At 69.3% G+C, this 57,319-nt stretch carries 45 protein-coding genes, 2 tRNA genes and 1 pseudogene (2 of these 48 running past the window's edge); 17 read left to right on the forward strand and 31 right to left on the reverse strand.

Annotated elements, in window-relative coordinates; genetic code table 11:
- The 6 genes from GT347_RS19725 to GT347_RS19750 all read right to left on the reverse strand — a co-directional run.
- Positions 1-1,096 carry the 5' portion of an FHIPEP family type III secretion protein gene (locus tag GT347_RS19725; RefSeq protein ID WP_160553825.1) on the reverse strand. Its footprint begins 893 nt before the window's first position, so only the first 1,096 of its 1,989 coding nucleotides appear in the window; the start codon lies at positions 1,094-1,096; the stop codon falls past the left edge of the window.
- A complete protein-coding gene (locus GT347_RS19730; protein ID WP_160553826.1) occupies positions 1,093-2,154 on the reverse strand; it encodes an EscU/YscU/HrcU family type III secretion system export apparatus switch protein in 1,062 nt (353 codons plus the stop codon). Before GT347_RS19730 ends, GT347_RS19725 begins: the two co-directional genes overlap by 4 nt.
- Positions 2,155-2,178: 24 nt before the next feature.
- Positions 2,179-3,186, reverse strand: coding sequence for a hypothetical protein (locus GT347_RS19735; protein WP_160553827.1), 1,008 nt, complete (start codon positions 3,184-3,186; stop codon positions 2,179-2,181).
- Positions 3,187-3,356: 170 nt separating this feature from the next.
- Positions 3,357-5,084: a type III secretion system outer membrane ring subunit SctC gene (gene sctC / locus GT347_RS19740; RefSeq protein ID WP_160553828.1), complete on the reverse strand. Its 1,728-nt coding sequence runs from the start codon at positions 5,082-5,084 to the stop codon at positions 3,357-3,359.
- Between the two features lie 169 nt (positions 5,085-5,253).
- The gene (locus GT347_RS19745) at positions 5,254-5,760 is read right to left on the reverse strand and encodes a dihydrofolate reductase (RefSeq protein ID WP_160553829.1); all 507 of its coding nucleotides are present in this window, start codon (positions 5,758-5,760) and stop codon (positions 5,254-5,256) included.
- Position 5,761: 1 nt separating this feature from the next.
- Positions 5,762-6,610 carry a thymidylate synthase gene (locus GT347_RS19750; protein WP_160553830.1) on the reverse strand — a complete coding sequence of 283 codons (849 nt, stop codon included), beginning with the start codon at positions 6,608-6,610 and terminating at the stop codon, positions 5,762-5,764.
- A gap of 39 nt (positions 6,611-6,649) precedes the next feature.
- Between GT347_RS19750 and GT347_RS19755 the strand changes: the two genes are divergently transcribed.
- A complete protein-coding gene (locus GT347_RS19755) occupies positions 6,650-8,956 on the forward strand; it encodes a DEAD/DEAH box helicase (protein ID WP_160553831.1) in 2,307 nt (768 codons plus the stop codon).
- Between the two features lie 7 nt (positions 8,957-8,963).
- Here GT347_RS19755 and GT347_RS19760 read toward each other — a convergent pair whose 3' ends face one another.
- The 4 genes from GT347_RS19760 to GT347_RS19775 all read right to left on the reverse strand — a co-directional run bounded on the left by GT347_RS19760 (position 8,964) and on the right by GT347_RS19775 (position 13,587).
- Positions 8,964-9,455, reverse strand: coding sequence for a chemotaxis protein CheW (locus GT347_RS19760; protein WP_229722391.1), 492 nt, complete (start codon positions 9,453-9,455; stop codon positions 8,964-8,966).
- Between the two features lie 65 nt (positions 9,456-9,520).
- Entirely contained in the window at positions 9,521-10,150 is a 630-nt protein-coding gene (locus GT347_RS19765) for an FMN-binding negative transcriptional regulator (RefSeq protein ID WP_160553833.1), read from the reverse strand.
- Between the two features lie 68 nt (positions 10,151-10,218).
- The gene (locus tag GT347_RS19770) at positions 10,219-11,274 is read right to left on the reverse strand and encodes a LacI family DNA-binding transcriptional regulator (protein WP_160553834.1); all 1,056 of its coding nucleotides are present in this window, start codon (positions 11,272-11,274) and stop codon (positions 10,219-10,221) included.
- Positions 11,275-11,385: 111 nt separating this feature from the next.
- Positions 11,386-13,587, reverse strand: a complete 2,202-nt coding sequence (locus GT347_RS19775; RefSeq protein ID WP_160553835.1) for a TonB-dependent receptor — start codon at positions 13,585-13,587, stop codon at positions 11,386-11,388.
- Between the two features lie 277 nt (positions 13,588-13,864).
- Between GT347_RS19775 and GT347_RS19780 the strand changes: the two genes are divergently transcribed.
- On the forward strand, positions 13,865-14,449 hold the full coding sequence (locus GT347_RS19780; protein WP_160553836.1) for a fasciclin domain-containing protein: 585 nt from the start codon (positions 13,865-13,867) through the stop codon (positions 14,447-14,449).
- Positions 14,450-14,462: 13 nt separating this feature from the next.
- Here GT347_RS19780 and yccS read toward each other — a convergent pair whose 3' ends face one another.
- From yccS to GT347_RS19800, 4 genes are all read right to left on the reverse strand, one after another.
- Positions 14,463-16,682, reverse strand: a complete 2,220-nt coding sequence (gene yccS / locus GT347_RS19785) for a YccS family putative transporter (protein ID WP_160553837.1) — start codon at positions 16,680-16,682, stop codon at positions 14,463-14,465.
- A gap of 55 nt (positions 16,683-16,737) precedes the next feature.
- Positions 16,738-17,190 (reverse strand): transcriptional regulator NrdR, encoded by a 453-nt coding sequence (gene nrdR, locus GT347_RS19790; RefSeq protein WP_160553838.1) that lies wholly within the window; start codon positions 17,188-17,190, stop codon positions 16,738-16,740.
- 21 nt (positions 17,191-17,211) lie between these two features.
- Positions 17,212-18,456: a serine hydroxymethyltransferase gene (glyA, locus tag GT347_RS19795; protein WP_160553839.1), complete on the reverse strand. Its 1,245-nt coding sequence runs from the start codon at positions 18,454-18,456 to the stop codon at positions 17,212-17,214.
- 272 nt (positions 18,457-18,728) lie between these two features.
- Positions 18,729-19,601 carry a lytic transglycosylase domain-containing protein gene (locus tag GT347_RS19800; RefSeq protein ID WP_160553840.1) on the reverse strand — a complete coding sequence of 291 codons (873 nt, stop codon included), beginning with the start codon at positions 19,599-19,601 and terminating at the stop codon, positions 18,729-18,731.
- 462 nt (positions 19,602-20,063) lie between these two features.
- Here GT347_RS19800 and GT347_RS19805 point away from each other — a divergent pair, with 462 nt between their 5' ends.
- Both GT347_RS19805 and GT347_RS19810 read left to right on the forward strand, forming a co-directional pair.
- Positions 20,064-23,714 (forward strand): DUF748 domain-containing protein, encoded by a 3,651-nt coding sequence (locus GT347_RS19805; protein WP_160553841.1) that lies wholly within the window; start codon positions 20,064-20,066, stop codon positions 23,712-23,714.
- Between the two features lie 216 nt (positions 23,715-23,930).
- Positions 23,931-26,630 carry a DUF349 domain-containing protein gene (locus GT347_RS19810; RefSeq protein ID WP_160553842.1) on the forward strand — a complete coding sequence of 900 codons (2,700 nt, stop codon included), beginning with the start codon at positions 23,931-23,933 and terminating at the stop codon, positions 26,628-26,630.
- Between the two features lie 99 nt (positions 26,631-26,729).
- On the opposite strand, the gene efp is transcribed toward GT347_RS19810, so the two are convergent.
- Positions 26,730-27,284, reverse strand: a complete 555-nt coding sequence (gene efp, locus GT347_RS19815; RefSeq protein ID WP_160553843.1) for an elongation factor P — start codon at positions 27,282-27,284, stop codon at positions 26,730-26,732.
- A gap of 203 nt (positions 27,285-27,487) precedes the next feature.
- Between efp and GT347_RS19820 the strand changes: the two genes are divergently transcribed.
- Complete coding sequence (locus GT347_RS19820) at positions 27,488-28,273, forward strand: fumarylacetoacetate hydrolase family protein (protein WP_160553844.1); 786 nt, start codon at positions 27,488-27,490, stop codon at positions 28,271-28,273.
- A gap of 1 nt (position 28,274) precedes the next feature.
- Here GT347_RS19820 and GT347_RS19825 read toward each other — a convergent pair whose 3' ends face one another.
- Positions 28,275-29,519 (reverse strand): glycosyltransferase family 4 protein, encoded by a 1,245-nt coding sequence (locus GT347_RS19825; protein ID WP_160553845.1) that lies wholly within the window; start codon positions 29,517-29,519, stop codon positions 28,275-28,277.
- A gap of 151 nt (positions 29,520-29,670) precedes the next feature.
- Between GT347_RS19825 and GT347_RS19830 the strand changes: the two genes are divergently transcribed.
- Entirely contained in the window at positions 29,671-30,297 is a 627-nt protein-coding gene (locus GT347_RS19830) for a hypothetical protein (RefSeq protein ID WP_160553846.1), read from the forward strand.
- 10 nt (positions 30,298-30,307) lie between these two features.
- Here GT347_RS19830 and GT347_RS19835 read toward each other — a convergent pair whose 3' ends face one another.
- A complete protein-coding gene (locus GT347_RS19835; RefSeq protein WP_160553847.1) occupies positions 30,308-31,957 on the reverse strand; it encodes an aminotransferase class III-fold pyridoxal phosphate-dependent enzyme in 1,650 nt (549 codons plus the stop codon).
- Between the two features lie 60 nt (positions 31,958-32,017).
- On the opposite strand from GT347_RS19835, the gene asd reads away from it, so the two are divergent.
- Entirely contained in the window at positions 32,018-32,947 is a 930-nt protein-coding gene (asd, locus tag GT347_RS19840; protein ID WP_160553848.1) for an archaetidylserine decarboxylase, read from the forward strand.
- Positions 32,931-34,103 carry a glycosyltransferase family protein gene (locus GT347_RS19845; protein ID WP_160553849.1) on the forward strand — a complete coding sequence of 391 codons (1,173 nt, stop codon included), beginning with the start codon at positions 32,931-32,933 and terminating at the stop codon, positions 34,101-34,103. The genes asd and GT347_RS19845 overlap by 17 nt, the downstream gene beginning before the upstream one ends.
- Before the next feature lie 15 nt (positions 34,104-34,118).
- Here the strand turns inward: GT347_RS19845 and GT347_RS19850 are convergent, their stop codons facing one another.
- From GT347_RS19850 to earP, 10 genes are all read right to left on the reverse strand, one after another.
- Positions 34,119-34,952: a UDP-2,3-diacylglucosamine diphosphatase gene (locus GT347_RS19850; RefSeq protein ID WP_160553850.1), complete on the reverse strand. Its 834-nt coding sequence runs from the start codon at positions 34,950-34,952 to the stop codon at positions 34,119-34,121.
- A 71-nt stretch (positions 34,953-35,023) separates the two neighbouring features.
- On the reverse strand, positions 35,024-35,803 hold the full coding sequence (locus GT347_RS19855) for an SDR family oxidoreductase (protein WP_160553851.1): 780 nt from the start codon (positions 35,801-35,803) through the stop codon (positions 35,024-35,026).
- A 6-nt stretch (positions 35,804-35,809) separates the two neighbouring features.
- Positions 35,810-37,258, reverse strand: coding sequence for an NAD(P)-binding domain-containing protein (locus tag GT347_RS19860; protein WP_229722392.1), 1,449 nt, complete (start codon positions 37,256-37,258; stop codon positions 35,810-35,812).
- Between the two features lie 11 nt (positions 37,259-37,269).
- Entirely contained in the window at positions 37,270-38,031 is a 762-nt protein-coding gene (locus GT347_RS19865; protein ID WP_160553852.1) for an SDR family oxidoreductase, read from the reverse strand.
- On the reverse strand, positions 38,028-39,014 hold the full coding sequence (locus GT347_RS19870) for an NAD-dependent epimerase/dehydratase family protein (RefSeq protein ID WP_160553853.1): 987 nt from the start codon (positions 39,012-39,014) through the stop codon (positions 38,028-38,030). Before GT347_RS19870 ends, GT347_RS19865 begins: the two co-directional genes overlap by 4 nt.
- On the reverse strand, positions 39,011-40,684 hold the full coding sequence (locus GT347_RS19875; RefSeq protein WP_160553854.1) for a dipeptide ABC transporter ATP-binding protein: 1,674 nt from the start codon (positions 40,682-40,684) through the stop codon (positions 39,011-39,013). The genes GT347_RS19870 and GT347_RS19875 overlap by 4 nt, the downstream gene beginning before the upstream one ends.
- Complete coding sequence (locus GT347_RS19880) at positions 40,681-41,529, reverse strand: ABC transporter permease (RefSeq protein WP_160553855.1); 849 nt, start codon at positions 41,527-41,529, stop codon at positions 40,681-40,683. The genes GT347_RS19875 and GT347_RS19880 overlap by 4 nt, the downstream gene beginning before the upstream one ends.
- 121 nt (positions 41,530-41,650) lie before the next feature.
- Positions 41,651-42,682 carry an ABC transporter permease gene (locus tag GT347_RS19885; protein WP_229722393.1) on the reverse strand — a complete coding sequence of 344 codons (1,032 nt, stop codon included), beginning with the start codon at positions 42,680-42,682 and terminating at the stop codon, positions 41,651-41,653.
- A 4-nt stretch (positions 42,683-42,686) separates the two neighbouring features.
- Positions 42,687-44,300, reverse strand: a complete 1,614-nt coding sequence (locus GT347_RS19890) for an ABC transporter substrate-binding protein (protein WP_160553856.1) — start codon at positions 44,298-44,300, stop codon at positions 42,687-42,689.
- A gap of 257 nt (positions 44,301-44,557) precedes the next feature.
- Positions 44,558-45,628, reverse strand: a complete 1,071-nt coding sequence (earP, locus tag GT347_RS19895; RefSeq protein ID WP_160553857.1) for an elongation factor P maturation arginine rhamnosyltransferase EarP — start codon at positions 45,626-45,628, stop codon at positions 44,558-44,560.
- Between the two features lie 46 nt (positions 45,629-45,674).
- On the opposite strand from earP, the gene uvrC reads away from it, so the two are divergent.
- The 6 genes and pseudogenes from uvrC (at position 45,675) to GT347_RS19925 (ending at position 51,006) form a co-directional block, all read left to right on the forward strand.
- Positions 45,675-47,627 carry an excinuclease ABC subunit UvrC gene (gene uvrC, locus GT347_RS19900; RefSeq protein ID WP_160553858.1) on the forward strand — a complete coding sequence of 651 codons (1,953 nt, stop codon included), beginning with the start codon at positions 45,675-45,677 and terminating at the stop codon, positions 47,625-47,627.
- Between the two features lie 66 nt (positions 47,628-47,693).
- Positions 47,694-48,259, forward strand: a pseudogene (gene pgsA, locus GT347_RS19905) (CDP-diacylglycerol--glycerol-3-phosphate 3-phosphatidyltransferase).
- Positions 48,260-48,503: 244 nt separating this feature from the next.
- Positions 48,504-48,776: an HU family DNA-binding protein gene (locus GT347_RS19910; protein ID WP_160553859.1), complete on the forward strand. Its 273-nt coding sequence runs from the start codon at positions 48,504-48,506 to the stop codon at positions 48,774-48,776.
- A 16-nt stretch (positions 48,777-48,792) separates the two neighbouring features.
- Positions 48,793-48,868: transfer RNA gene (locus GT347_RS19915), tRNA-Val, on the forward strand.
- Between the two features lie 87 nt (positions 48,869-48,955).
- Complete coding sequence (locus GT347_RS19920; RefSeq protein ID WP_160553860.1) at positions 48,956-50,881, forward strand: SurA N-terminal domain-containing protein; 1,926 nt, start codon at positions 48,956-48,958, stop codon at positions 50,879-50,881.
- 49 nt (positions 50,882-50,930) lie between these two features.
- Positions 50,931-51,006, forward strand: a tRNA-His gene (locus tag GT347_RS19925).
- 63 nt (positions 51,007-51,069) lie between these two features.
- On the opposite strand, the gene GT347_RS19930 is transcribed toward GT347_RS19925, so the two are convergent.
- The 4 genes from GT347_RS19930 to GT347_RS19945 form a co-directional block, all read right to left on the reverse strand.
- The gene (locus tag GT347_RS19930) at positions 51,070-51,654 is read right to left on the reverse strand and encodes an HD-GYP domain-containing protein (protein WP_229722394.1); all 585 of its coding nucleotides are present in this window, start codon (positions 51,652-51,654) and stop codon (positions 51,070-51,072) included.
- Positions 51,655-51,781: 127 nt separating this feature from the next.
- On the reverse strand, positions 51,782-52,288 hold the full coding sequence (locus GT347_RS19935; RefSeq protein ID WP_160553862.1) for a Rap1a/Tai family immunity protein: 507 nt from the start codon (positions 52,286-52,288) through the stop codon (positions 51,782-51,784).
- 58 nt (positions 52,289-52,346) lie between these two features.
- Positions 52,347-52,685 (reverse strand): hypothetical protein, encoded by a 339-nt coding sequence (locus GT347_RS19940; protein WP_160553863.1) that lies wholly within the window; start codon positions 52,683-52,685, stop codon positions 52,347-52,349.
- A 92-nt stretch (positions 52,686-52,777) separates the two neighbouring features.
- A complete protein-coding gene (locus GT347_RS19945) occupies positions 52,778-53,086 on the reverse strand; it encodes a hypothetical protein (protein ID WP_160553864.1) in 309 nt (102 codons plus the stop codon).
- Between the two features lie 641 nt (positions 53,087-53,727).
- Between GT347_RS19945 and GT347_RS19950 the strand changes: the two genes are divergently transcribed.
- The 3 genes in view from GT347_RS19950 to GT347_RS19960 are tightly spaced (at most 58 nt apart) and all read left to right on the forward strand, a layout consistent with a single transcriptional unit that may run on beyond the window.
- Positions 53,728-56,196 carry a putative bifunctional diguanylate cyclase/phosphodiesterase gene (locus GT347_RS19950; protein ID WP_160553865.1) on the forward strand — a complete coding sequence of 823 codons (2,469 nt, stop codon included), beginning with the start codon at positions 53,728-53,730 and terminating at the stop codon, positions 56,194-56,196.
- Between the two features lie 58 nt (positions 56,197-56,254).
- Positions 56,255-57,070 carry a 5'/3'-nucleotidase SurE gene (surE, locus tag GT347_RS19955; RefSeq protein ID WP_160555446.1) on the forward strand — a complete coding sequence of 272 codons (816 nt, stop codon included), beginning with the start codon at positions 56,255-56,257 and terminating at the stop codon, positions 57,068-57,070.
- A gap of 20 nt (positions 57,071-57,090) precedes the next feature.
- Positions 57,091-57,319, forward strand: the start of a protein-coding gene (locus GT347_RS19960) for a protein-L-isoaspartate(D-aspartate) O-methyltransferase (RefSeq protein WP_407704112.1). Its footprint extends 536 nt past the window's final position; 229 of the gene's 765 nt are visible here — the first part of the coding sequence; the start codon lies at positions 57,091-57,093; the stop codon falls past the right edge of the window.

Here is a 57,319-nt window from a genome sequence, read left to right on the forward strand (position 1 = left end):
GCAGTCCCAGCGGGCTGGCGAAGACCGGGGCGGCATCGGTGATGCTGGGCGCCTCGCCCTTGGCGCCGTAGCCGCGCAGCGAGGGCATGCGGCGGCCGTCGCTGGTCTCGGCATCCGCACCTTCGCCTCCCGGGGCGGCGCCCCGCTGCAGGCGCCAGGCGCACAGCGCCAGGCCGGCCGAGGCCGTCAGGAACAGCGGGTACGGAAAACCCGGCACCGCCGCGAAGCCCACCAGCAGCAGGCTCGACATGTACAGCGCCGGCGTGCTGCTGCCGAGCTGGCGCACGACTTCCTGGCCGAGCGAATCGCGCTTGGCGGTGCGGGTGTCCAGCACCCGGGTGGTCAGCACGCCGGCGGCCACCGAGATCAGCAGCGAGGGGATCTGCGACACCATCGCATCGCCGATCGACAGCACCGAGTACTTCTGCGCGGCCACCGCCATCGACATCTCGTGGTAACTCACGCCGATGGTGATGCCGGCGCAGATGTTGATGATGGTGATGACCAGGGCCGCGATGGCGTCGCCCTTCACGAACTTCATCGCGCCGTCCATGCTGCCGTGCAGCTTGCTTTCCATGGCCAGCATGGCGCGTTTGCGGCGGGCTTCGTCGGCGGTCATGGAGCCGGCGCGCAGCTCGGCGTCGATGCTCATCTGCTGGCCGGGCAGGCCGTCGAGCGCGAACCGGGCGCTGACTTCCGAGGCCCGCTCCGAGCCCTTGGCGATCACGATGAACTGCACCGCCGCGATGATGACGAACACCGTCATGCCCACCAGCAGGTTGCCGCCGACGACCAGGTTGCCGAAGCTCTCGATGATGTGGCCGGCGTCGCCGCGCAGCAGGATGGCCTTGGTCGCCGCGATGTTGAGCGACAGGCGCAGCAGCGTGGTGAACAGCAGCAGCGAGGGAAAGGACGACATCGACACGGCCGTCGGCGCGTACAGCGCCGACATCAGCAGCAGCACGCTCAGCGTGATGTTGACGGCCAGCAAGGCATCGATGACCGGCGGCGGCAGCGGCAGGATCATCAGGCCGACGATGGCGATGACCAGGCCGGCGGTGGCCAGCTCGCCGCCGAAGGGACGGCGGGCCTTCATGCGCCGTGCCCGGGCTGCGGCAGGCCGGGCTGGGCCTTCATCTGATCCACCCAGTGCAGCATCAGCCCGACGATCTGGAAGCATTCGCGCGGTATGCCGCCGCCCACCGGCACCTTGTAGAGGGTGCGGGCCAGCGGCGGGTTGACGATGACCGGCACCTCCAGCTGCTCGGCCAGCGCGCGTATCTGCAGGGCGGCCGCATCCTGGCCCTTGCACACGACCTGGGGCACGCCGCCGGGCCGGTAGGAGATGGCCACGGCGAAGTGGGTCGGGTTGGCCACCACCATGTTGGAGGACGCGACGGCCGCCGGCGCATCGCCCATCAGCAGTTCATGGGCCAGCTCCTTGCGTGCCTGCTTGACCTCGGGATTGCCCATCTGCTCCTTGTTCTCGCGCTTGATCTCGTCGTCGTCCATGCGGTGTTCGCGGATGAACATGGCGTGCTGGATGCCGTAGTCGATGATGCCGAAGACGATGAAGAGGCCGACCGCGATGAACAGCAGCCGCATCAGCACCTGCCACATCAGCACGCCCAGCAGTTCCGGTGAGCGGGCGGTGGCGCCCACCAGCAGCGGCAGCAGGCCGCGCAGGTTGAGGTAGAGCAGGGCCAGCAGCACGGCCGCCTTGAGCAGGGTGGTGGCGGCGCCGATGGCCGCCTTCATGCCGAAGATGCGTTTGAGGCCGGCCATGGGGCTCACGGCCTCCAGCCGCAGCATCACCGGCTTCATCGAGGTGGTCACCGCGCCCTGCAGGAAGAGCGCCAGCACCGCGCCAAGCATGGTGGCGGCGGCGAAGGGCAGGCACAGCAGCATCAGCTCGCCGGCCATGGCAATCAGCAGGGGTGCCAGGGGTGCGTCGGGTCGCGGCAGCCAGTCCCACACCATGGCGAACAGGCGTGCAAGCCGGTCCATCAGGAAGCCGCCGGAGATCCACAGCATCACCGCCGCGGCGGTCAGCACGCCGGCCGAGGTGGCGTCCTCGCTCTTGGCGGTTTCGCCGTCCTCGCGGGCATCGCGCAGCTTCTTGGGCGTGGGCGGCTTGTTCTTTTCCTCGGACATGGCGGGGCAGCGGCGCGCTCGCTCCTAGCCGGAGATGCTGGGCCAGCCCCAGCCGAGGGATTGCGGCAGGTGGTGCTGCGCCAGCAGCATCTGCACCTGGGCGAATCCTTCGCCGGTGCGGGCCTGCAGGCGCTGCAGCCTGTGCATCAGCTGCGCCATCTGCGCCTGGGACGCGGCGGCCATCTGTGGCGTGTACTGGCCGAAGGGGCTGTCGTACTGGCTGGCCAGGTTCATCGGCACATAGCCCTGCTGGTAGAGGTTGTTGGCGGCCTGGTTGTTGCGGGTCTGTTCGTCGAGGCGGTTCAGGCCGTACTGGTCGTGCACGATCTGGCCGTTGCTGGTGTCGATCAGCTGGCCGTTGCGGATGCCGACCCAGGCGGGTGCGTAGTTGCCGAACTTGCTCAGGGCCTGGTCGGCCATGAATTCGCTGGCGTAGCTGGAGTCCAGCGGCGTGACGCCGAGCTTGCCCGGCCCGCTGATGCCGCTGACCACCGCACCGGTGCCGTCGGGCGACTGAATGGCCACGGTGTCGAGGTAGTCGGCCTTGCCGGCGACCGCCGCGCCACCCGCGCCATTGCCCATCAGCATGCGGATGCGGGTGCCGTCCTGCAGCTGGATGCCCAGGTTCTCGTGCGAGGTGCCGATGTCCTGGCCGTTGACGACGTTGTGCGGGTCGCCCCATTCCTTGAAGCTGTAGCTCTGCTGGGTACCGTCGGCGTTCTGCACCAGCATCGACTGGTCGGCCTTGTTGAAGGTCAGCTTGTTGTTGCCGGCCAGGATGACGGCGCTGGTGTCGGTCTGTTCGGCGATCTGGGTCTGCGCCGGAACATGGTTCTCGTAGCGCGTGTTGCCGTCCATGCGCCAGCCGTAGGGGTCGCGGCTGCTGCAGCGGCGCTGGATTTCCGCCTGGTTCTGGTTGAAGAAATTGCGGTGCCGCTCGCTGTGGCAACCCTGGGCGCGCCGGCGCACGGATTCGTAATTGCCCGCGTAGTCAGGCCTCGCCGCGAAGGACGAGTAGTTGGGCGCAAACATGTTGATAACGTTAAGCATAGAACCTCATGGATGGATGGAACTGCGCGACCCCGTGGGGCTGGGACCGGCCGGGGCGGGACCGGTTTGAATTTCGCTGTCCTCGGGGTCTGGCCGATCGGGCAAAGCGAAACGAAGTTCGTGAACCGGAAGGATTTCGCTTCGTGCGATGCTCAGTCCAGCACCCGCGGCGTGACCAGGAACAAGCGTTCGGTGCGGTTGCGGCTGACGCTCTTCTGCCGGAAGGCGGCGCCCACCACCGGCAGGTCCTGCAGCAGCGGCACGCCGCTGTTGCGCTCCTCGGTGCGCTCCACCGTGTGGCCGGCCAGCAGCAGGCTTTCGTCCTGCCGCACGAAGGCCTGGGTGCCGATCTGGCTGCGGCTCACCGTGGGCAGACTGTCGACCGTTTCGGTGGTGGAGACCTGGCCGTCGTCGATGCGCACTTCGAGCCGGATGCGGTAGCCGTCGGCCTCGCGCGTGGCGGTGGGCGTGACCTTCATGTCGAGCCCGGCCGAGACGTTGTAGAGCGATGAGCTCTGGTAGCCCGGCACCTTCACGTAGAAGGTCTTCTCGCTGCTCATCACCGCGGCGATGTTGTTGAGCGTGGCCACCCGCGGCTGCGAGCTGATGCGGGCCTGGCCCTGCTGCTCCAGCGCGGCGATGCGTGTCAGCAGCGCCTGGCCGGAGTTGCCGATGATGGCCGTCAGCAGGCCGCCCTCGGTGGCCTTGGTCGCGATGCTGGAGGCGCTGCCGCCCAGCAGGTGTCTGCTGCTCAGGTTCCAGTCCACGCCGACCTCGCGCAGCGCGCTGTCGTCGATGTCGATGATCTGCACCGCGATCTCGATCATGCGGGGCTGGGTGTCAAGGCTGGCGATCAGGGCCTCGTAGGCCGGCATGCGTTCGGGCAGGTCGCGCACCACGATGTTGTTGCCGTCGGCGTCCGGCAGGATCACCGGCAGGGATTCGTCCTCGCGCTCCTCCTGCTCCGATGCGCCGGCCAGCGGCGCGGGTGCGGTGGGGGCGAAACCGGAGGTGCCGGCGCCGCTGCCGGCCGGCGCGCCGCCTGTTGTCGCCGCCGTGGCCGGTTTGGGCTGGATGTTGAAGGTCCGCCGCAGGGCCAGCGAGCCGGTGTCCACAGGGCTTTCCTGCTGGGCCGATCCCAGCGCCGGCGCCACCCGGTCGGACAGCGAACGCTCCGAGCGCAGCAGGCTGGCGCCGGCCCCGCTGTTGCCCTGGCCGCCCTTGTTGTAGAGCTCCTGCAGCAGCGAGGCGATGCCGGGCTGCACCTCGCCGTCGGTGCCGGGCCGGTCGGCGGCGCGGGTGTAGCGCAGCGGGAAGATACGGGTAACCGAACGGCCGCCGGTGCGGGTGCGTTTTTCCAGCTGGATGGAGATCTCGCGGATCACGTCCACATACTCCTGCGGCCCGACCACCAGCGCGGTGTTGGCGATCTCGTCGTAGACGATGGGAAAACGCGGCTCGCTCACGTTCATGCGCTCCAGCGTCTCGCGCAGCTGCCGGACCCGGGCATAACTCAGCTGTACCAGCGTGCTGTGCATGCCCTGCGAGGCCGACACATGCAGCACCGCGCCGTTGTAGTAATAGACGAAGCCGTAGGACAGGGCCAGCAGGTCGATGAACTGGCGCGGCGTGAGGTCGAACTTGCCGACCACCGAGCCCTCCACCTCCGGCGCCACCGCCACCACCATGCCCTGGCTGGCGCCGAAGTCGCGCAGCACTTCGCGGATCGGCTTGCCGTCCACCACGTATTTGAAATTGGCACTGCGGAATTTCAGCGGCGCGGCCTGTGCCAGGCAGGCGGCCATTCCCATCCACAACACCAGCGCCAGCCGGGCGCCCCTGTCCATGCGGCGCGACCCCGGCGCCTTGCGGTTCTGCATCACGTCTCCCGTTGCGGCTATCGCGGAGTGCGAAGCGCCGACGGGGAGTAGGCCCGCGGAGGGCGAAGCGGATGTTCGTTAAAACGAAGTGCGCCGGCCCAAAGCCGAAGGCGGTGCATCTGAAAAGCGAAGCCGCCGATGCGAAGGGCAGCCGGCGGGCCTGCGGCGGTCAGGCGGCCGTTTCGTTTCTCTCGTAGCGGACGAAACTGAAGTCCAGGCCGTCGGCGGACCGGCCGTCTTCGCGCGACACCGCCCGCCAGGCTGTGGGCTCCAGCACCGGCGCCAGGGCGTCGCCCGCGAAGTCGCGGTGGATCTCGGTGACTTCCACCGCATGCGCGAAGGGCAGGGCCTCCGCGTAGATCTGCGCGCCGCCGATCACCCAGACGACCGGGGCGTCGGCGCACAGGGCCAGCGCCTCGGCCAGGCCCGCGGCGGCCTCGGCGCCATCGGCGGCCCAGCCGGGTTGGCGGGTCAGCACGATGTTGCGGCGGCCGGGCAGGGGGCGAAAACGCGGCGGCAGCGAATCCCAGGTCCGGCGGCCCATGAGGACCGGGCAGCCGCGGGTGAGCGTGCGGAAATGCGCCATGTCCTCGGGCAGGTGCCAGGGCAGGGCGTTGTCGAGGCCGATCACGCCGTTGGCGGCGCGGGCGAAGATCAGGTGGACACGCGCGGCCACGTCAGACGGCGACGGGTGCCTTGATGGCGGCGTGGCTCTGGTAGCCCTCGATGGCGAAGTCCTCGAACTCGTAGTCGAAGATCGAATCGGGCCGGCGGTGGATCTTCAGCGTCGGGTAGGCGTAAGGCGTGCGCGAGAGCTGCTCGGCCACCTGCTCCCGGTGGTTGGCGTAGATGTGGCAGTCGCCGCCGGTCCAGATGAACTCGCCCACGTCCAGGTCGCATTGCTGGGCCACCATATGGGTCAGCAGGGCATAGCTGGCGATGTTGAAGGGCACGCCCAGGAAGATGTCCGCGCTGCGCTGGTAGAGCTGGCAGCTGAGCTGGCCCCGGCCGCCGGCTTCCTGCGCGGGCGCCACGTAGAACTGGAAGAAGGCGTGGCAGGGCATGAGCGCCATCTTGTCGAGGTCGGCCACGTTCCAGGCGCTGACGATGATGCGGCGCGAGTCGGGGTTTTTCTTGAGGGTGTCGATGACCTGGGCGATCTGGTCGATGTGGCCGCCGTCGGGCTTGGGCCAGCTGCGCCACTGCACGCCGTAGATGGGGCCGAGTTCGCCGTCCTCGCCGGCCCATTCGTCCCAGATGCTGACGTTGCGCTCCTTGAGCCAGTTGTTGCTGGACGATCCGGTGAGGAACCACAGCAGCTCCTGGATGATGGAGCGCACATGCACCTTCTTGGTGGTGACCAGCGGAAAGCCTTCGTTCAGGTCGAAACGCATCTGGTAGCCGAACACGCTGGTGGTGCCGGTGCCGGTGCGGTCGGCCTTCTGCACGCCGTGGGCGAGCACGTGGCGGACGAAGTCCTCGTATTGGGTGCGGACGGGCCGGGGGCTGGTTTCGGTGCTGGGCATGGTCTGCGGATTTTAGAACCGCATGGACAATGCCTGCCGATGCCAAAGGACTTGCCCGACCGCCACCATTTGTTCCTGCGCACGCTCTCCCGCGGCGAGGGCCTGCTGGGCATGGAGCCATCGCAGGATTTCGCCCCACGCGGCGGGCAGGTCACGGTCGTCTGGATGGACGGGGACGACGGCCCGCTGCAGGCCCTGGGCTTTTCGCCCATCCCGCTGGAGCGCCTGCAGTGGCGCGGCCCGCAGGCGGCGGAGGATGCGCTGGGTTCGAACCCGCCCCGGCTCTGGTCCCTCAAGCGCGAGGAAGACTTCGGCGACTTCTACGTGGACCGCGTGCCCCATCTGCGCGACCGCGGCTGGCAGGTCACGACCTGGCCCGGCTTCGCCCACGAGCCGATGCCGATCGCCGCCTGGCGTCTGCTGCTGGCCGGCGAGGAGGCCGAGGGCTCGGCCGCCATCGCGCCCGGCGGCCTGTCGCTGAACCGGCGCGAGGGTTCCTGGCTGCTGTCGCTCGGCGTGGAAGTGGAAGGCCAGACGCTGGACCTGGCGCCGCTGCTGGGCGCCCTGCTCAAGCGCGACGCCCGCTGGCGCGACAAGGCCGCGCTGGAGGAGATCGACGACGAGGAGGGCATCCGCCTGCGTATGCCCGGCGGCCGCCATGTGGAGGCGCCGGCTGCGCCGCTCAAGGCCATCGTCGGCGCCATGCTGGAACTGCTGACCGACCCGCGCCGGGCGGCCGGGCCGCTCAAACTCTCGACCTGGGATGCCGGCCGTGTGCAGGCCCTGCGGCTGGCCCTGGCGGCCAGCCAGCCGCGCCGCGCCGGTCCGGCCGGTGCCTGGGCCCTGCAGGGCGAGGAGGGCCTGAAGCTGCTGGGCGAACGCCTGCGCGCCGCAGGCAAGCCCGAACCCGTCGAGCCGCCGCACGGCCTGGGCCTGAGCCTGCGCGGCTACCAGGTCGAGGGCCTGGCCTGGCTGCAGCACCTGCGTGCGCAGGGGCTGGCCGGCATCCTGGCCGACGACATGGGCCTGGGCAAGACGGCCCAGGTGCTGGCCCATCTGCTGCTGGAGAAACAGCAGGGCCGCGCCGACCGGCCCTCGCTGGTGGTAGTGCCCACCTCGCTGGTCTTCAACTGGCTGGCCGAGGCGCGCCGCGTGGCGCCGGAGCTGCGGGTGCTGGCCCTGCAAGGCCCGCAGCGCCATGCGGACTTCGCCGCCATGACCGCCCACGACCTGGTCATCACCACCTACCCCCTGGCCTGGCGCGACCTGGACCGGCTGCGGCCCCAGCCCTGGCACCTGCTGATGCTGGACGAGGCCCAGGTCACCAAGGACGCCACCGGTCGCGCCGCCCGCGCCATGCGACGGCTCGACGCCCGCCACCGGCTGTGCATCACCGGCACGCCGCTGGAGAACCACCTGGGCGAGCTGTGGTCGCAGTTCGACTTCCTGATGCCGGGTTTCCTCGGCGACAGCAGCACGTTCCAGCGCCTGTGGAAGAAACCGATCGAGGTCGGCGGCGAGACGGCGCGCGCCGACCTGCTGGCCCGCCGCATCCGGCCCTTCATCCTGCGCCGGCGCAAGCAGGACGTGGCGCCGGAACTGCCGCCGCGCGTGGAGAGCATCGAACGGGTGCCGCTCCTCGGCCAGCAGCGCATGCTGTACGAGAGCGTGCGTGCGGCTGCCGACCAGCAGGTGCGCCGGGTGCTGCAGCGGGTGGGTTTCGGCGGCGCGCAGATCGCGGTGCTGGATGCCCTGCTCAAGCTGCGCCAGGTCTGCTGCGATCCGCGCCTGATGCGCGGCGAGGCCACGCCCCCCGGCATGGAGCGCGCCAAGCTCGACCGCCTGTGCGAGATGCTGCCGCCGCTGGTCGAGGAGGGCCGGCAGGTGATCGTGTTCTCGCAGTTCACCGCCTTGCTGCGGCTGGCGGGCGAGGCGCTGTCGGAGTTGCCGCTGCCCTGGCTGTCCCTGACCGGCGACACGCCGCCCGAGGAGCGTGGCGCCCTGGTCGCCCGCTTCCAGGCGGGCGAGGTGCCGGTGCTGCTGGCCAGCCTGAAGGCCGGCGGCACCGGCCTCAACCTGACGGCGGCCGACACCGTGATCCACCTCGACCCGTGGTGGAACCCCGCCGTGGAAGAGCAAGCCACCGCGCGCGCCCATCGCATCGGGCAGACCCGCACCGTCTTCGTCTACCGGCTGATCGCCGAGGGCAGCATCGAGGAGCGCATGCGCGAGCTGCAGGCGCGCAAGGCGGCGCTGGCGGCGGGCATGCTGGGGGCGGACCTGGAGGGTGTGCCCAAGTTCGGCATCGAGGAAGTCGAGGGCCTGCTGGCGCCGCTGGACACTTGAGCCCTGCTTACTGCCTGGCGATCGTGCTCAGGCCGGTGCCGGCCAGCAGGTTCTCGATGTCGATCAGCACCAGGGTGCGTTCCTTGCCCTCGGTCTGCACCGAGGCGATGCCGCTGATGAAGCTGCCTTCGGCGGTATGGGCCATGGCCGGCGCGGCCTTGATGTGGCCGGCCTGCAGGTCGACCACGTCGGACACCGCATCGACGATCACACCCACGATCAGGTCACCGACGTTGAGCACCACCACCACGGTGGAGGGGCCGAACTCCGCCTCCGGGCAGTTGAGCTTGAGCCGCAGGTCCACGATGGGCACGATCACGCCGCGCAGATTGGTCACGCCCTTGACGAAAGGCGGCGCGTTGGCGATGCGGGTGGGTTCCTCGTAGGAACGGATCTCCTGGACCTTGAGGATGCCGATGGCGTATTCCTCGGCGCCGAGGCGGAAGGTGAGGTATTCGCCGGCCAGGCGCGCGGGGTCGAAGGAAGAGGTGGAAAGCATGGGCGCCTCGGAATGGGAGATGGGCGAGTGTGACATCGCCCGCGCCGCGCGCGGCAGGCGTGGTCTCAGGAGCCGCCGGCCGCCCGCATCGCGGCGGACACCGTCGTCTCGCCCCGCTGCTGCAGTCCGTCGGCCGCGCCCAGCCGGTCGCGCGCCTCCTTGTTCTGGCTGAGCTTGGACTTGCCGACGATGCGGCCGATCTCGATCTCCACGCCCACGATGGCCTTGAGCATGCCGTCTATGAATTCGGGCGCCGAATCGCCCATGCGCCAGGGCCGCGGCTGATCGGCTTCGTGGGTGCGGGTGAGCCGGGCGAGCACGCCGCGCAGGAACTTCTCGTCGTCCTGGAAACGCAGGACGCCGTGCACATGCACCACCTGGTAGTTCCAGGTCGGCACCTGGCGGTGCGCCTCGTGTTTGCTGGGATACCAGTTGGGCGAGATGTAGGCATCGCCGGCACGGAAGATCACCAGCACCGGGCTGCCGTCGGCCACCTCCTGCAGGATGGGATTGGCCCGGGCGACATGGCCGATCAGCCGGCCGTGCGGGCCGCTGTCCGCATCGAATTCGAAGGGCAGGTGGTTGGCATCCGGGCCGTCCGCGCCCTGGGTGACCAGGCTGGCGAAGGGGTGCTCCCGGAGGATGCGGTGCAGCTCGTCGGGCTGCGTTTCGGCGAAGTGGGGCGGGATGTACATGGTCCGGCTATTGAAGCATCGAAGACCGGTCGCCCGCAGGACCGCATCCCGCTGTGCGAGGGAGCCAATCAGGCGCTGTGCCGGCGCACGATCTCGAAGCCGATGTCCAGGCGATGCTTTTCGGCTTCGCGCCGCTCGGCCCGCGCCATCACCCACTGCGCGGCCGTGCGGCCGATGGCGGCGCCGTCGACTCGCACGGTGGTCAGGGCGGGCGCGGTGTCGGCCGCGAAGGCCAGGTCGCCGAAGCCCATCACGGCCAGGTCCTGCGGCACCCGCAGGCCGCGTTCGCGGGCTTCGATCAGCACGCCCAGGGCGATCATGTCGGTGCTGCAGAAGACGGCGTCGGTGCCGGGATGGCGGGCCAGCAGTTCGCCCAGCGCGCGGCGGCCGGCGCCCAGCGGGGCGGGGGCGTGCACCTGCACCGTGGGCAGCGCGGCCTGGGCGCCGAGCAGGCCGTGCGTGCGCAGCCGCGCGGCGAAGGCCTCGGCACGCCGGCCGGCACGCGGATCGTCGCCGGTCAGCAGGGCGGGGCGGCGAAAGCCCTGCTCGAAGAAGTAGTCGGCCACGGCGGCGCCGATGGCGGCGTGCGAGAAGCCGATCAGCATGTCGACCGGGTCCTCGCTCAGGTCCCAGGTCTCGACCACCGGCAGGCCGCTGCCGGCCAGCAGCGCGCGGGCGGCGGGGGATTCGACGATGCGGGTCAGCACGATGCCGTCCGGCCGGCGGCCGATCAGGTTGAGCAGCACGGCCGCCTCGTCGGGTTCGGCGAAGCCGCTTTCGCCCAGCATCAGCTGGTAGCCCTGGCCGGCCAGGGTCTGGCTGAGGGCTTCGATGGTCTGCTGGAAGACCGGGCCGGCGATGGCCGGCACCAGCGCGGCGACCAGCCGGCTGCGGCCCGAGGCCAGCCCGCCGGCCAGCAGGTTGGGCACATAGCCGACCTGGGCGATGGCCTGGCGCACCAGGGCGACGGTGGCGGGCGGCACCGAGGCGGGGGCGTTGACGACGCGGGAGACGGTCTGGGCGGAGACGCAGGCCACGCGGGCCACGTCCGCCAGGGTGGCGCGGCCGGAGCCGCGGCGCGGGCGGCGCGCCGGGGCGGGCGGCAGGGTGGCTTCTTCGGACATCGGGCGGGCGCTTTCCTGAAGGCTGGCGCTGCCGGGAAACGGCGACGCGGCGCGGATTCTAGAGAAGCCGCGCCGCGCCGAAGGGAGAGCGGGCCGCCAGGCCCTGCCGGATCAGAAGTCGAAGGTGGCGCTGAGCACGGCGGTGCGCGGTGCGCCCAGTACCAGGTAGCCGTTGCCGGAGTAGCCGCCGGCCGAGGCCCAGTAGCTGCGGTCGGCCACGTTGTTGATGCGGCCGCGCAGGGTGACGGCACGGCCCATCACCTCGGTGGTGTAGCGCACGCCCAGGTCCAGGCGGGTCCAGCCGGGCACCTTCAGGGTGTTGGCGGCGTCGGCGTAGAACTTGCCGGTGGTGATCAGCTGCGAATCGACGGCCAGGCCGCGCACGCCGGGGATGGCCCATTCCACGCCGATGTTGGCCTGGGCATCGGGCACGCCGATCACCTTCTTGCCGTTGGTGGCGCCGCCGGCGGTGCTTTCCTGCTTGGCGTCGAGGAAGGTCACGCCGCCCAGCACCTTCAGGCCGCGCATCGGCTCGCCGAAGGCGGTCAGTTCCACGCCCTGGTGCCTGTCCTCGCCGGCCACGCTGTAGATCTTGCTGGTCGGGTCCAGGTAGCCGCTGGGCTTCTTGGTGGTGAAGTAGGCCGCGCCGGCGCCGAGGGTGCCGCCGTCGTACTTCACGCCGATCTCCTTCTGCTTGGAGACATAGGGCGAGAACAGCTGGCCGACGTTGACGGCGGTGCTGGGCGCGGCGGTGGCGGCGGCCAGGCTCTCGATGTAGTTGGCGTAGACCGAGACGTCCTTGCGCAGCTTCCACACGCCGCCGACCACCGGGGAGGTGCGCGACTTGTCGTAGCTGTCGGTCTGCGCGCCGGTGTTGTAGTTGTAGCCGCGGGTGTCGATGCTCTGGTGGCGCACGCCCAGGGTGAGCAGCACGGTGTCGTCGAGGAAGGACAGGGTGTCGCCGATGGCGAAGCTGTCGAACTGGTTGCGGGTGGTGGTCAGCGGGTTGCTCAGCACGCCGCCGGTGAAGCCGGTGGTGGCGGGCATGGCCAGGCCGGGCGCGCTGTAGAGGTTGGTGGCCAGGCCGCCGATGGGGCTCCAGGCGTAGGCATTGCGCGAATCGAGGCGGTAGGTGGAGGCCGAGGCGACCAGGGTGTGGCCGACCGCGCCGGTCTGCAGCCTGGCGCGCAGGCCGGCTTCGGCGCTGTCGACATCGTCCTTGCGGTAGTTGTCGGCGCGGTAGGTGGTGCCGGCGCCGGTGCTGGCGTCGTTCACCGTGAGGTTGGCCAGGGAGTTGGCTTCGGTGCTGCGGCGTCCGCCGTAGGCGGCCCAGCCGGTGACCTGGGAGTTGAAGTCGTATTCGGCGCGCAGGGTGCCGAAGGTGTCGCGCTCGTTGGAATAGGACCAGGGCTGCGCCCAGTTGGCGGTGCTGTCGGGGGCGCGCGGGATGCTGGTCAGGCCGACACCCGGCGTGACGTTGGTGCGGGTCTGCGAGAGCTTGTTGTTCTGGTAGCCGATGTCGGCCGACAGGCGCAGGTCGCGGCTGTGCCAGTCCAGGCCCACGGCGAACACGTCGAGCTTGGCCTGTTCACGATCAACGCCGGTGCCGCCTTCGTGGTGGGCCGCGTTCAGGCGCACGCCGGTGGCGCCGTCCGGTCCGAAGCGGCGGGACAGGTCCACGCCCGCGCCCTTCTGGCCGCCGGTGCCGGTGCTGAGGTTGACCTGGTTGAGGTCCTCGTTGCCGGCACGCTTGGGCATCAGGTTGATGGTGCCGCCGATGCCGCCGCCGCCCGGGGCCGCGCCGGTCAGGAAGGTGCTGGCGCCGCGCAGCACTTCGACCCGCTCGAACAGCTCGGAGGCCACGTACTGGCGCGGCAGCAGGCTGTAGAGGCCGTTGTAGGCGATCTCGTCGGAGCCCAGCAGGAAGCCGCGGATGAAGTAGGACTCCTGGAAGTTGCCGAAGCCGCGCGCCACCCGCACCGAGGGATCGTTCTTCAGCACGTCGGCCACGCTGCGGGCCTGCTGGTTCTGGATCAGCTCGTTGGTGTAGCTGGTGACGGCGAAGGGGGTGTCCATGTAGTCCTGGGTGCCCAGGAAACCGATGCGGCCGCCGCGCGCCACCTGGCCGCCGGCGTAGGGCTTGCTCAGGCCTTCGGCGGAGGCGTCGGCCGAGGCGTTCACGGTGACGGTCTGCAGCGTGCCGGTGGTGGACGCGGAGCCGGCGGCGGTCTGGGCTTGGGTGGCGGCGGCGGCCAGCGTCAGGAAGGCGGCGACGGCCAGGGGCGTGAGGGCGGATGCGGGACGGTTTTGCATGGACATGATGCGAACAGCTGCTTGTTTTGGAGGAATGGAACGCAAATGAGAACGTGTTGCATTCTATAAGTCGAGTTGTTGCAAACATGCCACTGGCGACCATGAGCGGGCGGCATTTCACGCACTGGATACAGGCGAAAAGGGCGGATCGCGCGTTCATCGGCCGTGGGGCCGGGCTGCGGCGGTCCTACAGGCAGCCGTCCCGGTGTCCTGCGCCGCGGCCAGGGGCGCGTGCCTAGGGTCTGAACCTTTCGCACATCCCTGGAAGGACTTCTTGATGAAAAAACTGATTCTGGCCGCCGGCGTCGCCGCCCTGCTGTCCGCCTGTGCCGGCGGCATGGGTTCCAACACCAGTTCGGGCGCCATGGGCTCCGGCGCCTCCGTGATGGTGGGCGGCGCGGCCATGCTGCCGACCCGCGACATCATCGACAACGCCGTCAATTCCAAGGACCACACCACCCTGGTGGCCGCCGTGAAGCAGGCCGGTCTGGTGGATACCTTGAAGGGCCCGGGTCCGTTCACCGTGTTCGCACCGACCAACGCGGCCTTCGACCAGCTGCCGCCCGCCACCCTGCAGGCGCTGATGCAGCCGGTGGGCAAGCCCGCGCTGGTGCGCCTGCTGGGCTACCACGTGGTGCCGGGCCGGCTCGACTCCAACGCGCTGGGCCAGCAGATCCGCGCCGGCGGCGGCGTGGCCACGCTGAACACCGTGGCCGGCGTGCCGTTGCGGGTGCGCATGGACGGCGCCAACATCGTGCTGCAGGACGCGCAGGGCTTCACCGCGACGGTGACCACGCCCAATGTCTACCAGTCCAACGGCGTGATCCACGTGGTCAACCGGGTGCTGATCCCCGGCAACTGAAGCCCGCGGGCTGTCAGCCGCGCGCCTTGCCGGGCGCCGGCTGGACCAGGCGGGCGACCGCCTTCTGCAGCAGCGGCAGCTGCCGGCTGACCAGCGCCAGCTGCGCGGAGGCGACGGCGTCTTCCTGCTGCTCCAGCGATTCCGCCAAGGCCAGCGCCTCCTCCTCGGCCTGGGGCGAGAGCAGGCCCGCATCCTTGTCGCGCAAGGCCTGCGCCAGCCGGTTCATCTGCGCCGCCAGCTGTTCCGATACTTCCCCGAAGCGCGCCTGCCCGGCCGCTCCCCCGCCTTCGCCCCGATGGGCGCCCAGTGCCGACACATAGTTGAGCAGCGTGTGCGACTGCACCAGGAAACGGATGCCCGCATCGATGCCGCCGCGTGTCAGGCCAGGCTCCTGCAGCACATGGGAGACGGCGGTGGAGAGCGCCGCATCGGCATCGTGCGCATTGCGCCGCGCCACCCGGTAGGCCAGGTCATCGCGTTTGCCGGCGCCGATCTGCGCGGCGATGGCCTGCAGGTAGCGCGCGGCGGTCGTCAGCGCCAGCGCGGCGGCGGGCCGCAGCCGGCGGGCGCGCCAGTCGGGCAGGATGCCGATCACCGCGACCGAGGCGATCAGCGCGCCCAGCAGGGTGTCGATCATGCGCGGCACGATCAGGGCGGCGCCGTCGCTGGTCTGGTTGTTGCCCAGCAGCACGACCAGGGTGACGGCGGCGGTGGCGAAGCCGTAGCGGGTCTTGTTGAAGGCGAAGAACACCATGCCGGCCGCCACCGCGATCGCCGCCTGCACCAGCAGGTCGGGAAACAGCCGCAGCACGGCCCAGCCGGCGATCAGCCCACAGAAGGTACCGATCACCCGCTGCAGCACCCGCTTGCGGGTGGCTCCGTAGCTGGGCTGGCAGACGAAGAGGGTGGTCAGCAACACCCAGTAGCCGTGGTCGGCATGCATGAAGCTCAGCACGCAGAAGGCGGCGGCCAGGGCCAGCGCCAGCCGCACGGCATGGCGGAAGACCGGCGCCTGCAGCCGCAGCTGGCCGCGCACCCTGGCGAAGACCTCGCCCAGCGTGCGCGGGGTGGAGTCGAACAGCGTCTCGCCCAGGCTCACCGGCTCGGGCCGGCCGGCGCTGGCCAGCTGCAGGTCGAGGGCCGAGAGGTTCTGCTGCAGTGCGCGCAGCGAGCGCAGCTGGCGCGCACGGCGGTTGGCCGGGGTGGCGGCGGTCTCGCAGGGCTGGGTCTGTTCCAGGTGGTCGAGCGCGCCCTGCAGGTCGTCCAGGGCCAGGGCGCTGGCGCCGTCGTCGGCATGGTCGCGTTTCAGGCGGATCGCCTCGGCCACGTCGGCGCAGGCGCTGCCCTGCAGGGCCAGGGTGCGCTGGCAGCGGAACATCACGTCGCTGTGATAGAAGGCGTCGGTCAGCTCGGCGTAACCCACGTGGGAGGAGCTGGCGCGCTCATGCACGTCCTGGGCGATGAAGTACTGGGCCAGCAGCAGCCGGCTTTCCTGCTTGCCGATGTCGGGCGGCACGCCGGTGCGTGGATCGACCGGCGGCAGGCGGCGCAGCAGCGCGTCCTTGGCCAGGTTGAGCGCCTGCACCACGTCCACGTTGCGGTGGGCCAGGGCGATGCGGCGGCGTTCGATGTCCACCCCGCGCACCGGCTCGAACATCGACGCCTTGAGCCACAGGTACTGGCCCAGCGTGTCGTACACCTGGGCGATGCGCCGGCGCACCGGCTGCAGCGCGAAGACCGCCGCCCAGCCCACCGACAGCACGCTGTACGCCGCCGCGCCCGCCATCAGCAGGCCGACCTGCAGCCAGCGCGACTCGTCGCCATGGTGTTCCCGCCCGGTGGCGCTGTAGACCGACAGCACCAGGGTGGACCAGGCGATGGCCCGGTAGCGCTCGCTGATGGCGCTCAGCAGGGTCAGCGCGAAGGCCGCGGCGCAGAGCAGTCCGGCGAACAGCCAGTGCCGGTCGAACACCCATTGCACGGTGGAGGCCGCCACCAGGAAGCAGACCAGGGTGGCGATGACGGTGCGCAGCCGGCCGCGCCAGCCGTCGTCGGTATCGCCGATGCCGCTGGCGATCACGCCCAGGAACATCGGCATCACATAGTCGAGGCGGTTGTAGTGCCAGCAGGCCGCCATGATGGCGGCGAGCACGATGCCCACACGTGCACTCATCACGGCGGCATCCTGGGTCCACAGGCGTTGGAGGAACGTGTGGGGGGCGGAGCGGAACATCGGGAACAGGGGAGCAGGAAACCGGAAGGCGGACGCAAGAAGCGTGCGCGTGCCCTCAGGTCCTCACGACTTCATCGACCAGGGTCTTGAATTCGTCGATGTCCTCGAAGCTGCGGTAGACGCTGGCAAAACGCACATAGGCCACCTTGTCCAGCCGCCGCAGCTCGCGCATGACCAGCTCGCCGAGCTTGTTGGAGGCGATCTCGCGCATGCCGGTGGTCAGCAGCGCTTCCTCGATGCGTTCGACGGCGCTGTCGACCTGCTCCACGCCGACCGGGCGCTTGCGCAAGGCCAGGTCCATCGAAGCACGCAGCTTCTCGGGCTTGAAGTCGACCCGGCGGCCGTCCTTCTTCACGATGGCCGGAAAGCTCAGGTCCGGCCGCTCGTAGGTGGTGAAGCGTTTGTCGCAGGCGCCGCAGCGCCGGCGGCGCCGGACGAAAGTCGCGTCCTCGGCCACCCGGGTGTCGATCACCTGGGTGTCGGGGTGGGCGCAGAAGGGGCACTTCATCCGGCGCTGCTTTCGGCCTGCTTACTTGTAGACAGGGAAACGCGAGGTGAGGGCATGGACCTTCTCGCGCACCGCGGCGATGTTCGCCTCGTCGCGCGGGTTGTCCAGCACGTCGGCCACCAGGTGGGCGGTGGCGCGGGCTTCCGCGTCCTTGAAGCCGCGGGTGGTCATGGCCGGGGTGCCGATACGCACGCCGCTGGTCACCATCGGCTTTTCCGGGTCATTGGGGATGGCGTTCTTGTTGATCGTCATGTGGGCGCTGCCCAGGACGGCCTCGGCTTCCTTGCCGGTGATGCCCTTGGCGCGCAGGTCGACCAGCATGACGTGGCTCTGCGTGCCGCCGCTGACGATGCGCAGGCCGCGCTCGGTCAGCGTCTCGGCCACGATGCGGGCGTTGGTGACGACCTGCTGCTGGTAGGCCTTGAACTCCGGCGCCATGGCTTCCTTGAAGGCCACCGCCTTGGCGGCGATCACATGCATCAGCGGGCCGCCCTGCAGGCCGGGGAAGATGGCGCTGTTGATCGCCTTCTCGTGCTCGGCCTTCATCAGGATGATGCCGCCGCGCGGGCCGCGCAGGCTCTTGTGGGTGGTGGAGGTGACGATGTCGGCATGCGGCACCGGGTTGGGATAGACACCCGCGGCGATCAGGCCGGCGTAGTGGGCCATGTCCACCATGAAGATCGCGCCGACTTCCTTGGCGATCTTGGCGAAACGCTCGAAATCGATGTGCAGGCTGTAGGCCGAGGCACCGGCCACGATCAGCTTGGGCTTGTGTTCGCGCGCCTTGGCTTCCATGGCGTCGTAGTCGATGGCTTCGTTCTTGTCGAGGCCGTAGGAGACCACGTTGAACCACTTGCCCGACATGTTCAGCGGCATGCCGTGGGTGAGGTGGCCGCCTTCGGCCAGGCTCATGCCCATGATGGTGTCGCCGGGCTTGAGGAAGGCCAGGAACACGGCTTCGTTGGCCGAGGCGCCGCAATGCGGCTGCACGTTGGCGGCGTCGGCACCGAAGATCTGCTTGATGCGGTCGATCGCCAGCTTCTCGGCGATGTCCACGAACTCGCAGCCGCCGTAGTAGCGCTTGCCGGGATAGCCCTCGGCGTACTTGTTGGTGAGCTGCGTGCCCTGGGCCCACATCACCGCGGGAGACGCGTAGTTCTCGCTGGCGATGAGTTCGATGTGCTGTTCCTGGCGGAGGTTCTCGGCCTGGATGGCGGCGAAGATTTCGGGGTCGGCTTGTTCTACGAGGATGGAACGGTCGTACATGGCGTGGCAGTCCTTCAATGAAAGTCCCTGTATGGCTACGAGGGCTGCCCAGGCGAACGGCTGAACGCTTCGGACGCCGGCCAAAAAAGCCGACCTTCCGGGCGGCACGCTTCCCAGTGGTTGTCGGGGCTAGTCGCCCCGCATGGATTCCACGTCAGCGGCAGTGCGGCCCTGTGGGCCCACCGCGCCTATCGCCAGTCGCGTGCGGGCGCAATTTTAGCGGCAAAAGAAAAGGCCCCATGAAGGGGCCTTGGCGACAGGGAGCGGTCTGCTCAGTGCGGCACGGCGGTATCGAAGTCGCCGAGCGCGGCCACCTTGTCGGCCACCGCCTGGGCCGGCTCCACATTGGAAGGCGAGGCCACCGGCAGCGGTGCGGCCGGCCGCACCGAGGGCAGGGCGGGCGCGGGGGCGGCCGGCGTGAAGGTGGGCACCGAGCGGCCGGCGGCTACGGCCAGTAGGCGGCTGTGTTCGGCCATCACCTTGGCGACATAGCCGCCGTCCTCGATATTGGCCGCGCCCACGTAGTAGCGCAGGCCGCCTTCGAGCGAGCCGGCCTTGCCTATGCATTCCTGCAGCACCCGCACGCCCACCCGCAGGTTGGTCACCGGATCGAAGGCGGCGAAATGGCCGCCGAAGTTCTGGTACTTGTCGCTGTGCACATTGGTCATCACCTGCATCAGCCCCTGCGCGCCGATGGGGCTCTGGGCGAAGGGGTTGAAGCTGGATTCCACCGCCATCACGGCCAGGATCATGGTCGGGTCGAGCTTGTTCTTGGCGCCCAGGCTGAAGGCCTCGGCCACCAGCGCGCTGATCGGCTCCGGCGCCACGCTGTACTTGCGGCTGAGCCAGTAGGCCACGGCGGCCTGCGCCTTGGGCAGCTCCTTGGGGTTGGCGGCCGTGGCGCGGTCCACCGCGCCGAGCTGCAGCGGCATGCCGAGCAGGGCGGCCTGGCGCTCCTGCAGCCAGCCGCGCAGCTGGTCCTCGCCGGCGTTGCGCAGGTCCGGGCGGGCGCCCAGGATCGCCACGGCCAGCACGGTGAACAGGCCCAGCATGGCAAAGCTGTTGTGGGTGATTTCGAAGAAGCCTTCGGCGACGTCGGAGGCGAAGGTCCGCAGTCCTGAAAACGTCTTGTCCAATGCGTTCATCGCAGTGTTCCTTTTCTACGCGGGGGCCCTCCTACGGAACGCGACCCTGAAAGGGCGTGCGCGACGGATGGAAGGAGTGCCTCGTTTTGATCGGATCGCAGTCGGTGCGCGCGGTCGCCCAAAAAAACAGGGGGCGACGGATGAGGCGGCAGACCGAACCTGGCCACGCAAGTTGCGCGGCAGCGGGATGTAAGCCTCTTCCCGAAAGGAAGGGCGGGGCGGATTCTAGGGTCTCAAAATATCAGGTCAAGTATATAAACCGAACTTTTTATTCCGAAAACGCGGTTTTACAGGGGAAATTGTCGATTTTTTACGCGCCTTGTCGGTGTCCGTCGTACAGGCCGATAGGACTATTGCTGTCCGTGCGGGCCGCCGGGACCGTGCAGCGCGGCGCACGGGCCGGCTGCTTTGTGGTTACGCTTGGTCATGTCTTTGTCTTTCCCGCTACGTCGCCGGGCCTGCTTGCGCGCCGCGATCTGGATCCTGGCCGGTCTCGCCCTCCTGCTGCTCCTGGCCTGGGGCGGCATTCCACCGCTGGCCCGCTGGCAGATCGAGGCCCGCGGCACCGAGATGCTGGGGCGTGCGGTGCATGTGGAGCGGGTGCGTTTCCTGCCGTGGAAACTGCAGACCATACTGGAAGGCCTGGAGGTCGCCGGCCTGCCGGGCAGCCCGCCGCAGCTGCGGGTGGACCGGGTGCAGTTCCGCACCGCGCTGTCCTCGCTGTGGGAGGGCGCGCCGGTGATCGAGGGGCTGGCGATCGAGGCGCCGCAGCTGCGCCTGGCCCGGCTCGGCAGCGGGCATTACGACATCGACGACCTGGTCCAGAAACTCGCCACGCCCCAGGAGCCCGCCCGGCCGGCCGCGCGTTATGTGCTGCGCAATCTGCGCTTGAGCGGCGGCACGGTCGATTTCGAGGACCGCGCCGCCGCCGGCGTCCCGGCCCTGCACACGGTGCGCGAGCTGCAGCTGTCGCTGCCGGCGATCAGCAGCCTGAGCGCCGACCGCGAAGGCGAGGTGGCGCCGGTGCTGGCCTTCACGCTGGACGGCAGCCGCTTCGACAGCCAGGCGCAGGCCCTGCCTTTCGCCGAACTGCGCAAGGGCGAGGCGACGCTGAAGGTGCAAGGCCTGGACCTGGCGCGGCTGCGCGGCTACTGGCCGGCGGGCCTGCCGCTGCAGCCCAAGGCCGGCATGCTGGATGCCGAACTCACTCTGCGTTTCGCGCAGGCCGCCAAGCCGGCCGATACGGCGCTGGACATCGCCGGCAGCCTGCATTTCCAGAAGCTGGCGCTGCAGGCGGCGGATGGGCGCGAGGCCCTGTCGGTCGATGCACTCCAACTCGACATCGCCCAGCTCGCGCCGCTGCACCAGCGGCTGCGGCTGGACAAGCTGGAGATCACCGGCCCGAAGCTGGACATCGCCCGCGACGCCGCCGGCCGCATCGACCTGATGCCGGCCGCGGCGCCCGCCGCGCCGGGTGCTGCCAGTGCTGCCGCGGCGCCGGCCTGGCAGCTGGAGCTGGCACGGCTGGTGGTGCACGGCGGGCAGCTGCGCTGGGGCGATGCGAGTGTCGGCCCGCCGGTGGCGCTGGCCTTGCAGCAGCTGGAACTGGACGCCTCCGCCATCGCCTGGCCGCAGGCCGCATCGACTGCGCCCGCCGAGCTGCAGGGCAGCGCCTCGCTGGCCGGCCCGGGCAGCGCGCCGGCACGGCTGGAATGGTCGGGCACGGCGGCGCCGGCGCAGGGCAGGCTGCAGATCCAGGCGGCCGCATTGCCCCTGGCCTGGGCCCGGCCTTATCTGCAAGGGCGCCTGCGGCCGGACTTGCGCGGCACGCTGGCGCTGCAGGGGTTGGTGGGCTGGAACGGCGCGGCAGTCACGGCCGAGGGCATGCGCATCGCGGTCGATGACCTGGCCCTGGTGCAGAACGGCAAGACGCTGGCGGGTGCCAAGCGGCTGGCGCTGCAGGACCTGCGCCTGGACACGGCGCGCCGCAGCGTCTCGGCCGCCACGCTGGAACTGAACGCGCCGGTCGGGCTGCTGGCCCGCGACGCCCGCGGCGGCTGGAACTTCGCCGACTGGTGGGCCACCCCGACAGCGCCCGGCGCCGCGCCGTCCGCAGCGAAAGACGTGGCTCCGGCCTGGACCATCGCCCTGGCCGGCCTGCAGATCGACCAGGGCCGCTTCGGCTGGCGCGATGCCTCGGCCGGCCGGCCGGTGGCCCTGGACCTGAGCGATTTGCGGTTGCGGGTGCGCGACCTCGCCTGGCCGATGCCGCGCGGCGGCCGCACCCTGCCGCTGGAGCTGGACAGCAGCATCGCCGCCGGCCAGACCCCTGCCGCCACCTTGCGTTTTCGCGGCAGCCTGCGCCCCGATCCGCTGCTGCTGGACGGCCGGCTGGACGCCAGCCGCCTGCCGCTGCAGGCGCTGGAGCCCTATATCGGCGACCGCTTCAATGTGCAGCTGGTGCGCGCCGACCTGGGTTTCGCCGGCAGCCTGCGTGCGGCCCTGGCGCCCGCCGGCCTGCAACTGGAAGCCTCTGGCCAGGTGAGTGTGGAGAACGGCCGCGTCGACAGCGCCGTGCCCGATGCGCCGGCCAGCGCGGCCGCGCCCGCCACGACGCCACGCACGGGGGTGCTGACGCCGGGCTACCGCCGCTCCAACAGCCTCTTCACCTGGAAGACCCTGCAGATGCGCAACGCCACCCTGCGCCTGGCGCCGGGCAAGCCGCTGTTCTGGGGCGTGCACGAGATCACCCTGGGTGATTTCTTCGCCCGGCTGGCGATCAACGAAAACGGCCGGCTCAACCTGCGGGATCTCACGCGCACCCCGGCCGCCGGTGCCGCACCGGCCCGGCCCGCAGCGGCAGCGGCTTCAGCACCGGCGCCGGCTTCGGATGCGCCCGAGCTGCATTTCGGCCAGATCCACTTCGCCAACGGCCGGGTGCAGTTCACCGACAACTTCATCAAGCCTTCCTATTCCGCCTCGCTGAGCGAACTCGAAGGCGTGCTCGGCGCCTTCGACTCGGTGGGCGCCGTCTATGCCGAGCCGGCCATGGCCACGCTGGCGCTGCACGGCAAGGCCGAGGGCACGGCCACGCTGAATATCGAGGGCAAGCTCAATCCCCTGGCCAACCCGCTGGCGATCGACCTGGTGGCCAAGGTCGACGACCTGGACCTGCCGGCGCTCTCGCCCTATTCGGTGAAATACATGGGCCACGGCATCCAGCGCGGCAAGCTCGGCATGTCGGTGCACTACCGCATCGAGCCGGACGGCCATCTGACGGCCGACAACTCCCTGGTGCTGCGCCAGCTGGTGTTCGACGAAGAGGCCCAGGGCGGCAGCAGCCTGCCGGTGCGCCTGGCCGCCGCCCTGCTGGCCGACCGCAACGGCGTGATCGACCTGAACCTGCCCATCAGCGGCTCGATCAACGATCCGCAGTTCAGCCTGGCGCCGGTCATCGGCAAGGCGCTCGTCAACCTGGTGGTGCGGGCGGTGACTTCGCCCTTCTCGCTGATCTCCAGCGTGTTCTCCGGCGGCGCAGGCAAGGCCGAAAGCTCCACCGTGGCCTTCGCGCCCGGCAGCGCGGAACTCGACGGCACGGCCCGCCAGGGGCTCGATACCGTGGCCGACGCACTCAAGGCCAGGCCGCAGCTGCAACTGACGATCGCCGGGTCGGCCAGCCTCGATGCCGAGCAGGAGGCCATGCGCCGCGAGCGCCTGCGCCAGCTGGCCCGGGGCGAGAAACGCCGCGCGCTGATCGCCGCCGCGCCGGCGCAGGCCGCGCCGCCGCTGGCGCAGGTGACGGTCAGCGATGCCGAATACCCGGCCCTGCTGCGCAAGGTCTACGCCAGCACCGACATGCCCAAGCCGCGCAACTTCATCGGCATGGCCAAGGACGTTCCGGTGGACGAGATGGAGCGCTTGCTGTCGGCCCAGGTGGACGTCGACCAGGGCACGGTGCGCAACCTGGCCCTGCAGCGCGGCGGCGCGGTGCGCGACTACCTCGCGGCCAAGGGCGTGCCGGTGTCGCGGGTATTCCTGGGCGCGGTCCGGCTCGACGACGGCGACCGGGCGGACTGGAAGCCCGGCGCCCAGCTCCGGCTGTCGGCCGACTGAAAAACATGGCTTGAAAAACAGAGTTCCGCACACCAGCTTTTGGGTTCCCGCGCACGCTGTTTCAACCGGTCATCCATAGACTTCCAAATCCCGGCGAAAATAGACGGTTCCGCGCAATTGGCCCCACGCCGGTTGCGACCTCGCGAGCAGCGCGCCGCAGCCGGCAAAAACGGCCGGCGCTTTTCTCTGCCCCCTGCACCTCATTCCTCTCGAACCATGTCCGACGCATCCGACGCGAACCAGGCTCCGGCCAAGAACACCGAGGCGCATCCTCTCGACGCGCTGACCGGCGGCGCGTTCTCCGCCCCCACGTCCGGCGAGCGCGCAGCGCGCGTGCGCGAATGGCTGGCCGGCAATCCCGCCGCCGAACAGATCCAGGAAGTCTTCAAGGAACTCAGCGTGCGCGACAAGGGCGCCGCCCGTGCCCTGCGTGAACGCCTGGACGAACTCAAGCGCGCCAAGGGCCAGGAAGCCATCGCTGCCGAATGGGCCGAAAAGGCCCAGGCGATGCTGGCCGCGCCCAAGCTCAACATCGCCGACGCCATGGCCTGGCAGCGCGACGCCGCCAAGGCCGGCGCGCCGCTCAGCCGCGAGCCGCTGGCGGGCCTGAAGACCCAGCTGGCCGAGCGCCTGCGCACCATCGAAGACCTGCAGCACCGGGTGCAGGTGCAGCGCGAAGCCGCCGTGCTGCTCTCGCAGCGCATCGACGTGCTCTCCACCAAGCCCTGGCGCGACGCCGCCACCGCGCTGGACACCCTGCGCAACGACGTGGCGCACTGGCAGCAACAGGCCGAAGGCCTGATCGGCGACCCGAGCTGGGCCAGCGTGGAAGCGCGTTTCCCGCCGCTGCTCGAAGGCTCCAAGGCGCAATTGCTGGTCGTGTGGGACGCCTTCCAGGCCGCGCTCGCCCTGACCACCGCCGCCGCCGAAGACAGCAATGCGGCCCTGCCGCCGGTGCCCGTCTGGGCCGATGAGATCACCGTGGCCCGTGGCGGCACGCCGCTGTCGCAGCAGTCCGCGCAGCCGGAAGCCGCCGTCGCGGCAGCCCCCGCGCCGCGTGCACCGCGTGCGGTCGATCCGGCCCAGCGCGAGAAGGCCGAGGCCGCCGTGGGCGAAGCCCTGGCCAAGCTGGAGAAGGAAACCGCCGAAGGCCACGGCAAGGCCAGCGCCGGCGCCGCCGCCGCGCTGCGCGCCGTGCTGAAGGAACATGGCCGTCATGTGAGCGACGCCGTCGAGGCCCAGGTGCACACCGCGCTGACGGCCGCCGGCGAACTCGAAGGCTGGTCGCGCTGGCGTGCCGACCAGCTGCGCGAGGAACTGGTCAACAAGGCCGAAAGCCTGATCAAGCGCCCCGAAGGCCAGGCCCTGGGCGGCCGCAAGATGCAGGAAAGCCTGCGCCAGCTGCGCGAGGAATGGAAGAAGACCGACCAGACCGGCCCGGCCAACCACGCCCTGTGGAAGCGTTTCGACCACGCCTGCAACGAGGCCCACAAGGTCGTCGAGGCCTGGCTGGACAAGGTCAAGGCCGATGCCGCCGAACACCGCGGCGCCCGCCTGGCGCTGATCGAGGAACTCAAGGCCTGGGGCGCCGCGCAAGCCGGCACTTCCGACCTGAAGGGCCTGCAGCGCGGCCTGCACCAGTTCGCCGACCGCTGGCGCGATGCCGGCCACCTGAGCGAGAAGGCCTTCGCCGAAATCATGCCGCAGTGGAAGCAGGCCTTCGCCGCCGCCGCCACGCCGCTGGAGAACGCGCAGAAGGAAAGCATGGACCGCCGCCAGGCGCTGATCGAGGAAGCCGGCGTGCTGTCGGCCGCGCCGCAGCTGCGCATCGACGCGGTGCGTGCGCTGCAGCAGCGCTGGCAGGCCGAGGCGCAAGCCGTGCCGCTGGACCGCCGCCAGGAGCAGAAGCTCTGGGACGCCTTCCGCAAGCCGCTCGACGAAGCCTTCCAGCGCAAGGGCGCCGAGCGCGAGAAGTCGCAGGGTGCGGTGAGCGATCACGACCGTGCCGTGCTGCAGGCCTCCGACGCGCTGCGCGCGGCCAACGACAGCGGCGATGCCCAGCGCATCCGCCAGGCCATGGCCGAGCTGGACGCGGCCATCCGCGGCCAGAAGGCGGCCGTTGCCGCCGCGGCTTCGGCTGCATCCGCTCCTGGCGAGACCGCCGCGGCACCGGCGCCCGCTGAAGGTGAAGCCGCAGCGACCGGCGAGGCAGCTGCCGAAGGCGGCGAAACACCCGCAGCACCCACACCCAAGGCCCCGCCCAAGCCGGTCGTGGCCGTGCGCCGTGCCGACGACCGTCCGGGCGGCGTGCGCGCCGAGCCGGCCGCCGCCGGCCGTGGCGGCAAGTTCGGCAGCCGCGATGGTGGCCGGGACGGCGGCCGTCCGGGCGGCCGTGGCGACGACCGTGGCGCACGCCCCGGCCGTTTCGGCGACGCACCGCGCGAAGAGCGCGGCCCGCGCCTGGGCGACGCCGCCTTCCGTGCCCAGCGCGACGCGCTGGAGAACGCCCAGGCGGCCCTGCGCAAGCTGGCCGCACAGGCCCATGGCGAAGCGCTCACCCAGCTGCTGACCGCCTGGGAACAGCGCGACCCGGCCCAGCTGCCGAATGCCCAGGCCTTCGGCGGCCGCGTCACCCCCGCGGTGCGTGGTGCCTGGGCCCAGGCCCTGGGCAACAGCACGCCCAAGGCCGCGCCGTCGGAAGCCCTGCTGCGCCTGGAAATGGCCGCCGAAGTGCCGACCCCGGCCGAGCAGCTTTCCGAGCGCCGCATGCTGCAGCTGCAGCTGCTGACCCGCCGCAACGACCCCGCACCGGTGCAGACCTGGGGCGAGGATGCCGCCAAGGTGCTGGCCGGCCCGAGCGACGCGAACAGCGCCCGTCGCCTGCAGAACGCCCTGAAGGCGCTGCTGCGCAGCTGATGCGCTGGACATCCGGGCCTTCGGGCCCGGCCCAAAAAGAAAGGCTCCCTCGGGAGCCTTTCTTTTTGGGGGAACGCCCGGCAGAAGCCGGGACGGCCCTCAGACGCGCTTACGGTATTCGCCGGTGCGGGTGTCGATTTCGATGCGGTCGCCTTGCGCGACGAACAGCGGCACCGGGATTTCGAAGCCGGTGGAGATCTTGGCGGGCTTCAACACCTTGCCGGACGTGTCGCCCTTGACGGCGGGTTCGGTCCAGGTGATCTCGCGCTCGACGCTGGTCGGCAGTTCCACCGAGATGGCCTTGCCGTCGTAGAACACCACTTCGACGGCCATGCCGTCTTCGAGGTAGTTCAGCGCGTCGCCCATGTTCTCGGCTTCGACTTCGTACTGGTTGAACTCGGTGTCCATGCAGACGTACATCGGATCGGCGAAGTAGGAGTAGGTGCACTCCTTCTTGTCCAGCACGATCTGGTCGATCTTGTCGTCGGCCTTGAAGACCACTTCGGTGTTGAAGTTGGCGATCAGGCTCTTCAACTTCATGCGCACGGTGGCGCTGTTGCGGCCGCCGCGGCTGTACTCGGTCTTCAGGACGACCATCGGATCCTTGCCGTGCATGATCACGTTGCCGGCGCGGATTTCTTGAGCGATTTTCATAAAAGGCTTGTCTGGTGGTTGGCCGCGGGGCGCGGCGGGCCCTGGGTAACGGTTGCGGACGACGGCCGCGCGGATTGCGCAAAACCTCATCCGAACAGCGGGCGGTCGATTTCGAAAAGCCTACGATTTTAGCGTGCCTTCACGACCCCGGGGCATTTGAGGCAGACTTGCCGGCGTTTTCCGATGTTTCGCAGGGTGTGAATTTGTCTTCCAACGTCAACGCAAAAATCGCCGCCGCTCTTGTCGAGGCGCGCCGCTCGGGCATTCCGGCCGACGACGGCATCTGGTCCCAGACGGCTTTGTCCCAGGTGACCCAGGACGATATCTACCAGATCCACGACCGCGTCGCGGCCGAACTGGGCTGGACGCAGGACCCCGCCGCGCCCAGCCACTGGAAGGGCGGCGGCCCGGGCCCCGGCTCGGTGGCCGCCTTCTCGCTGCTGCCCCCACCCTGGGTGCGGCCCGCGCCCGGCCCCTTCCGCGCGCAGGACTTCAAGCGCCTGGCCATCGAGATCGAAGTCGCCTTCCGCCTGGCCCGCGACGTGGAGGCGGTGGACCTGGCCTCGCGCAGCGCGCACGACCCGGCCGCCTTCCTCGACGCCATGGCCGTCTCCATCGAACTGGTGGATTTCCGCTGGGCCAACACCGACCAGGCACCGGCCGCGCTGCGCAACGCGGACCTGCAATCCAACGGCGCGCTGGTGGTCGGCGACTGGGTGCCCATGCGTTCGGTGGACTGGTCGCAGCAGGTCGCCACGCTGGAGATCGACGGCGCGCCGGCCGGCCGCTGGCAGGGCAGCCATGCCGCGGGCGATCCGCTGTGGTTCGCGCCGCAGTGGCTGGAGCATGCGGTGCAGCGCCATGGCCGCCTGGCCGAGGGCAGCGTGCTGACCACCGGCTCCTGGTGCGGCATGGTCTGGCTGCCGGGCCGCGCCGAGGTGAAGGCGGTGTTCGAAGGGATCGGCGAAGCGCGCCTGACCCTGGTCTGAATCAGGCGGCCGGCCGCGCCAGGCCGCCGAACTCGGCTTCGGCGCTGCGCTCGGCGGCGGTGATGACGCCGTGCAGCACGCCCTCGAAGCGGGCCAGCACGCCGTCCCAGCCCAGCGCCTGGGCGGTGGCGAAGGCGGCCCGGCCCAGGCGCTGGCGCTGCTCGGCATCGCCGGCCAGCAAACGCGAGGCGGCCACGAAGGCATCGACATCGCCCGCTGCAGCCAGCAGGCCGTTGTGGCCGCTGTGCACCAGCTGCGCGGCGGCGGCGTGGTCGAAGGCCACCAGCGGCAGGCCGCTGGCCATGGCCTCGGTGGTGACGTTGCCGAAGGTCTCGGTGAGGCTGGGGAACAGGAACAGGTCGACCGAGGCGTAGTGCGCCGCCAGGTCCTCGCCGCGCCGCTGGCCGGCGAAGAGGGCGTCCGGGCAGCGCGCCTGCAGCTCGGCGCGCATGGGGCCGTCGCCCACCAGCAGCAGGAGGGCGCGCGGCATGTCCCGCCTCAGGGCTTCGAAGGCGGTGAGCAGGGTGCCCAGGTTCTTTTCCTGCGCCAGCCGGCCGACATAGCCGACCAGCAGGTCCTGTTCGTTCAGCCCCCACGATTCACGCAGCGCGGCGCTGCGGCGCGAGGGATGGAAGAGCTCCGTATCGACCCCGCGGCTGACCACCGTCAGCTTCTGGAAGCCGTCGGCCTGCAGCTCGCGCCGCAGCGCATCGGTGGGCACCATGGTGCAGGCGCAGCGGTTATGGAACTTGCGCAGGTAACCCATGATGGGTTTGCGCAGCCAGCCCAGCCCGTAGTGGGTGCTGTAGGCGTGGAAATTGGTGCGGAAATCCGAGCACACCGGCAGCTTCAAATGCAGCGCGGCCTGCAGCGCCGACCAGCCCAGCGCGCCTTCGGTGGCGATGTGCACCACGTCCGGCCGGCGGCGCGACCACAGCTGCACCAGCGCGCGTTTGGAAGGCACACCCATGCGCAGGTCCGGGTAGCGCGGGATCGGCAGGCTGCGCAGCAGCACCTCGTCGTAGCGGGCCTGGCGCGCGGCGGCGTCGAGCCGGTCCTGGCGCGGGCGGATCAGCTGCACCTCGTGGTGGCGCGCATGCATGCCCTGCACGATGCGGGCGACGGTGGTGGCCACGCCGTTGACTTCGGGCGGATAGGTCTCGCTCACGAAGGCGATGCGCAGGCTGCGCTGCGCCGCGGGGAAGTGGTCGATGAGGAGGCCGTCGGATGCGAGGGCGTGGGGCATGGCCTGCATGCTGAACGGCTTGTGCAACAGATTGGTGACACCGCACTGCATGAACCGACACGCGGCCGTCACGGCTTTTTCATGCGTGCTGGCCATCATCCCGTCACGCCGGCCACGCCGGCCGGCGGCCCAACCATCACAGAGGTGCGCCGTGAAAGATTTCCTGCAGACCGTCGAGGTCCAGCGCTGGGACGACCATCGCTTCTATCACCACAGCCGGATCAACCAGAGCCTGCACTTCCTGAGTGCCGTCTGTTTCGTGATCGCCTACGGCATGCTTTTCGTAGAGCCCGCCTGGGCCGCGCTGCTGGCCTGGGGTGTGTCGATGACGACACGCCAGGCCGGCCATTTCTTCTTCGAGCCGCGCGGCTACGACCATGTCAACGACGCCAGCGATGCGCACAAGGAAGCCATCAAGGTGGGCTACAACATCCGCCGCAAGATCGTGCTGTTGGCGGTGTGGGCGGCCATTCCGGTGCTGCTGTGGCTGCAGCCCTCGGTCTTCGGCCTGATCGAGCCGTCCACCGACTTCATGGGCTATGCGCACGACCTGGGCATCGCCTGGCTGGCGCTGGGCGCGGGCGGGCTGGTGTTCCGGGTGCTGCAGCTGTGCTTCACCCAGAGCGTGATGACCGGCCTGGCCTGGGGCTACAAGATCATCACCGACCCCTTCCACGACATCAAGATGTACCACCGCGCGCCCCTGTGGCTGCTGCGTGGGCAGCTGATCGACCCGATGGACCATGTGTCGCATGCCACGCATGCGCGGCATGGCTGAGGCTTTTTCTTCAGAAGATCTCGCCGAGCATCTCGCGCAGCAACTTGCGGCGGATGCCGCGGTTGCTGGACTGCCCGTCCTGCCACCACCAGCCGTCCTCCTGCATGCGGGTGGCGGCGGCGACGAAACGCTGCAGCACGGCTTCGAAGTCTTCGTCGCGGTAGTTCAGGCTGAAGATCAGCCGGCCGGTGCCGACCCAGCTCAGGGCCAGGCCCTGCTCGCGCAGGTAGTACTGCAGCATCCAGTTGTAGCGCGAGGGGGCGGTGTAGAGCACGGTCCAGACGCTGGACATGTTCGCCACCTGCAGCGGCAGGCCGGCCGCCTGCATCGCCTGGTTGAAGCGCGTGGCGCGCGCGTCCCAGCGCTCGTCCAGGCCTTGGTAGACGGCCTGGATCTCCGGGCGCTGCAGCCGGTCGAGGAAGGCCTTCATCGCACCCATCACATAGGGGTGGGCGTTGAAGGTGCCGCGGGCGAAGCAGATGTCGGCCGGGCGGTTCTCGCGGTAGCGCTTCATCAGCGTGGCGCAGCCGCAGACCACGCCCACCGGCAGGCCGCCGCCCAGTGTCTTGCCGTAGGTGACCATGTCGGCCTGCACGCCGAAATATTCCTGCGCGCCGCCGGCCGCCAGCCGGAAACCCAGGAAGACCTCGTCGAAGATCAGCACGATGCCGCGCTCGGTGCACACGGCACGCAGGCGCTTCAACCAGTCGGTGTAGGCCGCGCGGTCGAAGCCGGCGCGGCGGCTGCTGTCGAGCAGGGCCGAGTCGCCCGGCGCGCCGATGTTGGGATGCAGGGCCTGCAGCGGATTGACCAGCACGCAGGCGATGTCGCGCCGGGTGCGCAGCACCTGCAGGCTGCGTTCGGACATGTCCTGCAGCGTGTAGGTCTCGCGCGGCGGCAGCGGGTTGCCGGGGCCGGGCTGCACGTCCTCCCACCAGCCGTGGTAGGCGCCGCAGAAGCGCACCAGGTGCTTGCGCCGGGTGTGATACCGGGCCAGGCGCACGGCCTGCATCACCGCCTCGGTGCCGGACATGTGGAAGGACACCTCGTCCAGGCCGGACAGGGCCTTGAGCCGCTCCACGTTCTCCAGCACGCAGGGGTGCAGCATGCCCAGCACGGGGCCGAGCGGCTGGGCGGTCCGGGCGCCTTCGGCGATGCACTCGCGGTAGAAGTCCACGCCGAAGACGTTGACGCCGTAGGAGCCGGTCAGGTCGTAGAAACGCTGGCCGTCTAGGTCTTCCACCATCACGCCGCTGGAAGCCGACACGAAGCTGCTGCTGGGCAGGTGCTGGCGCAGGTAGGGGCTGTACTGGAAGGGCACGCGGTAGCTGCCGGTGAACTGCAGGTCCGAGATGCCGGCGCGCGCCTCGCGTGTCATCGCGATGCTCTTCTTGTGGCGTTCGCCCAGCACGGCCGACAGCCGGCCCAGGCCCTGGCGGCGCAGCTGCTGCACATCGGCCGGTGCGTCGTCGGAGGCGAAGAAGCCCTGTTCGTCATAGGCATAGCCCGGAATCCAGCAGGCCAGGCGCTTGGCCATGCGCGAATGGCCGCCCAGCGAGCGGTGCTTGGCCTGCGACAGCTGCAGCCGCCGATGCGCGGCCGGCAGGGTCCAGGCCAGCGCGGCCAGGGCGACGGCGGAAAGCGCGAATGTTTCGTTCATGGATGCGGCTTTTTGAGAGTGGCATCCGACATGTACCAAAGCTGATTGACAGGCTCGTGAATGAAAGCTCTCCAGAAGATTCTTCAGCAGGAAGACCTCAACTTCCTGCTCACCAACCGGGTGCCCCGGCTGCTGCTGACCCGCTGGATGGGCTGGTTCAGCCAGATCCGCAATCCGCTGGTCTGCCGGGTGTCGATCGCGGTGTGGCGCGTGTTCGCCCAGCTCGACCTGAGCGATGCGAAGCGGCGGGACTTCGCCAGCCTGCACGAATGCTTCACCCGCGAACTGAAGCCCGGTGCCCGGCCGATCGTGCCGGACCCGGATGTGCTCAGCAGCCCCTGCGACGCCATCGTCGGCGCCTGCGGTGCGGTGGAGGGCCGGCAGGTCTTCCAGGCCAAGGGCTTTCCGTATGCGATGCAGGACCTGTTCGGTGCCAGCCAGGACAGCCGTGTCTTCGAGGACGGCGTCTTCATCACCCTGCGGCTGACGTCCAGCATGTACCACCGCTTCCACGCGCCGGCCGATTGCCGGGTCGATCATGTGACCTTCATCCACGGCGACACCTGGAACGTCAACCCCATCGCCCTGGCCCGGGTGGAGCGCCTCTTCTGCCGCAACGAACGCGCCGTGCTGCGCGCCCGCACCACCCGCGGCGGCCATCCCCTGGCCATCGTGCCGGTGGCCGCCATCCTGGTGGCCAGCCTGCGCCTGCATTTCACCGACCTGCTGCTGCACCAGCGCTACCGCGGGCCCAACGAGATCCCCTGCGACGCCGCCTTCACCAAGGGCCAGGAGATGGGCTGGTTCCAGCACGGCTCCACCATCATCGTGTTCGCGCCGCGCGGCTTCGAGCTGTGCGAGGGCATCGCGCCCGGCACCCAGGTCCGAATGGGCCAGGCCCTGCTGAAGATGCCCGTGTCCGCGGATGACAGTGTCATGGCCGGGTCATCCACGCAGGCAATGCTGGCCGTCCATGAGGCGCAAGCTTGAGCTGATCTATTTCGACGCCGGTGGCGGCCATCGCGCCGCCGCCCATGCCCTGCAGGAAGTCATCCGGCAGCAGCAGCGGCCCTGGGACCTGGAGCTGGTCAACCTCTTCGAGGTGCTGGACCCGCAAGGCATGTTCCGCAAGCTCACCGGCGCCGCGCCCGAGGCCTACTACAACCGCCGCCTGGCGCGCGGCTGGACGGTGGGGCTGGCCCAGGAGCTGCGGGTGCTGCAGGGGCTGATCCGGCTCTTCCACACCTCGCTGGTCACCCGCCTGCAGCGGCACTGGGACACGCATAGGCCGGACCTGGTCGTCTCGCTCATCCCCAACTTCAACCGGGCCCTGTTCGAGGCCGCGCAGAGCCGCCTGCCGGGCGTGCCCTATGTGACGGTGCTGACCGACATGGCCGACCATCCGCCGCATTTCTGGATCGAGCCGGGCCAGCGCCAGCACATCGTCTGCGGCACCGCGCGGGCGCTGGCCCAGGCGCGTGCGGCGGGCTATGAGGATGAACAACTCTCGCTGACCTCCGGCATGCTGCTGCGGCCCTCCTTCTACGCACCCCGCTTGGCCGACCGCAGCGCCGCCATGCTGGCGCTGGGGCTGGATCCGGCGCAACCCACCGGCATCGTGATGTTCGGCGGCCAGGGCTCCATGCAGATGCTGCGCATCGCCCGCGAGCTGGGCGACCGCCAGCTGATCCTGATGTGCGGCCACAACCAGGCCCTGGCCGAGCGCCTGCGGGCGCAGCCCTCGGAGGCGCCGCATGCGGTGGTCGGCTTCACCCAGGACGTGGCGCGCCATCTGCAGCTGGCCGACTACTTCATCGGCAAGCCCGGCCCCGGCAGCCTGAGCGAGGCGCTGCAGCAGGGCCTGCCGGTGATCACCCTCTCGGGCGCGGCGATCATGCCGCAGGAGCGCTACAACGTGGTGTGGCTGACACAGGCCGGCTTCGGCCTGGCGCTGCCCTCCTGGCGCGAAGTGGCGCGCGGCGTGGCCGAGATGGTGGATCACCTGCCGGTGTTCCAGGCCCGGGTGCGGCGCTACGACAACCGCGCGATCTTCGAGGTGCCCGAGATCTTCGCCGCGCTGATGGCGCATGCGCGCTCGCCGGCCGGCCCTGCCGAACGCTGGCTGGACGCGGCGCTGGTCGCCTGAAACGCCGCCGGACCTTCAGGCCGCGACCGAGATTTCTTCCTCGCTCTCCTGCTCGACCGGTGTGGCCTTGCGGCGCTTGACCTTGTGCTGCAGCCGCGCGCTGAAGTCCAGGATCTCCAGCCGGCCGTCCGCATGCTCGACCAGGGCGGTGAGGCTCTCCACCCAGTCGCCGTCGTTGCAGTAGAGGATGCCGTCGATCTCGCGCATCTCCGCATGGTGGATATGGCCGCAGACGACACCCTGCACGCCGCGCTTGCGGGCCTCGCGGGCGACGGCCACCTCGAAGTCGCCCACGTAGCTGACGGCGCGCTTGACCTTGAGTTTGAGGTAGCCCGACAGGCTCCAGTAGGGCAGGCCCATGCGGGCGCGCAGGCGGTTGAAGTGGCGGTTGACCTTGAGGGTGAACTCGTAGGCCGAGTCGCCCACATAGGCCAGCCACTTGGCGCATTGGATCACGCCGTCGAACAGGTCGCCGTGGGTGATCCAGAGCTTGCGGCCGTCGGCGGTGGTGTGGATGCAATCCTCCACCACATCGACGCCGCCGAAGTTGTGCGCCACGTAGTGCCGCGCGAATTCGTCGTGGTTGCCCGGCACGAAGACCACACGGGTGCCCTTGCGCGCCTTGCGCAGCAGCTTCTGCACCACGTCGTTGTGCGACTGCGGCCAGTACCAGGTGCGGCGCAGCTGCCAGCCGTCGATGATGTCGCCGACCAGGTAGAGCGTCTCGCACTCCACGTCGCGCAGGAAGTCCAGCAGCGCATGGGCCTGGCAGCCGGGCGTGCCCAAGTGCAGGTCGGAAATCCAGACGGTTCGCACCGTGATGGGGGCTTGGGCGTCGGTGTTTTCCATGCGGCGTTCCTCACAACAGCATGAGGCCGGATGGTGACCACGTCACATGACGGGGGCGTGAAGGCTGTTGCTCAGAAGGTACCCGGATAGTGGCCGCCATCCATCAGCAGGTTCTGGCCGGTGATGAAGCCGGCCTGCGCGCTGCACAGGTAGGCGCAGGCATCGCCGAACTCCTGGGTGGTGCCGAAGCGGCCGGCGGGGTTGGCGGCGCGGCGCTGGGCCAGCACCAGGTCCTCGGGCTTGCCGCTTTGTTTGGCCCATTGCCGGGCCGTCTCGCGCAGGCGGTCGGTCTCGAAGGGGCCGGGCAGCAGGTTGTTGATGGTGACGTTGCGCGCCACCGTCTGCCGCGCCAGGCCGGCGACGAAACCGGTCAGGCCCGAGCGGGCGCCGTTGGACAGGCCCAGGATGTCGATGGGCGCCTTCACCGCGCCCGAGGTGATGTTGACGATGCGGCCGAAGCCGCGCGCCATCATGCCGTCCACCGTGGCCTTGATCAGGGCGATGGGGGTGAGCATGTTGGCGTCCAGCGCGGCGATCCAGTGCTCGCGCTCCCAGTCGCGGAAGTCGCCGGGCTTGGGGCCGCCGGCATTGGTGACCAGGATGTCGGGCGCCGGGCAGGCGGCGAGCGCCGCGGCGCGGCCTTCGGGTGTGGTGATGTCGGCGGCGACGGTGTCGACCGTGGCGCCGGTCGTGGCGCGGATGTCGGCGGCTGCCGCCTCCAGCGCCTCGGCGCCGCGCGCCACCAGGGTCACGGCCACGCCTTCGCGGGCCAGGGAGATGGCGCAGCCCAGGCCCAGGCCCTTGCTGGCGCCGCAGACGAGGGCGCTGCGGCCGGAGAGTCCGAGGTCCATGTCTGCCTATCCTTTGTGTTTCACGGGGATGACGGCCTGCGGCACGTCGTAGGCCCGGAACGAAGCCCAGTACTGGTCCAGGTCTTCCTCGAACAGGCCGCGGGTGAGGCCGGACACCAGCTTGGGCACGGCGGTGGTCATGGCGTTGATGGAGGAGCCGGAGGCGCCGAAACTCATGGTCGAGCCGATGGCGTAGAGGTGCACGTTGCGCAGCCAGGGCGTGCGGCCCGGCTGCTTCTCGGCGAAGGACCAGTCCTGGTTCAGGTAGGGGTAGGTCGCCAGGCGGGCGTCGGCCTCCTCGGCCGGCGGGGTGTAGCGGTCGGCCCAGGTGGCGATGTTGTCGGCGCAGGCGGCCAGCTCGGGCTTGCTGTGGAAGTCGTTCTCGATGCCGGTGGCGCTGATCACGAAGTCGGCTTGCAGCGGGCCCTGGTTGGTTTCCAGCACGACCCGGCCGGTGGCCGGATCGAGGCGGCTGGACAGCACCTGGCAGCCCGAACGCAGCTCGAAGTTCTCGTGCACCGCGCAGCGGTCGTAGGTGGGCTGGGGAAAGCCTTCGCGCATGGCCAGCACATGGCGCATGAAACGCCAGCGCCAGGCGTCTTCCAGGTCCGAGAGGTGGCGCAGGAAGCCGCGGAAGGTCAGCCAGCGGTAGGGCTGCACCACCTGCGGATCGAGCCGGCGGCACAGCAGCTGCACTTCGGCCGCGCCGGCTTCCAGGGCGGTGGCGGCGTTGTCGAAGGCCGAGGCGCCGGCGCCGATCACCACGACGGTCTTGCCCTTCAAGGCCGCGAAGTCGACTGGCTGTGACGAGTTCACGCAGTGGGTCTGCGGCAACGCAGCCAGGCTGTCCGGCACCGACCAGCGGCCCACGCCCTCCTGCCCGGTGGCCAGCACCACCTTGCGGGCGTAGAGCGTGCGGCGGCCGGTGGCGCTGGACTCCACCTCGGCCGCCAGCAGCGTGCTGCCTTCGACCGGGCCGAGGCGCAGCAGCCGGCAGCCGTTCTCCACCGGCACGCCGGTGACGCGGCGCACCCACAGCAGGTATTCGGCCCACTGCTGGCGCGGCAGCTGGAAGAGCGCCTCCCAGGCGGCTTCGCCGAAACGCGCGCTGTACCAGGACTGCACCGTCAGGCTGGGGATGTCCAGGTCCGGGCCGGTGTAGTCCTTGGGATTGCGCAGCGTGTGCATGCGGGCGTAGTTGTTCCAGGGCCCTTCCAGGCCGGCGGGGGCGGCGTCGATGGCCAGGATGTTGTCCACTCGCGAGCGCAGCAGGCCGAAGGCGGTGGCGCTGCCGCCCTGGCCGGCGCCGACGATCAGCACGTCGAGGGCGGGTTGGCCGTCCGGGCCTATATGCGGCTCCAGCCAGGGGGCCGAGGGATGGGCGATGCTGGCCAGTTCGCGGGCGATGCGCGCCTCGAGTTCGGCCAGGGGGGAGGGCAGGGCGACGTCGTTCATGAGGCTTAGTCTCAGGCGGCGAGCCAGCCGCCGTCCACCACCATCGTCGTGCCGGTGGTGAAGCTGGAGGCGCTGCTGGCCAGGTGCAGCACCGATTGCGCCACTTCCTGCGCCTGGCCGAGCCGGCCCATGGCGTGGCGGGCCTCGGAGGCGGCACGGGCGGCGGCGGGGTCGTCCTTGCGGGCGAAGCTGCGCGAGAGCATGGGGGTCTCGATGGCGCCGGGGGCGATGGCGTTCACCCGGATCTTGTCGGCCGCATAGTCCAGCGCCAGGGTGCGGGTCAGGCTGAGGATGGCGCCCTTGGCCGCGATATAGGCGCTGTTGCCGCGCCCGCCGGCCAGCGCCAGCTGCGAGCCGAAGGTGACGATGGAGCCGCCGCCCTGGGCCTGCATGGCCGGGATCACCGCGCGGGCCCAGAGCCAGGTGCCGCCCACGTTGGCCTGGAAGACCGCGTTCCAGTCCTCCGGCGCCGTGGTGAGCACCGTGCCGCCGACGGAATAGCCCGCCGCGCACACCAGCACGTCGATGCGGCCCCAGCGGGCCAGCACCGCGGCGGCATCGGCATCGGCCGTGCCCGGCTGGCCCACGTCGGAGCCAAAGGCGATCGCTTCGCCGCCCGCGGCGCGCACCTGCATGGCGGTGGCTTCGGCCGCTGCGAGGTCGCGGTCGATCAGCGCGACCTTCGCGCCCTCCTGCGCCAGCAGCATGGCGCTGGCCTGGCCGATGCCGGATGCGCCGCCGGTGATCACGGCGACCTGTCGTTCGAGTCTCAAGACGATTCCTTCTGAGGGGTAGGGGTGCGGCACCAGGCTTCGAGGTGGGCCGCCGAATCGGCCAGGCCGAAGGCGGCCGACCAGCCGAGTTCCTGCTGCAGGCGATGGGTGGAAAGCGGCGCGCGGTCGGCTTCGGAATGCAGGGCGATGGTCGGGCTTTCCTGCGGGCCCGCGAGCCGGCATTCGAAGCCGGGCCGCAGGGCGGCCAGGGCCTGGCCCCAGGCCAGCGCCGACCAGCATGCAGGCGAACTCACGTTGTAGACCGCATGGCGCAGCAGCGGCGCCTGCATCACGGCCGACACGGCATGCGCCACGTCGGGCGCATAGACCCAGTCGCGCACGCCGGGCCGGCCGAGCAGGGCGGGTGTGCCCAGCCGCGCGGCCTCGGTGATCTGGAAGGGCGCGCTGGTGGTGTCGCGCACGCCGGTGGCGCGTTCCCAGGGGCCGAAGACGGCGCTCAGGCGCAGGCTCACGAAATCCAGCGACCACAGCTGCGCCAGGCGCTGCCCGATCAGCTCGGAGCCCTGCTTGGTGATGCCGTAGAGGCCGCTGGGCTGCAGCGGCGTCTCTTCATCGACCCGCTCCACGCCGAAGGCGGCGCTGCCGTAGGCGGCGGCCGAACTAAGGTTGACGACTCGCCGCACCCCGGCATCGCGCGCCGCGCGCAGGATGGCCGGGAGCGCCATCAGGTTGACCTGCAGGATGGTTTCCGGCTCCCGGGCCTCGCGCGCCGCGTCGGCGGTGATGACGGCGCCGAGCACCACGCCGTCCACGTCGGGCCGCAGCACGGCGGCGATGGCGGCGGGGTCGGTCACATCGCCGGACACGGTTTCGAGCCGGCCCGGCAGCGCGGCGAAGGCGCTGCGGGCCGCATCGGGGATGGCGATGCGGTCGAACAACACGACTTCATCGCCCTGTGCCAGCAGCCGCTCGGCGATGTTGAGTCCGACGAAACCCGCGCCGCCGAAGACCAGTGTCCTCATGCCGGCACCGGCTCGATCGCCACCGGCGTGCCGTGCGGCTCGAAGTGCGGGATCGCGGCCAGCAGGGCGCGGGTGTATTCGGTCTTCGGCGCGCTGAACAGCTCGCTGCTCAAGCCTTCCTCCACCACCTCGCCGTTGCGCAGCACGATGGTCCGCTCGCACATCATGCGCACCACGTTCAGGTCGTGGCTGACGAAGAGGAAGGCCAGGTCTTCCTCGCGCCGCAGCCGGTCGAGCAGCTGCAGGATCACGGCCTGCACCGACACGTCGAGCGCGGCGGTGGGTTCGTCCAGCACCAGCAGGCGCGGCTTGCAGGCGATGGCGCGGGCGATGCCGATGCGGGCCTTCTGGCCGCCGGAGAGCTGGTGCGGGAAGCGGTCCAGCAGTTCCAGCGGCAGGCCGACCCGCTGGGCGCAATCGCGCACCGCCTGGTCCAGCGCGGCGCCCGATTTCATGCCCATCAAACGCCGCAGCGGATGGGCGATGCAGTCGAAGGCCGAGAAGCGCGGGTTCAGGCTGTCGTGCGGGTCCTGGAACACGATCTGGATGTCGCGCCGCAGGGGCGACTTGTGGAAGTCGCGCGCGGCGATGCCGCCCACCGACTGGCCGTCGAAAAGGATCTCGCCGGAGCTGGCGTCGATCAGCCGGCACAGCAGGCGCGACAGGGTGCTCTTGCCCGAGCCCGATTCGCCCACCAGCCCCAGGCTCTCGCCGCGCGCCAGGCGGAAACTCACCTGCTTGACCGCCGCGATGCCGCCCGGATAGAGCTTGGAGACCTGCTGCACTTCCAGCAGCGGCGGCGTGCCGGCGGGCAGCTCCGCCTTGGCGGTTTCCACCGGTTGGTAGCTGCCGTCGGCTACCAGGTCGGCGATGGTCGAGGTCAGCGTCGGCGAGGCGGCGACCAGGCGTTTGGTATAGGGATGTTCCGGCGCGCGGAAGAGCTTCGAGGGCGCCGCGTCCTCCACCACCTGGCCGCGCTCCATCACCACCACGCGGCTGCAGTAGCGCGCGGCCAGGCCGAGGTCGTGGGTGATCAGGATGGTGGCCATGCCGCGTTGGGCGGTGATGGCGGCCAGCAGGTCCATCACCGTCTTCTGGGTGGTCACGTCCAGGCCGGTGGTGGGTTCGTCGGCGATCAGCAGGTCGGGTTCGCTGGCAATCGCCATGGCGATCATCACCCGCTGGCACATGCCGCCGGACAACTCGTGCGGATAGGCGTCGAGCCGCTTTTCCGGCTCGCGGATCATCACGTCCTGCAGCAGGCCCAGCGCACGCGCTCGGGCCTCGGCGGGCGTGAGCCGGCTGTGCACCTTCAGCGCATCGGCGATCTGCAGGCCGACCGTGCGGATCGGGTTCAGGGCCGCGCGCGGGTTCTGGAAGATCATCGAGATCGCCGCGCCGTGCGTGCTGCGCAGCGTCTTCCAGCTGGCCTGGGTGATGTCCTGGCCGCGGTAGCGGATGCTGCCGCCGACGATGCGGCCGGCGGCCTCCAGCAGATGGGTGACGGCAAACGCGGTGACAGACTTGCCGGAGCCGCTCTCGCCGACGATGCCCAGCGTCTGGCCCACGTCCAGCGACAGGCTCACGCCGCGCACGGCTTCCACCATGCCGCGCCGGGTGGAGAAGCTGACACGCAGGCCTTCGATATCGAGCAGACGGTCGCCGCTCATGTGCGCATCCTCGGATCCAGGATGTCGCGCAGCCCGTCGCCCAGCAGGTTGAAGAACAGCACCGCGATCATCAGCGCGAAGCCCGGGCAGGCCACCAGCCACCAGTTGCCGGTGGAGATGAACTTGGCGCCCTCGGCCACCATGATTCCCCACTCCGGCGTGGGCTGCTGCACCCCCAGGCCGATGAAGGACAGGCCGGCCGCGTTCAGCACCGCCCAGCCCAGGTTGAGCGAGATCTGCACCGCCATCGCCGGCAGGATGTTGGGCAGCAGGAAACGCAGCACGACGGACAGGTGCGAGTCGCCGCAGGCGCGTGCCGATTCCACCCAGCCGGCGTTGCGCCGCACGTTCACCTCGGCACGCGCGAAGCGGATGTAGAAGGGCAGATTGATGAAGGCGGTGGCGATGACGATGTTCTCCACCCGGTTGCCGAGCGCGGCCACCATGGCCATGGCCAGCACGAAGAGCGGGAAGGCCATCAGCACGTCGACGAGGCGGCCGACGACGCGGTCTAGCCGGCCGCCGACATAGCCGCAGATGCTGCCGACCACCGCGCCCACCACGAAGGAGAGGCTGACGGCCGACGCGGCGATCATCAGGTCCAGCCCGGCGGCCACGACCGTGCGGCTGAGCACGTCGCGGCCGAGCTGGTCGGTGCCGGCCCAGTGCGCGGCGCTGGGTGCCTGCAGGGCGATGGCCACGTCCGATGCCGTGGGGTTGTAGGGCACGATCCAGGGACCGGCGACGGCCAGCACGCAGAGGATGGCGACACCCACGGCCGCCACGGCGGTCAGCGGGTTGCCGCGCAGCACCCAGCCAACGTGATTAAGGGTGGATGAGCTCATGAATTCGACTCTTTCGGGGAATGCCGCGGGGCCGGCTTTGCCGGACCGCTGGCATTGCCCCCTCGAAGGGGGGTGGCGAAGCGACACGAAGTGCGCGTAGCCTGGGGGTGGACCAATTCCTTCATTCGATGGAAATCCGGGGGTCGGAGATGCTGTACAAGATGTCGACCACGAGGTTGACCAAGACGAAGATGGACGCCATCAGCAGCACGAAGCCCTGCACCGGCGCGTAGTCCGAGGCCAGCAGCGCATCGAGCGCATAGGAGGCCACGCCCGGCCAGGAGAAGACCTTCTCCACCAGCACGTTGGCGCCCAGCATGGTGGAGAACACGATGCCCAAAATGGTCAGCACCGGCAGCACCGCGTTGCGCAGCGCATAGGTGACGACGATGCGCCAGGCCGGCAGGCCGATGGAGCGGGCGGTGCGCACGAAGTCGCTGCCCAGCGCGGCCAGCATCGAGGCACGTGTGATGCGGGCGATGGGCGCCAGCACGAACAGCGCCATGGTGAAGGCCGGCAGCATCAGTTGCTTGAAGGCGGCCCACCAGCCGGCGCCGTCGCCGACGAGCGCGAAGTCGATCAGCAGGAAGCCGGTGACGTGGGGCGGTGCGCTGGTGAACACATCGAGCCGGCCGGTCGGGTCCGGCGCAATGCCCAGCATGTAATAGAAGACATAGACCAGCAGCAGGCCCGAGACGAAGGTCGGCACACACACGCCGACGACGCAGAAGAGGCGCACCGCATGGTCGATGAAGCTGCCGGCTTTCAGCGCCGCCCAGATGCCCAAGGGCACGGCGGCCAGCAGGGCGATGAGCAGGGCGCTGAAGGTCAGCTCCAGCGAGGCGGGCAGGCGTTGCTGGATATCCGCCGTCACCTGCTGGCCGGTGGTGAGCGAGCGGCCCAGCTTGCCGGTGCCCACGTCGCGCAGGTAGAGCAGCAGCTGCTCGGGCACCGGTTTGTCCAGCCCCATCTGCTTGCGCACCATCTCGATTTCTTCCTTGCCGGAACTGCCCCCGTTGGCGAAGAACACCGCCGGATCGCCCGGCAGCACCCGCATCAACAGGAAGGTGAAGACCAGCACGCCGAAGAGCGCGGGCAGGGAGGAAACGAAGCGCCGGCCGGTGCGGCGCAGGGTGGTGGCAAGCAGGCTCACGGGTTTACTTGCGGGCGACGTCGCGGAAGTCCACCTGGCGATGGAATTGATAGACGTAGCCGTCGAGCGACGGAACCATCACTGCATCCTGGCTGGCCTGCCAGATCGGGATCTGCGGCATCAGCTCGAAGGCCATGGCGTTCAGCTGCTTGGCATAGGCCGCGTACTTGGCCGGGTCGGCTTCGAAGCGGGCCTTCTCGGCGATCTCCACCAGCTTGGGATCGTTGAGCGAGCTGTAGTTCCAGCGCTGGTTGCCGGTGTAGAAGTTGCGGTAGAAGTAGTCGTTGCTCGGCAGCCAGGCGACGATGTTCTCGGTGAAGAAGGGCGCCTTCTTCTCGTTGATCAGCGTGGACATCTGGGCATCGGGCAGCTTCTGGATGTCGACCTTGATGCCGATCTTGGCCAGCGATTCCTTGATCAGCGCGGCCATGGGCTCGGCCACGTTGGCCTGGCCGAGGTTGAAGCTGAAAGTCGTCTCGAAGCCGTTGGGCATGCCGGCCTCGGCCAGCAGCGCCTTGGCCTTGGCCAGGTCGAGCTTGACCGGCTGGGCGATGGGGAAGTCGGCGCTGGGCGGGCCGTCCTTCCAGGTGGCGTTGAACAGGGGCTTGCCGCGGCCGAAGAGCGCGGCCTTGAACATGTCGTCGTAGGGCAGGGCATAGGCGATGGCCTGGCGCACCTTGACGTTGTCGAAGGGCTTCATCTGCGTGTTGAAGGAGATGAAGCTCACCGCGTTGTACTGCGGCGTGGAGATCACCTTGACCTTGCCCTTGGTGGCCAGCGATGCGGCGTCGTTGGCCTGCAGGTCGATGGCCAGGTCGGCATCGCCGCGCTCGACCAGGTTGGCGCGGGTGGCGGCCTCGGGGATGGTCTGGGCGATGACCCGCTTGAAGGCGGCGGGCTTGCCGTCGGCGCTGCGGTTCCAGGCCTCGTTGCGCTTGAGCACCAGCTGCTCGCCGGGCTTGAAGCTCTCCACGCTGTAGGCGCCGCTGCCGGCGGTGTGTTCCTTCAGCCAGGCCTGGGCCCAGGGGTCGTCCGGCGTGGCGTGCGACTTGGCGACTTTGGAGTTGATGATGATCGGATAGACGGTGGCCAGGTTGGGCAGGGCCAGGCGGTCGGGCTTGGGCAGGGTGACTTCGATGGTGGCGGGGTCGATCACCTTGAACTGGTCGGCGCTGGTCATGGAGCCGGTCAGCAACTGGGCGGCGCCGAGCTGCTTGGCGGTGACGGCGCGGTCCAGCGACCACTTCACATCGTCGGCGGTGACGGGGGTGCCGTCCTGGAATTTCGCGTCCTTGCGCAGGGTGAAGGTGATCTTCAGGCCGTCGGGGCTGACCACCCAGCGCTCGGCCAGCTCGCCGCGGATCTTGTCGAGGTCGAACACCCAGTTGTCGCCCTGCTTCTTCTTGCCGAAGGACACCAGCCGGTCGTAGGTGCTCATGCCGACGGTGAAGGCCTCGCGGGTGGTGCCGAGCATGGTCGGGTCCAGCGTGTTGACGGTGCCGCCGGTGACGAAACGCATGGTCTCGGCGCGGGTCTGCGCACTGGCCGGAGCGCTGCACAAAGCGGCCGCGATGGCGATGGCACAGGCCTGGAAGAGGGGGAGTCGTTGGGTCTTCATGGTTTCTCTCGGAAGGCTCTGGAGTCCTGGGTTGGAGGGCATTCTTGATGTCGGCGAGGCGGGCTGTCGTGTTCCTTTTTCGCCTGTGCCCTTAACCTGCCGTTAAACCCTGACGGGCGATGGCCCATGCGAGTGCGCGTGCGCACCAACAAGGCGCCGCAAGCGGGCGAAGGCGGTGCGTGAAAAGGAATCCGTCAGCCGACCTGGAACGCAAGGACCATGCCGCGCGCCGGACGGCATGGGCCGGCCCCCGGCGCTCAGCGCGCGGCGGCGATGGTGGCGACGAAGGCGCGCAGTTGGGTTAGCAGATCGGGCTGCTGTTGCAGGGCATCGTGTGCCGCGTGCAGGGCGTGGCGCCATTCGGCCAGGGCCGTGCCGTCGGGCGCTTGCGGCGGCTCGGCGGAGATGTCGTTCCAGGCGAGCATGAACCGGCGCAGCGATGGCGGTGCCGCGATGCGGTCCAGGAAGGCGCCCAGCTTGTCGTGGTGGGCGTCGTCGTCCTGCGGATAGATCTGCCAGGCCAGGGGCGCGCCGGCCCAGAGGGCGCGGACCAGGGAGTCCTCGCCGCGTACCAGATTGAGGTCGCAGGACCAGAGCAGTTCGTCGAAGGCGGTCTGCGGCAGGGGCGGCAGGTAGTCGATGCGCAGCGCGCCGGTGTGCGGGGGCAGGGCGGCGCGCACGGCCTGGGTCGCGCGGCCGGGGGTGACCAGCAGGCGGGTGGGCTGCTCTGCCGAGGCCCATTGCGCCAGCAGCGCGGCCAGGCCTTTCGGTTCGTAGCAGAACAGCGAGACCAGGCGCTCGCCCTGCCAGGCGATGCCCCGGGCGGCCAGCCAGGCGGCGCGGTCGAAGGCCTGCAGGCGCCGGGCCAGGTCGTCCTCCCGCAGCAGGCCGCCGGTGGCGGGCGTGAAGCCGGGGTAGAAGAAATGCTTGGTCAGGCCGGCGCCCGGGCCGTTGAAGACGGGGGAGGGCAGGCGGTGCATGCGCTCCACATAACTTTCGGCGGACAGGTATTCGAGGTTGATCCAGGGGCGCGGGCCGGTGCCGGCGGCGAAGTGGGCGACCAGGGCGGGCTCCGGATCGCAGCCGAAGGCCTCGACCAGCACATCGGGCGGCGGCGCCAGCACGGCGGCCTGGACGGCCGCAGGATCCGACCAGTCGACCACCGTCACGCCCGCCACCCCGCCCGGCGCCATCCAGGCCAGCGCGGCGCCGTCGTCCACCCAGAGCCGGGCCTCGTCACCGGCCCGCGCCAGCTGCGCGGCCAGGCGCCAGCAGACGCCCAGATCGCCATGGTTGTCGATGACCTTGCAGAAGATGTCCCAGCGCATGCCCGTCCTTTGAAGCGGCCGATTGTCCCGCGCGACAATAGCCGGCATGTCAGACGTGCATTCCGAAGAACTCCTCGCGCAGGTCGCGGCCCTGCCGATGCTGCCGGGGGTGTACCGCTATTTCGATGCCGAGGGCGCGCTGCTCTACGTCGGCAAGGCGCGCAATCTCAAGCGGCGGGTGGCCAACTATTTCCAGAAGAGCCATGGCGCCACCCGCATCGGGCACATGATCGCCCGCATCGCGCGCATGGAAACGACGGTGGTGCGCTCGGAAGCCGAGGCGCTGCTGCTCGAGAACAACCTGATCAAGACGCAGAACCCGCGCTACAACATCGTCTTTCGCGACGACAAGAGCTATCCCTACCTGAAGATCACCGGCCAGCCCGATGCGCGCGGTGCAGCCGGCGTGCCGCATGCCCAGCAGTTCCCGCGCATGGCCTATTACCGCGGCGCGGTGGAGAAGCGCCACCGCTATTTCGGGCCCTTCCCCAGCGCCTGGGCGGTGAAGGAATCGATCCAGCTGATCCAGAAGGTGTTCCGCCTGCGCACCTGCGAGGACACCGTCTTCAACAACCGCACCCGGCCCTGCCTGCTCTACCAGATCAAGCGCTGCTCCGGCCCCTGCGTGAACCTGGTCTCGCCCGAGGCCTACGGCCTGGACGTGGCCCATGCCGAGCGTTTCCTGCGCGGCGAGACGCAGGAGGTGGTCGAGACTCTGAACCAGCGCATGATGGCCCACGCCGAGCGCCTCGAATTCGAGCAGGCGGCCGACCTGCGCAACCAGGCCTCGGCGCTGTCCAAGGTGATGCACCAGCAGACCATCGAGACGGCCTCGGACAAGGACGTGGACATCATCGCGGTGAAGGTGCAGGGCGGCAAAGCCTGCGTGAACCTGGCCATGGTGCGTGGCGGCCGGCACCTGGGCGACCGGGCCTACTTCCCGGTGCATGTGGAGGATGCGGCCGCCATCGGCTCCGGCGCGATGGAAGAGGAGACCGAGGCGCCGGTTCCGGTGGAGCAGCAGGTGCTGGAAGCCTTCGTCGCCCAGCACTACACCGGGGTGGCCGTGCCCTCGGCGCTGGTGGTGGGCACGCCGGTGGCGGCCGAGCTGGTGGAGGCGCTGTCGGCCTCGATCGGTTCGCGCATCTCGGCGGTGCACAACCCGCGCGGCCAGCGCCGCATCTGGCTGGAGATGGCGCAGACCGGCGCCGACCTGCAGCTGGCCCGGCTGCTGGCCGAGGAAGGCTCGCAGCAGGCGCGCACCCGGGCGCTGGTCGATGCACTCGACCTGGCGATCGAGGACCTGGACCAGCTGCGCATCGAATGCTTCGACATCTCGCACACGGCCGGCGAGGCCACGCAGGCCTCCTGCGTGGTGTTCCAGCAGCACAAGATGATGAATGCCGAGTACCGGCGCTACAACATCGAGGGCATCACCGGCGGCGACGACTATGCCGCCATGCGCCAGGTGCTGACGCGGCGCTACGGCAAGCTGGCCGAGGCCGCCAAGGTTTCGGCCGACCCCGACCAGCCCAGCACCGGCACGGCGCGCATGCCCGACCTGGTGCTGGTCGACGGCGGCAAGGGCCAGGTCTCGATGGCGCGCGAGGTGTTCGAATCGCTGGGGCTGGACCTGGCGCTGATCGTCGGCGTGGAAAAGGGCGAGGGCCGCAAGGTGGGGCTGGAGGAACTGGTGTTCGCCGACGGCCGGGAGAAGGTCTATCTGGGCCGCGATTCGGCGGCGCTGATGCTGGTGGCGCAGATCCGCGACGAGGCCCACCGCTTCGCCATCACCGGCATGCGCGCCAAGCGCGCCAAGGTGCGCACGGGCGGCAGCCGGCTGGAGGACATCGCCGGCGTCGGCCCCAAGAAACGCGCGCGGCTGCTGCAGCATTTCGGCGGCGTGCGGGGCGTGGCGGCGGCGGGGGTGGAGGACATCATGCGGGTCGACGGCATCTCGCGCGAGCTGGCCGAGGACATCTACCGGGCGCTGCATTAGCAGCCGCTTTGCCGCCAGGTACCGAGCGACGCAGGAAGTGCGTGACCTGGGGTCCATAATGCTTTTATGTTCTGGACCCTGCCGACCATCCTCACCTGGACGCGGATCGTCGCGATTCCCCTGATCGCGGGGGTCTTCTACCTGCCGCTGGCCCCGCAGGCCTGCAACCTCATCGCCACGGTGATGTTCGTCGTCTTTGCGCTGACCGACTGGCTCGACGGCTGGCTGGCGCGCAAGCTCGGGCAGACGTCCTCCTTCGGCGCCTTCCTCGATCCGGTGGCCGACAAGTTCCTGGTCTGCGCCTCGCTGCTGGTGCTGGTGCACCTGGGCCGGGCCGATGTGTTCGTGGCGCTGATCATCATCGGCCGCGAGATCGCCATCTCTGCCCTGCGCGAGTGGATGGCGCAGATCGGCGCCTCCCGCAGCGTGGCGGTGCACATGCTGGGCAAGGTCAAGACCACGGTGCAGATGGTCGCCATCCCCTTCCTGCTCTACCAGGCCACGCTGTTCGGCGTGGTCGATACCGGCGCCTGGGGCGGGTGCTGATCTGGGCCGCCGCGGTGCTCACCGTGTGGTCCATGGTGTACTACCTGCAGAAGGCATTGCCCGAGATCCGCGCCCGCGTGAAATGAGGCATCTGGAAAGCGAATAGAATCCTGCCTCCGCGGTGTCGAACGGCCTGCCGGCCGAGTCTTCTTGCCGTATTGACACCCCCGGTGTCCCTGGCTTTAATCGACTTTTCCCGGCCTGCCGGCCCCGCGTACATCGTCTTTTCGGACACACCTCGCGTGCTGTTCCGACGCTGTGAGCCAACGCTTTCGGCATCCCTTTTTTAGACTCCACCGCACACGTCTATCCGCTTTAGAGAGGCTATTTGTGAACAAGACCGAACTGATCGAGCACATCGCCAAGAACGCCGACATCTCCAAGGCAGCCGCTACCCGGGCCCTGGAATCCACCATCGGCGCCGTCAAGACCACATTGAAGAAAGGCGGCACGGTTTCGCTCGTTGGTTTCGGTACCTTCGCCGTCGGCAAGCGCGCTGCCCGCAGCGGCCGCAATCCGCGTACCGGCGCAGCGATCAAGATCAAGGCTGCTAAAGTACCGAAGTTCCGTCCGGGCAAGGCCCTGAAGGACGCCCTGAACTGATTTCCAGTCGAAGGTGGGGTGCTTAGCTCAGTTGGTAGAGCGGCGCTCTTACACGGCGTAGGTCGGCGGTTCGAGCCCGTCAGCACCCACCACCCACCCCTGCTGCAGACAAGGCGAACATCCGTTCGCCTTTTTTGTTTTTGCCGAGCGCGCTTCATTTGCGCTAGAAGAGTCCCGCCATGTTCGAGTTCATCCGCAAGCACTCCAAGATCGTGATGGTGCTGCTGTTCCTGCTGATCATCCCGTCCTTCGTGATGTTCGGCATCGACGGCTATCGTCGGTCCATGGAGCAGCGCGCCACCGTCGCCACGGTGGACGGCCATGACGTCACCCAGGGCGAGTGGGACGAGGCGCACCGCCTGACGGTCGAGCGCGCCCGCCAGCAGTCGCCCAATATCGACGCCAAGTTCTTCGATACGCCGCAGGCCAAGTACATGACGCTGGAGCGCCTGGTGCGCGAACGCACCCTGCAGGTGGCAGCCTCGAAGTACCACCTCGACCCGAGCGAGGGCCGGCTGGTGCGCACGCTGCAGCAGGACCCCTCGATCGCCGCCCTGCGCGGCGCCGACGGCAAGCTCGACGTGGCGCAGTACCGCCAGATCCTCGCCACCCAGGGCATGACGCCGGAGAGCTACGAAGCCCGCGTGGCCGGCGAACTGGCCCTGCGCCAGGTGCTGGCCGGTGTCGACACCAGCGCCATCGCCACCCAGGCCCAGGCCGATGCGGTGCTCAAGCCCTTCTTCCAGCAGCGCAACATCCAGGTCGCGATGTTCAAGGCGGCCGAGTTCGCGGCCAAGGTCGCGCCCACCGACGCCGAGCTGCAGGCCTACTACGACGGCCACCAGGCGCGCTTTCGCAAGGCCGAGCAGGCCGATGTGGAATACGTGGTGCTGGACCTCGACGGCCTGAAGCAGAGCATCGTGCCCGCCGAGAAGGACCTGCGCGACTTCTACGCCCAGAACCAGGCCCGCCTGCTCGGCCAGGAAGAGCGGCGCGCCAGCCACATCCTGCTGACGGTTCCCAAGGATGCGCCGCAGGCCGAGCGCGACAAGATCAAGGCTCGTGCCGAGCAGATCCTGGCCACGGTGCGCAAGGACCCGGCCAAGTTTGCCGAAGTGGCGCGCAAGGAGTCGCAGGATCCGGGCTCGGCCGCGCAGGGCGGCGATCTCAACTTCTTCGCCCGCGGCGCCATGGTCAAGCCCTTCGAGGATGCGGCTTTCGCCTTGAAGAAGGGCGAGATCAGCGACGTGGTCACCTCCGATTTCGGCTACCACATCATCCAGGTCACCGACATCAAGGCGCAGCGCCAGCGCTCCTTCGAAGAGGTGCGTCCTGAGCTGGAGGCGCAGTTCCGCCAGCAGGAAGCGCAGAAGCGTTTCGCCGAAGCCGCCGACACCTTCACCAACACCGTCTACGAACAGGCCGACAGCTTGAAGCCGGTGGCCGACAAGCTGAAGCTGACGGTGCGCAGCGCCAGCAACGTGGGCCGTGTGCCAGCGCCTGGAACGGCCGGCCCCCTGGCCAACGAACGCCTGCTGACCGCGCTGTTCGCGCCGGACGCAGTCGAGAAGAAACGCAATACCGAAGCCGTCGAGATCGGCCCGAGCCAGCTGACGGCCGCCCGCATCGTGAAGTACACGCCGGCACGCACGCCGCCCTTCGCCGAGATACGCGACGAAGTCCGTGCGCAGTTCGTGCGCGAGAAGGCTTCCGAGCTGGCCATGAAGGAGGGCGAAGCCCGCCTGGCCGCCTGGAAGGCCGCGCCGGCCAGCGCCAGCCTGCCGGCGGCCGTCAATGTGTCGCGCAGCGAGAGCGGCCAGTTGCTGCCGTCCGTGGTCGCCGCCGCCATGCGTGCGCCTTCGGCCAGCCTGCCCGCCTGGGTGGGCGTGGACAGCGGCGATGGCGGCTATGCCGTGATCCGCATCAACAAGATCGAGGCGCGCGCCGCCACGCCCGCGCCGGATCCGGCCGCCGAGCGCGCGCAGGTCGCCCAGTCCTGGGGCAGTGCCGAAAGCAATGCCTACCTGGAATGGCTGCGCACGCAGCTGAAGGTGCAGATCAAGGCGCCGAAACCGGTGACGGTGACCTTGCCCGGCATCGGCTGACAAGAATTCCAAAAAGCCTGGAAATTTCAGGCTATAATTTGGGGCTCCGGTGGCTGTAGCTCAGTTGGTAGAGTCCAGGATTGTGATTCCTGTTGTCGTGGGTTCGAGCCCCATCAGCCACCCCAAAATTCAAAGCCCTTGCAGGTTCATCGCCTGCAAGGGCTTTTGTGTTTTCGCCCTGGACGGCTCTAACGCAGCGCGGGCTCGTCTTCCAGCAACTCGGTGAAACGCGCCGCCATCCAGGCGTCCGAACGGGTTCCGGCTTCGTCCTGCAGGATGGCGATCGCCTTGCGGTGGCACATGCCTTCGCGGTAGGGGCGGTCGCTGACCATGGCGTCGTAGGCATCGGCCAGGTGCACCATGCGGGCCATGGCGGGAATGTCCTCGCCGCGCAGGCCGTCGGGGTAGCCGGTGCCATCGACGTTCTCGTGGTGGTGGCGGATGACACGGCAGACCGGATCGAGCTCGGGGCGCTGGGCGGCCCGCAGGATGACTTCGCCCACCACCGGATGGGTTTGCATCGTGGTCCAGTCCTCGCCGAGCAGGGGGCCGATGTGGCCCAGGATGCGGTCCGGAATGCCCACCTTGCCGATGTCGTGCAGGGCGGCGCCGCACTGCAGCAGGAACAGTTCCTCGCTCGTGAGCGAGCAGCGGCGGCCCAGGGCCAGCGAGAGACGGATGACGCGGTCGGAATGCCGCTCGGTTTCGAGGTCACGCGCACGCAGCGCGGCCGTCAGCGCCTGGACCGAGGCGTCGGGGGAAGGAAAACTCACGCGGCTTGGCAAAAGCCGTCGATTCTAGGAAGTGCGGCCGTGCGGTGTGGATCGCGCCGCTCATGCCTGACTGTCAGCATGCGGTAAGCCTGGCGGCTTGACAGCATGTGGCAGCCGGCCTTGGCCATTACCAGCCCTTTGCGGCCGGTGGCGCGGGTGCGGCGGCTGCCGGGCAGCGGAAAGCGGCGTCGAGCGCGGCTTCCATCACATCGCCAAAGGGCTCGTCCTCGTTGCCCGGATTGCTGCCCATGAAACGCAGGAAGAGATCGATGGCGGCCTTGCCTTGCAGATCGGCCGGCAGGCAAAGGGTATGCGCCTCCACCTCGCGGTAGCGTTCGTAAGTCTGCGTGTGGCCGCGGGTGGTTTCCAGCACCTGCGGATCGTGTTCGTAGGTCGAGCGGATGCCCTTTTGCACGCCGGTGAGGTAGCCGCTGAGAAAGCCATCGGCCAGCGCCTGGCAGCGCGCCTGATCGGGGTTCGCTTGGGCCTGGCAACGGGTGCTCACGGAGCCGGCGGTGAGGGGGTCGGCAGCCAGGGCCGGCATCGATGCGGTGAGCAGCGCGGTCACCAGGAGCATCGCGCCCGGGCGCATCGGGCGGATGGAAACTGCGGCGGGGAAGGGGCTGTGCGCCATGCGCGGGCTCTTGTCTGCAAAGCGCAGGAGCCTAACGCAAGCAGGATCGGCCAGGCCTTCAGCGGCCCGAACTGCCCTGGCGGCGTTTGACGCCCCGGATCCAGTCGACCAGATCGGCGATGACCAAGCGGCGCTGGTTCTCGATGAATTCGCGGGTGCCGCCGGTGCCGGGGTTTTCTAGTGCGAACTGGCCGGCCAGGGTAAGTTCTTCATCGCGGCAGTTGGCGATGGCGGCTGCGGCTGTCAGCTGGGCATCGACGACCTTGGAGAAGTTTTCGGGCAGGTTCAGCTGCGCGCACAGCTGGAAGGCATCGAAGGCGATGCGCTGGCCGCTGGTGTCGATCAGCGGGCCGGCCGCGTGGGCCGACAGGCCGGCCGTCAGGAGCACCGAAGACACGAGACGCGCCGCAGCGAGCTGTTTCACCGGAATCGTCTCCCAGGCCATGGATGCGCGATTCTAGGTTTGTCGCGCATGCCGATGTCGCCGATTCAGTGCAGGCGCAGGTCGAAGTAGGCGCCGCTGTCCTCGCCCAGCTCGCGCATGCCGGCCTGGCGTGCCAGGTCGGCGGCCTTGAGCCACAGGGTGGCGAGGGTGGCGGTTTCGCGGTCTATCGATGCCTCTTCGCTGTCGGCGGCGGTTTGCCAGGCACGGCAGGCGCGGGCCACTTTTGCCGAATCGCCGAGCGCTTTTTCGAGCGCCTTGCAATAGCGTTTTTCGGCCTGCTCGCGTTGTGCCGCCGGCAGGCCGGAGGCGTTTTCCAGGGTGGCGGTGTAGAACAATTCGGTGGTGGTTTCCATGCTGCAGATCCGTGGGACAAGAACGATTGGATGACTGTTTAAATATACAGTATTTGCGGATGGCAGTGGCCCGCAAAGCGCGTTGTTCCTACCGGCGCTGTAGGTGCCTGCCTGCTGTTGCCAGGTGCGCCACCGCTCATGGTTGGCCTGCAAGGAGAGATGCTCATGTTCAGAAAATCAGCTTCCCTGGCCGCGATCCTGGTGGTGGCAGCCGTGGTCGGCCTCGGTGCCACGGGCTGTCAGCCCAGCAGCACGCCGACCCCGAAAACGACAGACTCGGCCGACCGGAGCCCGACATGAGCAGCGGATTTCCCTGTCCGCCGGACCGTGCTTCGCCGAACGGCTGGCGGCTCCATGAAGTGCCGGTTTCGGACCCGGTACCGCCGATCCCGGTCGAGCCGCCCGCGCCCCCGGCCGATCCTGATGATCCCCTGGCCCCCGGCATCCCGGTGCGGGAGCCGCCTTCGCAGCAACCCCCGATGCGCATGGCGGCATGAGTGGGCGTTCGCAAAAGTACGTAGCCAAACACCTCGGATTAGTTCTTTCGGGCCCCCTATAATTTTTGCTTCACTGCGACGCACTCAGGTGCCGAGCCGGATGCCGATGCCGGCATGCGGCGCTGGTCGCAACAGGGAGCGGGGATGCAAGTTCGGCAGACAGCAGGCGTGAGTTTCCAGGGGGCGTCCGGCCTCATTGGCTCGCTGCGGCAGTTCGACGGCTTGCAGGGCGGCTCCTTCCCGCTGCTGGCGGTCGATGTCGAATCGGGATGGCAGCTCGAATATTGGGGCGGCGGCTGCACCCTGCTGACCGGCTACGCATCCGAGCGCATGCTGGGCAACCCCGATGCCTGGTCGCTGCTCTGCCCCGACAGTTCTGCGCGCTCCGAACTGCTGTTGAAGCTGGCCGAGGTTTCGGGTGAGGGCGTGGTCCACGACATCCGGGCCGCGGACGGCTCGGCGCGCCGCCTCATGTGGTGGCCGGGGCCGGCTGAAGACCGGCTGCGCTGGTTCCTGCTCGGCGAAGCCTCCGCCGATGCCGGCCATGGCGGCTCGCCTTTCGCAGCCGACACCGAGGGCGAGACGCTGGAGGCGATGTTCTCCCATCTGCCCGACATGGCCTGCCTGAAGGATGGCGACGGCCACTGGCTGCTGGCCAGCCCCGCGATGCGCCAGCATCTGCAGCTGACGCGCTACCAGAACGGCTTTTCGGACGCCGAGCTGATCGGCCAGAACCGCGCCGCGGCCGACTTCCTGCGTGAATCGGCGCTGCACGAAGAGGCGGTCTGGCAGTCCGGCGAGCCCTTGCGCACCGAAGAGGTCTTCATGGATCCGCAGCAGGCCACGCGTCTGCACGATGTGCTGCGGGTGCCATCCTTCGACCGGGACGGCCGGCGTCGCCACATCCTGGTGCTGCGCCGCGACGTGACCGAGCTGCGAAGCGCGTCGGCGAAGCTGGAGCTGGCGGGCCGGGTGCTGGACCAGAGCACGGACGGCATCCTCATCGCCGATGCCTCGCATCGGGTGGTGATGGTCAACGCCGCCTTCAGCGAGATCACCGGCTATTCGCAGGACGAGGCGCTGCGGCTCGACCCCATGCTGCTGACCGCCGGCCAGCAGGACGAAGCCCTCAACCGCGCCATCTGGCAGCTGCTCGACAGCCAGGACCAGTGGCGCGGCGAGGTGTGGAATCGCCGCCGCACCGGCCATGTGTTTCCGCAGCGGCTGAGCCTCTCGGTGCTGCGCCACCGCGGTACCGGCGCCATCACGCACTACGTGGCTGCGCTGTCGGACCTGAGTTCCAGCAAAGCCGCCGAGGAGCGCATCGCCACGCTATCCACGCTGGACGTGGTGACCGGCCTGTCCAACCGCGCCCAGACGGCGCAGCACGCCACCACCCTGCTCGACGAGGCCCGGTCGCTCAACGAGCATGTGGCGCTGATGGTGGTCGACATCGACAACTTCAAGGTACTCAACGACTCCCTGGGGCACGACATCGGCGACCAGCTGCTGCGCACCGTGGGCGAGCGCCTGAGCGCGGCGGCCGGCGTGCGTGCGGTCATCGGCCGCCTGGGGGGCGACGAGTTCCTGGTGGCGCTGCCGGGGCTGCGCCACACGGCGGAGGCGGCGCAGGCAGCGCGCAGTGTGATGAGCGCCGTGGCCGAGCCGGCCACCTTCGCCGAGATGCCGCTCAATATCTCGATCTCGATCGGCATCTCCATGTTCCCGGCCGACGGCGACACCTTCGACACCCTGTTCCGCCGGGCCGACACCGCGCTGCATGTGGCCAAGCGGGGCGGGCGGGCCGACTACCAGTTCGCCATGGCGGCGATGAACGATGCCTCGCTGGAGCGGCTGCAGCTCGAATCCTCCCTGCGCCATGCGCTGGACCATGACAGCCTGCGGCTGGAGTACCAGCCGCTGGTCGAGCTGGCCACCGGGCGCATCGTCGGCATCGAAGCGCTGTGCCGCTGGGACGATCCCCTGCGCGGCGCGATCCCGCCCAATGTGTTCATTCCGCTGGCCGAGGAGAGCGGCATGATCGAACAGCTCGGCGGCTGGGTGCTGCAGACGGCGGCGCGCCAGCTGCAGGCCCTGCACGAGGCCGGCCACGACAACCTCTTCGTCGCCGTCAATCTCTCGGCCCGGCAATTCCAGCGCGGCGTGGTGCTGGCGCAGGTCGAGGACGCCCTGGTGCGCTCCGGCATACCGCCGAACAAGCTCGAACTCGAGTTGACCGAGAGCGTGCTGCTGCACGACGGCGAAGCGGTGATGAGCACGCTGCGCCAGCTGAAGGCCCTGGGCGTCAAGCTGTCGATCGACGACTTCGGCACCGGCTATTCGAGCTTTGCCTATCTGCGGCGCTTCAAGTTCGACAAGATCAAGATCGACCAGTCATTCGTGCGCGACCTGATCGACGACCCGGACAACGCGGCCATCGTGCGCGGCATCATCTCGCTGGCCTTGAGCCTGGGCCTGGACGTGCTGGCCGAAGGCGTGGAGACCGAGGCCATCGCCCAGCGGCTGCGGCATCTGCATTGCACATTCGCGCAGGGCTATTACTTCGCACGGCCGCTGCGTCCCGAAATGTTGGCCGAACGGCTGGGCGGGTGAAGCTGCGGATGCCGTCCGGCGGTAGCAGCACGCGGCCTACAATCCGCCGCTTCCCATGATCAAGATCCTGCTTTCCAACGACGACGGCTACCAGGCGCCGGGCATCGTCGCCCTGTACGAGGCACTCAGCGAAGTGGCGCAGGTCGAGGTGATCGCGCCCGAACATAACAACAGTGCCAAATCCAACGCGCTGACGCTGAACGCGCCGCTGTCGGTCCACCGCGCGGCCAACGGCTTCCGTTATGTGAACGGCACGCCGGCCGACTGCATGCACATCGCCCTGACCGGGCTGCTCGACTACCGGCCGGACCTGGTCGTCTCGGGCATCAACAACGGCGCCAACATGGGCGACGACACCATCTATTCGGGCACGGTCGGCGCGGCGATGGAGGGCTTTCTGTTCGGCGTGCCCGCCATCGCCTTCTCGCAGGTCGAAAAGGGCTGGGGCGAACTCGAAGCCGCCGTCGCGCGCGCTCGCGACATCGTGCAGGATCTGATGAAGGGCCGCGATGGCGGCGGCGCCCCCTGGCTGCTGAACGTGAACATTCCCAACCGGCCCTACGACGAGCTGCGGGCGGTACGCCTGTGCAGGCTGGGGCGCCGCCATGCGGCCGAGCCGGTCATCATGCAGACCAGTCCGCGGGGCGAAACCATGTACTGGATCGGCAATGCCGGCCTGGCCAAGGACAATTCCGAAGGAACCGATTTCCATGCCGTCGCCCAGGGCCACATCGCCATGACACCGCTCAAGGTCGATCTCACCGATCACGACAACATGGCCGAGTGGACCGGTGTGGTGCGCCGCATGGGCGGAGCGCTGGAGCCCATGGCCGACCACGATCCCGACGAAGGGCTGGTGCGCGCGCCGGTCTGAACGCTTCCCGAGAAACAGCAGTGAGCAAACGGCCGTCTTTTCCTGCGCGCCTGCCCGGGCGGGAGGCTGCGGCACCGCAGGCGGCTGCCAGGCCGGCGGCACTGCCCGGTTCGGCCTTGCCGATCAGCTCCCAGCCGGACTCCACCAGCGTGCGGGCGCACATGGTGCGCAAGATCGAAGCACAGGGGGTGAAGTCGGCCCTGGTGCTGCGTGCGCTCAACACGGTGGAGCGCCATCGCTTCATCGATT

Origin of the sequence: Xylophilus rhododendri (assembly GCF_009906855.1) — a bacterium.
Classification (GTDB): Bacteria; Pseudomonadota; Gammaproteobacteria; order Burkholderiales; family Burkholderiaceae_C; genus Xylophilus; species Xylophilus rhododendri.

Excerpts from the sequence above, each read along its gene's own strand:
- GT347_RS19730 (WP_160553826.1), bottom strand. The coding sequence starts at position 2,154 with ATGTCCGAGGAAAAGAACAAGCCGCCCACGCCCAAGAAGCTGCGCGAT.
- GT347_RS19735 (WP_160553827.1), bottom strand. The coding sequence starts at position 3,186 with ATGTTTGCGCCCAACTACTCGTCCTTCGCGGCGAGGCCTGACTACGCG.
- sctC (WP_160553828.1), bottom strand. The coding sequence starts at position 5,084 with ATGCAGAACCGCAAGGCGCCGGGGTCGCGCCGCATGGACAGGGGCGCC.
- GT347_RS19750 (WP_160553830.1), bottom strand. The coding sequence starts at position 6,610 with ATGCCCAGCACCGAAACCAGCCCCCGGCCCGTCCGCACCCAATACGAG.
- GT347_RS19755 (WP_160553831.1), top strand. The coding sequence starts at position 6,650 with ATGCCAAAGGACTTGCCCGACCGCCACCATTTGTTCCTGCGCACGCTC.
- GT347_RS19760 (WP_229722391.1), bottom strand. The coding sequence starts at position 9,455 with ATGCTTTCCACCTCTTCCTTCGACCCCGCGCGCCTGGCCGGCGAATAC.
- GT347_RS19765 (WP_160553833.1), bottom strand. The coding sequence starts at position 10,150 with ATGTACATCCCGCCCCACTTCGCCGAAACGCAGCCCGACGAGCTGCAC.
- GT347_RS19770 (WP_160553834.1), bottom strand. The coding sequence starts at position 11,274 with ATGTCCGAAGAAGCCACCCTGCCGCCCGCCCCGGCGCGCCGCCCGCGC.
- GT347_RS19775 (WP_160553835.1), bottom strand. The coding sequence starts at position 13,587 with ATGCAAAACCGTCCCGCATCCGCCCTCACGCCCCTGGCCGTCGCCGCC.
- GT347_RS19780 (WP_160553836.1), top strand. The coding sequence starts at position 13,865 with ATGAAAAAACTGATTCTGGCCGCCGGCGTCGCCGCCCTGCTGTCCGCC.
- yccS (WP_160553837.1), bottom strand. The coding sequence starts at position 16,682 with ATGTTCCGCTCCGCCCCCCACACGTTCCTCCAACGCCTGTGGACCCAG.
- nrdR (WP_160553838.1), bottom strand. The coding sequence starts at position 17,190 with ATGAAGTGCCCCTTCTGCGCCCACCCCGACACCCAGGTGATCGACACC.
- glyA (WP_160553839.1), bottom strand. The coding sequence starts at position 18,456 with ATGTACGACCGTTCCATCCTCGTAGAACAAGCCGACCCCGAAATCTTC.
- GT347_RS19800 (WP_160553840.1), bottom strand. The coding sequence starts at position 19,601 with ATGAACGCATTGGACAAGACGTTTTCAGGACTGCGGACCTTCGCCTCC.
- GT347_RS19810 (WP_160553842.1), top strand. The coding sequence starts at position 23,931 with ATGTCCGACGCATCCGACGCGAACCAGGCTCCGGCCAAGAACACCGAG.
- efp (WP_160553843.1), bottom strand. The coding sequence starts at position 27,284 with ATGAAAATCGCTCAAGAAATCCGCGCCGGCAACGTGATCATGCACGGC.
- GT347_RS19825 (WP_160553845.1), bottom strand. The coding sequence starts at position 29,519 with ATGCCCCACGCCCTCGCATCCGACGGCCTCCTCATCGACCACTTCCCC.
- GT347_RS19835 (WP_160553847.1), bottom strand. The coding sequence starts at position 31,957 with ATGAACGAAACATTCGCGCTTTCCGCCGTCGCCCTGGCCGCGCTGGCC.
- asd (WP_160553848.1), top strand. The coding sequence starts at position 32,018 with ATGAAAGCTCTCCAGAAGATTCTTCAGCAGGAAGACCTCAACTTCCTG.
- GT347_RS19845 (WP_160553849.1), top strand. The coding sequence starts at position 32,931 with ATGAGGCGCAAGCTTGAGCTGATCTATTTCGACGCCGGTGGCGGCCAT.
- GT347_RS19850 (WP_160553850.1), bottom strand. The coding sequence starts at position 34,952 with ATGGAAAACACCGACGCCCAAGCCCCCATCACGGTGCGAACCGTCTGG.
- GT347_RS19855 (WP_160553851.1), bottom strand. The coding sequence starts at position 35,803 with ATGGACCTCGGACTCTCCGGCCGCAGCGCCCTCGTCTGCGGCGCCAGC.
- GT347_RS19860 (WP_229722392.1), bottom strand. The coding sequence starts at position 37,258 with ATGAACGACGTCGCCCTGCCCTCCCCCCTGGCCGAACTCGAGGCGCGC.
- GT347_RS19870 (WP_160553853.1), bottom strand. The coding sequence starts at position 39,014 with ATGAGGACACTGGTCTTCGGCGGCGCGGGTTTCGTCGGACTCAACATC.
- GT347_RS19875 (WP_160553854.1), bottom strand. The coding sequence starts at position 40,684 with ATGAGCGGCGACCGTCTGCTCGATATCGAAGGCCTGCGTGTCAGCTTC.
- GT347_RS19880 (WP_160553855.1), bottom strand. The coding sequence starts at position 41,529 with ATGAGCTCATCCACCCTTAATCACGTTGGCTGGGTGCTGCGCGGCAAC.
- GT347_RS19890 (WP_160553856.1), bottom strand. The coding sequence starts at position 44,300 with ATGAAGACCCAACGACTCCCCCTCTTCCAGGCCTGTGCCATCGCCATC.
- earP (WP_160553857.1), bottom strand. The coding sequence starts at position 45,628 with ATGCGCTGGGACATCTTCTGCAAGGTCATCGACAACCATGGCGATCTG.
- uvrC (WP_160553858.1), top strand. The coding sequence starts at position 45,675 with ATGTCAGACGTGCATTCCGAAGAACTCCTCGCGCAGGTCGCGGCCCTG.
- GT347_RS19920 (WP_160553860.1), top strand. The coding sequence starts at position 48,956 with ATGTTCGAGTTCATCCGCAAGCACTCCAAGATCGTGATGGTGCTGCTG.
- GT347_RS19935 (WP_160553862.1), bottom strand. The coding sequence starts at position 52,288 with ATGGCGCACAGCCCCTTCCCCGCCGCAGTTTCCATCCGCCCGATGCGC.
- GT347_RS19945 (WP_160553864.1), bottom strand. The coding sequence starts at position 53,086 with ATGGAAACCACCACCGAATTGTTCTACACCGCCACCCTGGAAAACGCC.
- GT347_RS19950 (WP_160553865.1), top strand. The coding sequence starts at position 53,728 with ATGCAAGTTCGGCAGACAGCAGGCGTGAGTTTCCAGGGGGCGTCCGGC.